This window comes from Pseudomonas sp. 20P_3.2_Bac5, assembly GCF_025466035.1.
Lineage (GTDB): Bacteria > Pseudomonadota > Gammaproteobacteria > Pseudomonadales > Pseudomonadaceae > Aquipseudomonas.
The window spans coordinates 111,984-169,654 of record NZ_JANLOA010000133.1 but is presented as its reverse complement, the minus strand read 5'-3'; the positions used below and the strand labels follow the sequence as shown (position 1 = coordinate 169,654).

At 63.5% G+C, this 57,671-nt stretch carries 41 protein-coding genes and 8 tRNA genes (2 of these 49 cut by a window edge); 8 read left to right on the top strand and 41 right to left on the bottom strand.

Annotated features, from left to right (window positions below; genetic code table 11):
* From NTD88_RS27115 to leuC, 21 genes are all read right to left on the bottom strand, one after another.
* Positions 1–12,249, bottom strand: the 5' portion of a protein-coding gene (locus NTD88_RS27115; RefSeq protein WP_315975178.1) for a non-ribosomal peptide synthase/polyketide synthase. The gene continues 8,364 nt to the left of window position 1, outside the view; only the first 12,249 of its 20,613 coding nucleotides appear in the window; it begins with the start codon at positions 12,247–12,249; the stop codon falls past the left edge of the window.
* Positions 12,250–12,345: 96 nt separating this feature from the next.
* Positions 12,346–13,113, bottom strand: a complete 768-nt coding sequence (locus tag NTD88_RS27110; RefSeq protein ID WP_262155369.1) for a thioesterase II family protein — start codon at positions 13,111–13,113, stop codon at positions 12,346–12,348.
* A 270-nt stretch (positions 13,114–13,383) separates the two neighbouring features.
* Positions 13,384–13,460 (bottom strand) — tRNA-Asp (locus NTD88_RS27105).
* A 99-nt stretch (positions 13,461–13,559) separates the two neighbouring features.
* A tRNA-Asp gene (locus NTD88_RS27100) sits at positions 13,560–13,636 on the bottom strand.
* Between the two features lie 79 nt (positions 13,637–13,715).
* Positions 13,716–13,791, bottom strand: a tRNA-Val gene (locus NTD88_RS27095).
* Between the two features lie 202 nt (positions 13,792–13,993).
* Positions 13,994–14,767 carry an SDR family oxidoreductase gene (locus NTD88_RS27090; protein ID WP_095155653.1) on the bottom strand — a complete coding sequence of 258 codons (774 nt, stop codon included), beginning with the start codon at positions 14,765–14,767 and terminating at the stop codon, positions 13,994–13,996.
* Positions 14,764–15,975: an O-succinylhomoserine sulfhydrylase gene (locus NTD88_RS27085; RefSeq protein ID WP_095155652.1), complete on the bottom strand. Its 1,212-nt coding sequence runs from the start codon at positions 15,973–15,975 to the stop codon at positions 14,764–14,766. The genes NTD88_RS27090 and NTD88_RS27085 overlap by 4 nt, the downstream gene beginning before the upstream one ends.
* Positions 15,976–15,991: 16 nt before the next feature.
* A complete protein-coding gene (purF, locus tag NTD88_RS27080) occupies positions 15,992–17,497 on the bottom strand; it encodes an amidophosphoribosyltransferase (RefSeq protein WP_095155651.1) in 1,506 nt (501 codons plus the stop codon).
* Between the two features lie 41 nt (positions 17,498–17,538).
* Positions 17,539–18,093, bottom strand: a complete 555-nt coding sequence (locus tag NTD88_RS27075; RefSeq protein ID WP_095155650.1) for a CvpA family protein — start codon at positions 18,091–18,093, stop codon at positions 17,539–17,541.
* Positions 18,094–18,191: 98 nt separating this feature from the next.
* On the bottom strand, positions 18,192–18,869 hold the full coding sequence (locus NTD88_RS27070) for an SPOR domain-containing protein (RefSeq protein WP_095155649.1): 678 nt from the start codon (positions 18,867–18,869) through the stop codon (positions 18,192–18,194).
* Positions 18,853–20,160 (bottom strand): bifunctional tetrahydrofolate synthase/dihydrofolate synthase, encoded by a 1,308-nt coding sequence (gene folC / locus NTD88_RS27065; RefSeq protein ID WP_262155370.1) that lies wholly within the window; start codon positions 20,158–20,160, stop codon positions 18,853–18,855. The genes NTD88_RS27070 and folC overlap by 17 nt, the downstream gene beginning before the upstream one ends.
* Positions 20,157–21,077: an acetyl-CoA carboxylase, carboxyltransferase subunit beta gene (accD, locus tag NTD88_RS27060; protein ID WP_095155647.1), complete on the bottom strand. Its 921-nt coding sequence runs from the start codon at positions 21,075–21,077 to the stop codon at positions 20,157–20,159. Before accD ends, folC begins: the two co-directional genes overlap by 4 nt.
* Positions 21,078–21,352: 275 nt before the next feature.
* Positions 21,353–21,973 carry a phosphoribosylanthranilate isomerase gene (locus NTD88_RS27055; RefSeq protein ID WP_262155371.1) on the bottom strand — a complete coding sequence of 207 codons (621 nt, stop codon included), beginning with the start codon at positions 21,971–21,973 and terminating at the stop codon, positions 21,353–21,355.
* 38 nt (positions 21,974–22,011) lie between these two features.
* Entirely contained in the window at positions 22,012–22,854 is an 843-nt protein-coding gene (gene truA / locus NTD88_RS27050) for a tRNA pseudouridine(38-40) synthase TruA (RefSeq protein ID WP_095155726.1), read from the bottom strand.
* Positions 22,855–22,974: 120 nt separating this feature from the next.
* Positions 22,975–26,007, bottom strand: coding sequence for a FimV/HubP family polar landmark protein (locus tag NTD88_RS27045; RefSeq protein WP_262155372.1), 3,033 nt, complete (start codon positions 26,005–26,007; stop codon positions 22,975–22,977).
* Positions 26,008–26,175: 168 nt separating this feature from the next.
* Positions 26,176–27,186 carry an aspartate-semialdehyde dehydrogenase gene (locus tag NTD88_RS27040; RefSeq protein WP_262155373.1) on the bottom strand — a complete coding sequence of 337 codons (1,011 nt, stop codon included), beginning with the start codon at positions 27,184–27,186 and terminating at the stop codon, positions 26,176–26,178.
* A 219-nt stretch (positions 27,187–27,405) separates the two neighbouring features.
* Positions 27,406–28,518, bottom strand: a complete 1,113-nt coding sequence (gene asd / locus NTD88_RS27035) for an aspartate-semialdehyde dehydrogenase (protein WP_095155643.1) — start codon at positions 28,516–28,518, stop codon at positions 27,406–27,408.
* Positions 28,519–28,585: 67 nt separating this feature from the next.
* Positions 28,586–29,668, bottom strand: coding sequence for a 3-isopropylmalate dehydrogenase (gene leuB, locus NTD88_RS27030; protein WP_262155374.1), 1,083 nt, complete (start codon positions 29,666–29,668; stop codon positions 28,586–28,588).
* Positions 29,669–29,730: 62 nt separating this feature from the next.
* Positions 29,731–30,495 carry a class I SAM-dependent methyltransferase gene (locus NTD88_RS27025; RefSeq protein ID WP_095155641.1) on the bottom strand — a complete coding sequence of 255 codons (765 nt, stop codon included), beginning with the start codon at positions 30,493–30,495 and terminating at the stop codon, positions 29,731–29,733.
* Between the two features lie 53 nt (positions 30,496–30,548).
* The gene (gene leuD, locus NTD88_RS27020) at positions 30,549–31,196 is read right to left on the bottom strand and encodes a 3-isopropylmalate dehydratase small subunit (protein WP_095155640.1); all 648 of its coding nucleotides are present in this window, start codon (positions 31,194–31,196) and stop codon (positions 30,549–30,551) included.
* Positions 31,193–32,626 (bottom strand): 3-isopropylmalate dehydratase large subunit, encoded by a 1,434-nt coding sequence (leuC, locus tag NTD88_RS27015; RefSeq protein ID WP_262155375.1) that lies wholly within the window; start codon positions 32,624–32,626, stop codon positions 31,193–31,195. Before leuC ends, leuD begins: the two co-directional genes overlap by 4 nt.
* A 130-nt stretch (positions 32,627–32,756) precedes the next feature.
* Here leuC and NTD88_RS27010 point away from each other — a divergent pair, with 130 nt between their 5' ends.
* Positions 32,757–33,635: a LysR family transcriptional regulator gene (locus NTD88_RS27010; RefSeq protein WP_262155376.1), complete on the top strand. Its 879-nt coding sequence runs from the start codon at positions 32,757–32,759 to the stop codon at positions 33,633–33,635.
* Positions 33,636–33,697: 62 nt separating this feature from the next.
* On the top strand, positions 33,698–36,991 hold the full coding sequence (locus tag NTD88_RS27005) for a PAS domain S-box protein (protein WP_262155377.1): 3,294 nt from the start codon (positions 33,698–33,700) through the stop codon (positions 36,989–36,991).
* Positions 36,992–37,058: 67 nt separating this feature from the next.
* On the opposite strand, the gene NTD88_RS27000 is transcribed toward NTD88_RS27005, so the two are convergent.
* Positions 37,059–37,502, bottom strand: coding sequence for an Hsp20 family protein (locus NTD88_RS27000; RefSeq protein WP_095155636.1), 444 nt, complete (start codon positions 37,500–37,502; stop codon positions 37,059–37,061).
* A 114-nt stretch (positions 37,503–37,616) separates the two neighbouring features.
* Positions 37,617–38,579 carry a tRNA dihydrouridine synthase gene (locus NTD88_RS26995; RefSeq protein WP_262155378.1) on the bottom strand — a complete coding sequence of 321 codons (963 nt, stop codon included), beginning with the start codon at positions 38,577–38,579 and terminating at the stop codon, positions 37,617–37,619.
* A gap of 274 nt (positions 38,580–38,853) precedes the next feature.
* Between NTD88_RS26995 and NTD88_RS26990 the strand changes: the two genes are divergently transcribed.
* Positions 38,854–39,063 carry a hypothetical protein gene (locus NTD88_RS26990; protein WP_143501964.1) on the top strand — a complete coding sequence of 70 codons (210 nt, stop codon included), beginning with the start codon at positions 38,854–38,856 and terminating at the stop codon, positions 39,061–39,063.
* Here NTD88_RS26990 and NTD88_RS26985 read toward each other — a convergent pair.
* From NTD88_RS26985 to gltX, 9 genes are all read right to left on the bottom strand, one after another.
* Entirely contained in the window at positions 39,041–39,484 is a 444-nt protein-coding gene (locus NTD88_RS26985; protein ID WP_262155379.1) for a GNAT family N-acetyltransferase, read from the bottom strand. The genes NTD88_RS26990 and NTD88_RS26985 overlap by 23 nt on opposite strands.
* Positions 39,481–39,921 carry an acyl-CoA thioesterase gene (locus tag NTD88_RS26980; RefSeq protein ID WP_095155633.1) on the bottom strand — a complete coding sequence of 147 codons (441 nt, stop codon included), beginning with the start codon at positions 39,919–39,921 and terminating at the stop codon, positions 39,481–39,483. The genes NTD88_RS26985 and NTD88_RS26980 overlap by 4 nt, the downstream gene beginning before the upstream one ends.
* Before the next feature lie 43 nt (positions 39,922–39,964).
* Positions 39,965–40,798, bottom strand: a complete 834-nt coding sequence (locus tag NTD88_RS26975) for an alpha/beta hydrolase (RefSeq protein WP_095155632.1) — start codon at positions 40,796–40,798, stop codon at positions 39,965–39,967.
* Positions 40,799–40,820: 22 nt separating this feature from the next.
* Complete coding sequence (locus NTD88_RS26970) at positions 40,821–41,360, bottom strand: TetR/AcrR family transcriptional regulator (protein WP_095155631.1); 540 nt, start codon at positions 41,358–41,360, stop codon at positions 40,821–40,823.
* Between the two features lie 168 nt (positions 41,361–41,528).
* A tRNA-Glu gene (locus tag NTD88_RS26965) sits at positions 41,529–41,604 on the bottom strand.
* A gap of 44 nt (positions 41,605–41,648) precedes the next feature.
* Positions 41,649–41,724: transfer RNA gene (locus tag NTD88_RS26960), tRNA-Ala, on the bottom strand.
* A gap of 53 nt (positions 41,725–41,777) precedes the next feature.
* Positions 41,778–41,853 (bottom strand) — tRNA-Glu (locus NTD88_RS26955).
* A 77-nt stretch (positions 41,854–41,930) separates the two neighbouring features.
* Positions 41,931–42,006: transfer RNA gene (locus NTD88_RS26950), tRNA-Ala, on the bottom strand.
* 297 nt (positions 42,007–42,303) lie between these two features.
* Complete coding sequence (gltX, locus tag NTD88_RS26945) at positions 42,304–43,785, bottom strand: glutamate--tRNA ligase (RefSeq protein WP_262155380.1); 1,482 nt, start codon at positions 43,783–43,785, stop codon at positions 42,304–42,306.
* 143 nt (positions 43,786–43,928) lie between these two features.
* On the opposite strand from gltX, the gene NTD88_RS26940 reads away from it, so the two are divergent.
* Together NTD88_RS26940 and NTD88_RS26935 are read left to right on the top strand one after the other, a co-directional pair.
* The gene (locus NTD88_RS26940; RefSeq protein ID WP_110972208.1) at positions 43,929–44,969 is read left to right on the top strand and encodes an HlyD family secretion protein; all 1,041 of its coding nucleotides are present in this window, start codon (positions 43,929–43,931) and stop codon (positions 44,967–44,969) included.
* Between the two features lie 49 nt (positions 44,970–45,018).
* Entirely contained in the window at positions 45,019–46,509 is a 1,491-nt protein-coding gene (locus NTD88_RS26935) for an MDR family MFS transporter (RefSeq protein ID WP_175653738.1), read from the top strand.
* 63 nt (positions 46,510–46,572) lie between these two features.
* Here NTD88_RS26935 and uvrB read toward each other — a convergent pair whose 3' ends face one another.
* Entirely contained in the window at positions 46,573–48,588 is a 2,016-nt protein-coding gene (gene uvrB, locus NTD88_RS26930; protein ID WP_095155627.1) for an excinuclease ABC subunit UvrB, read from the bottom strand.
* A gap of 296 nt (positions 48,589–48,884) precedes the next feature.
* On the opposite strand from uvrB, the gene NTD88_RS26925 reads away from it, so the two are divergent.
* Together NTD88_RS26925 and NTD88_RS26920 are read left to right on the top strand one after the other, a co-directional pair.
* Entirely contained in the window at positions 48,885–50,081 is a 1,197-nt protein-coding gene (locus NTD88_RS26925) for an amino acid aminotransferase (protein ID WP_110972211.1), read from the top strand.
* Between the two features lie 64 nt (positions 50,082–50,145).
* Positions 50,146–50,221, top strand: a tRNA-Asn gene (locus NTD88_RS26920).
* A gap of 107 nt (positions 50,222–50,328) precedes the next feature.
* Here the strand turns inward: NTD88_RS26920 and NTD88_RS26915 are convergent.
* From NTD88_RS26915 to NTD88_RS26900, 4 genes are all read right to left on the bottom strand, one after another.
* Complete coding sequence (locus NTD88_RS26915) at positions 50,329–50,889, bottom strand: DUF1285 domain-containing protein (RefSeq protein WP_262155381.1); 561 nt, start codon at positions 50,887–50,889, stop codon at positions 50,329–50,331.
* A gap of 12 nt (positions 50,890–50,901) precedes the next feature.
* Positions 50,902–51,504: a DUF4823 domain-containing protein gene (locus tag NTD88_RS26910; RefSeq protein WP_095155624.1), complete on the bottom strand. Its 603-nt coding sequence runs from the start codon at positions 51,502–51,504 to the stop codon at positions 50,902–50,904.
* Positions 51,505–51,577: 73 nt separating this feature from the next.
* The gene (locus tag NTD88_RS26905) at positions 51,578–52,546 is read right to left on the bottom strand and encodes a GTP 3',8-cyclase MoaA (RefSeq protein ID WP_095155623.1); all 969 of its coding nucleotides are present in this window, start codon (positions 52,544–52,546) and stop codon (positions 51,578–51,580) included.
* A 126-nt stretch (positions 52,547–52,672) separates the two neighbouring features.
* Positions 52,673–53,311 carry a TetR/AcrR family transcriptional regulator gene (locus NTD88_RS26900; RefSeq protein ID WP_042122274.1) on the bottom strand — a complete coding sequence of 213 codons (639 nt, stop codon included), beginning with the start codon at positions 53,309–53,311 and terminating at the stop codon, positions 52,673–52,675.
* 72 nt (positions 53,312–53,383) lie between these two features.
* Between NTD88_RS26900 and NTD88_RS26895 the strand changes: the two genes are divergently transcribed.
* Positions 53,384–54,517, top strand: a complete 1,134-nt coding sequence (locus NTD88_RS26895; RefSeq protein ID WP_262155382.1) for an aminotransferase class V-fold PLP-dependent enzyme — start codon at positions 53,384–53,386, stop codon at positions 54,515–54,517.
* Positions 54,518–54,740: 223 nt separating this feature from the next.
* On the opposite strand, the gene NTD88_RS26890 is transcribed toward NTD88_RS26895, so the two are convergent.
* The 4 genes from NTD88_RS26890 to NTD88_RS26875 form a co-directional block, all read right to left on the bottom strand.
* Entirely contained in the window at positions 54,741–55,529 is a 789-nt protein-coding gene (locus tag NTD88_RS26890) for a TatD family hydrolase (RefSeq protein ID WP_095155621.1), read from the bottom strand.
* 41 nt (positions 55,530–55,570) lie between these two features.
* Entirely contained in the window at positions 55,571–56,557 is a 987-nt protein-coding gene (locus tag NTD88_RS26885) for a DNA polymerase III subunit delta' (RefSeq protein WP_095155620.1), read from the bottom strand.
* Positions 56,550–57,200 carry a dTMP kinase gene (gene tmk, locus NTD88_RS26880; protein ID WP_262155383.1) on the bottom strand — a complete coding sequence of 217 codons (651 nt, stop codon included), beginning with the start codon at positions 57,198–57,200 and terminating at the stop codon, positions 56,550–56,552. The genes NTD88_RS26885 and tmk overlap by 8 nt, the downstream gene beginning before the upstream one ends.
* 343 nt (positions 57,201–57,543) lie before the next feature.
* A protein-coding gene (locus tag NTD88_RS26875; RefSeq protein WP_262155384.1) for a hypothetical protein crosses the window boundary here: on the bottom strand, positions 57,544–57,671 show its 3' end. It continues 721 nt past the right edge of the window; the window shows 128 of its 849 coding nt (coding positions 722–849); its start codon lies beyond the right edge, outside the window; its stop codon occupies positions 57,544–57,546.

Below are 57,671 nucleotides of genomic sequence, written 5' to 3'. Positions count from 1 at the left end.
GCGACGCGGGTCGGCGACATAGCCACGGCCAACACCGGTGCCGGCCACGCACAATTCGCCCACAGCGCCCAGCGGCACCAGCTCCAGCGCGTCGTCCAACAGGTAGATCAGGTTGTTGTCGGTCGGCGTGCCGATCGGCAAGTAAGTGCTTTGCGTGGAATCCAGATCGACGCGGAAGAACGCCACGTCGTCCGAGCACTCGGCCGGGCCGTAGGCGTTGACGAGGCCGATCTGTGGATAACGTTGCAGCCACTGGCGAGCCAGTTCAGGCGGCATGGCTTCGCCGGTCGGCAGCATCCAGCGCAGGCCGTCGAGGGAAACCCGCTCTTCGGCCAGCAAGCCCTGAATCAGCGACGGCACGCTTTCCAGCACGCTGATGCCTTGCGCCTCAACGTGGGCCAGCAGCGCCTGCGGATCGCGGGCGATGTCGTTCGGCACGATATCCACGCGGGCCCCGAACAGCGGCGCGGCGAGGAACTGCCAGACGGAAATATCGAAGCTCTGCGACGCGGTTTGCGCGATCACATCGGCGTCGCTCAAATCCAGATACGGCACCTTGCTCAACTGGTTGTTGAGCATGCCGCGCTGCTCGACCATCACGCCTTTCGGCAGGCCGGTGGAGCCGGAGGTGAAGATCACATAAGCGAGATTGTCCGGGGCGCTGTAGCGGCCCGGGTTATCCACAGACACCCCGCTCTGCTGGACCTGTTCCCAGACCAGCAGGTGCACCGGGCTTTCCAGCGCGGCCAACAGTTCGCGGGCCTGCGCCTCGCACTCGGCGCTGCACACCAGCACCGGCGCACCGCTCTGCGCGATCACGCCGCTCAAACGCGGATTCGGCAACGCCGGGTCCAGCGGCAGATAACCTGCGCCAGCCTTGAAGCTGCCGACGATCATGCCCAGCAGGTCCGGGCCGCGCTCGGCCAGCAGGGCGATGGGTTGGTCGAAGCCAACGCCCGCCGCGATCAGGGCATGACCCAGACGGTTGGCGGCGGCGTTCAGTTCGGCGTAGCTGTCCTGACGCTCAAGGCACGAGACAGCGATGCGTTCGGGATGCGCGGCGACCTGTTCTTCGAACAGCGCCACATAACTGCGCTCCAGCGGGTAGTCGTGGGCGCTCTGATTGCAGCCGTTGACCAGGAATTCGCGCTCGGCCTCGCCCAGCAGCGGCAACTCGGCCATATCGCCATGGAAGCCTTCCACCAGCGCCAGCAGCAGGCGCTTGAACTCGGCGAGTATGCCGTTAACGGTGGACTCGTCGAAGTAACGCTGGTCGTAGGACAGATGCAGGCCGAGGTCGTCGCCCGGGTAGCAGACGGCCGTCAGCGGGTAGTTGGTGTGGGTCCGGCCGGAATCCGATGTGGCGTTGAGGCTTTGCGCACGGTCCAGCACCGAGACTTCCACCGGGGCGTTCTCGAACACGAACAGGCTGTCGAACAGCGGCATGCCCTTGGGCAGTTCGCTGTTTTCCTGAATGTTCACCAGCGGCAGGTATTCGTACTCGCGCAGCTCCATGTTGCTGTCCAGCAAGCCGCTCAGCCACTGGCGCACGCTCTGCCGCTGGCCGTCGCGCGGCAGGCCGACGCGCAGGGCAATGGTGTTGATGAACAGGCCGACGGTGCGCTGCATCTGCGGCATGTCTACCGGACGTCCGGCCACGGTGACGCCGAACAGCACGTCACGGTCGCCGCTCATGCGCCGCAGGGTCAGGGCCCACGCCGCCTGGGCGAAGGTGTTGACGGTCAGTTGATGCTGCTGGGCCAGTTCGCGCAGGCGGGCGCCGTCCTTCACCTCGAGACGGGTGTAGACGTCGCCGACGATCATGCCGCCGTGCTCGCTGGCGTGCTCGCGCAGGTACGGCCGGTCGCTCGGGATCGGCGTCGGCCGCTCGAAGCCGCGCAGGTTGTCGCGCCACCAGGTGCGCGCCTGTTCCAGGCCACGCTGTTGCAGCCAGCCGATGTAGTCGCGGTAGCGCGGCGGCGGCGGCAGTTGCGCGTCGCGGCCCTCGCCGAGGGCCATGTAGATATCGAAGAAGTCGTTCATCAGCAGCGAACGGCACCAGGCATCGATCAGGATGTGGTGGTTGCTCATCATGAACCAGTAGTTCGCCTCGCCGACGCGGATCAGCCGCAGGTGGAACGGCGCCTGCCGCAGCAGATCGAAACCGGCCTCGCGCTCGCGCTTGTGCAGCGCTTGCAGGCGCGGCTCCTGTTCATCCGCCGGCACCTCGCGCCAGTCGAGGTATTCGACGGCGGTGTCGCCCGGCTTGTGGATAACCTGCAGCATGGTCTGCCCGACGTCCCAGCAGAACGATGCGCGCAGCGCTTCATGACGGGCGACCACGGCCTGCCAGGCGTGGGCGAAACGCTCGGGGTCGAGGTCGCTGTTGATGCGGTAGCGGTCCTGCATGTAGTACAGGCCGGTGCCCGGTTCCAGCAGGGTGTGCAGGAGCATGCCCTCCTGCATCGGGGTCAGCGGATAGACGTCCTCGATCCGCGCCGCCGGCACCGGCAGCGCGTCGAGTTGTGCCTGGGTCAGGCTGGCCAGCGGGAAGTCCGACGGCGTCAGGCCGCCATTGCCTTCGGTGACGCAGTGCTCGACCAGCGCCTGCAACTGCGCCAGGTAGGCAGTGGCCAGGTTGTCGATGATCGCGACCTGATGGCGCTCGCCACTGAAGGTCCAGCGCAGCACCAGTTCGCCGGCGTAAACCTGGGCGTCGATGCTCAGTTCGTTGGGCAACGGCGCGTGCGGGTCATGGGCGGTGCCGGCGGATTCTTCCAGCGGACGGAACAGCCCGTCGCTGGCAAAGCTCTGGTCGAACTGGCCGAGGTAGTTGAAGGTGACCGGCGCCAGCGGCAGCGCCTGCAGCGCCGCACGGCTGGCGTCGTCGCCGAGGTAGCGCAGCACGCCGTAGCCGAGGCCCTTGTGCGGCACTTGGCGCAGTTGTTCTTTGATCGCCTTGATCGACGCGGCGGCGTCGTTCGCCACCGGGGTCAGGCGCAGCGGATAGGCGCTGGTGAACCAGCCGACGCTGCGGGTCAGGTCGATCTCGTCGAACAGGGTTTCGCGGCCGTGGCCTTCGAGCTGGACCAGCGCCGACGCCTGCCCGGTCCACTGGCACAGCACACGGGCCAGGGCGGTCAGCAGCAGGTCGTTGATCTGCGTGCGGTACGCCGCCGGGGCGTCTTGCAGTAGCTGACGGGTGCGCTGGGCGTCCAGGCGCACGCTGACGGTGGCGGCGTGCAGGTTCTGCTGGCCGCCATTGAGGTCGGTGTCCGGCAGTTGCTGGGCGGCGCCCGCCAGTTGCGCTTGCCACCAGTCGCGTTCTTCGCGCAGCGATTCGCTCGCCGCGTAGGTGTGCAGGCGTGCCGCCCAGTCACGCATCGCGCTGGTCTTGGCCGGCAGTTGCACGGCCTCGCCGACTTGCAACTGGCGATAGGCGGTTTGCAGGTCTTCCAGCAGCACGCGCCAGGACACGCCGTCCACCACCAGGTGATGGATCGCCAGCAGCAGGCGTTGCTGCCCTTGCGGGCCGTCCACCAGCAAGGCGCGCAGCAGCGGACCGTGCGCGAGGTCGAGGCTGCGCTGGGCGTCGTCGAACAGGTCGGCGCACTGGGTCATGTCGCTGACCTGCGCCACCCGCAACAGGCTATCGCCCGCGTTCTCGCTGAACTGCGCCTGCCACTGTCCGTCACGCTCGCTGAAGCGCAGGCGCAGGGCGTCGTGCTGGTGCTGCACGGCGTTCAGTGCCTGTTCCAGCAGCGCGGCGTGCAGGGTGAGGGTCGGTTCCAGCAGCACCGCCTGGTTCCAGTGTTGGCGGTTGGTAATCGGGGTGTCGAAGAACCAGTGCTGGATCGGCGTAAGGCCCGAGGTACCGCTGAGGAGGCCCTGTTCGGCGCTGACCCGTTCTTGCGTGGTAGCCACCGCAGCGAGGCTCTGCACGGTCTGGTGCTGGAACAGGTCGCGGGGGCTGAAGTGAATGCCGGCCGCACGGGCACGGCTGACCACCTGGATCGACAGGATCGAGTCGCCGCCCAGTTCGAAGAAGTTGTCGTTGAGGCCGACCTGGGCGACGTTGAGGACTTCGCCCCAGATCCGCGCCAGGGTCAGTTCCAGCTCGCTGCTCGGCGCCACGTAATGCTGACGGTTCAACTCCGGGTCCGGCGCCGGCAAGGCGCGGCGGTCGAGCTTGCCGTTGGCGGTCAGCGGCATGGCGTCGAGCAGGATCAGGTGGGTCGGCACCATGTAGTCCGGCAGTTGCGCCTTGAGGGCGGTTTTCAGCGCCTCGCGCAGGTGCGCCTGTTGCGCCTCGTTCTGATTAGCGACGTCGCTGACCAGATAGCCGGCCAGTTGTTTGCCCGCCGGCGTTTCCAGCGCCAGCACCACCGCTTCGCGGATGGCCGGGTGGTCCAGCAGGCGGGTTTCGATTTCGCCCAGTTCGATACGGAAACCGCGGATCTTCACCTGATGGTCGACCCGGCCGATGTATTCCACCTGACCATCGGCGCGCTGGCGCACCAGGTCACCGGTGCGGTACAGACGACCGCCATCGGTGGCGAACGGGTCGGCGACGAAGCGCTCGGCGGTCAGCCCCGCCCGTTCGTGATAGCCGACCGCGAGGCCGGCGCCGCCGACGTACAGCTCACCGGTGGCGCCTTGCGGCACCAGCGCGAGGTCAGTGTCGAGGATGTACGCCACCCGCGCGCCCACCACGCTGCCGATCGGCACGCTGGCCTGGCCCTCGTCCAGCTCGGCCGGCGACAGGCAGGCCAGCGGCATGACCACGGTTTCGGTCGGACCGTAGGCGTTGAAGAACAGTGCCGGGGCGAAGGCCGCGCGAATCCGTTGCAGGTGCTCGCCGGTCAGCGCCTCGCCACCGGTGATGCACATGCGCACCGGCAGACGCTGTTGCTGGGTCGCCAGCCACTGCGCCAACTGGCTGCCGTAGCTCGGGGTGAAACCGAGGATGGTCACGCCCTGCTCGCGGATCAGCGTGCAGATTTCCTCGGCATCCCATTGGCCCTGGGCGCGCAGCACCAACCGTGAACCGGTCAGCAAGGGCACCAGCAGGCGCTCGGTGGCGGCGTCGAAGTTGATCGAATAGAAATGCAGCTCGCAGTCGTCCGGGCGCATATCGAAGCGCTTGATCACCGCCTGGCAGTGCATGGCGATTTCGCCATGGCTGACCACCACGCCTTTCGGCAAGCCGGTGGATCCGGAGGTATAGATCAGGTACGCCTGATGCTGCGGCAGGCTGATGAACGGCGGCTCGCTATCCGGGTAGCCGGCCAGTTTCGCCAGGTCCTCTTCCAGGCTCCAGCGCGCCACGCCTTCGGGCAGCTCGCCCAAGGCGTCGAGCAAGGTCGCGTCGCTGAGCAGCAGGCGCACGCCGCTGTCCTTGATCATGTATTGCAGGCGTTCCAGCGGGTATTCCGGGTCGAGCGGCACGTAGGCGCCGCCGGCCTTGAGGATCGCCAGCAGGCCGATGACCATTTCCAGCGACCGCTCCAGCGCCAGGCCGACCCGCACCTGCGGGCCGACGCCACGCTCGCGCAGCATCCAGGCCAGGCGGTTGACCTGGGCATCCAGCTCGCCGTAGCTCAGGGTCTGGCCACGGAAGGTCAGCGCGCCGGCCTCGGGGTTGGCGCGCACGCGCTGGCTGAACAGGCTGTGAATGCACTGGTCCAGACGCTGCTCGCCCGGCTCGGCGCCGAGGCTGTCGAGCAGGCCCTGGCGTTCGCTGTCATCCAGCAGCGGCAACTCGCCGAGGCGTTGTTGCGGGTTATCCAGCAGCGCTTGCAGCAGGTTGCGCCAGTGCCCGGCCATGCGCGCGATGCGCGGCTCATCGAAGAGGTCGGTGCTGTACGTCAGGCAGCAACCGAGGCGGTGATCCAGCTCGGTGACTTCCAGGTTGAGGTCGAACTTGGTCGCCCGGGCGTCGTTGACCAGGTATTCCACGGTCATGCCCGCCAGCTCGCGGCTCTGCTGGAATTCCCAGCGCTGCACGTTGCACATCACCTGGAACAGCGGGTTCCAGGCAGCGCTGCGCGGCGGTTGCAGGGCTTCCACCAGATGGTCGAATGGCAGGTCCTGGTGCGACTGGCCTTCGATCACGGTGTGGCGGACCTGTTCGAACAGCTCGCCGACGCTCATCTGCCCGTCGAGCTGCACGCGCAGCACCTGGGTGTTGAGGAAGGCGCCGATCAGCCCTTCGCTTTCCGGGCGGATACGGTTGGCCACCGGCGCGCCGATGCGCAGGTCGGTCTGGCCGCTGTAGCGGTAGAGCAGCACCGCCAGGGCGGCGGTCATGGTCATGAACAGGGTCAGGCCGTTTTTCGCGTTGAAGGCACGCACGCGGCCGGCCAAGTCATCGGCGAGGTCGAAGCGGAACAGCTCGCCCTGGTGGCTCTGCACCGCGGGACGCGGACGGTCGCCGGGCAATTCCAGCAGCGGATGCTCCTTGCCCAGTTGCGCGGTCCAGTAGTCCAGTTGACGCTGGCGCTCGCCGGACTCCAGCCACTGACGCTGCCACACGCTGTAGTCGAGGTACTGCACCGCCAGCGGTTGCAGCGGCGATGGCTTGCCGTCGAGGAAGGCTTCGTAGAGCAGGCCCAGTTCGCGGGCGAAGATGTCCATCGCCCAGCCTTCGGTGACGATGTGGTGCAGGGTCAGGACAAAGTAGTGCTCCTGCTCGCCGGCCTTGACCAGGCAGGCGCGCAGCAGCGGGCCGGTCTCCAGGTCGAACGGCGTGTGCGCTTCGCTGTCGGCGAAGGCGTGCAGGCGCACCTCGCGTTCGGCGGCCGGCAGCGCCGAGAGATCCAGCCATTGCATGGCGACGCCGGTCTCGTCGGAGACCTTCTGGCAGGCCACGCCGTTGACGCTCGGGAAGGTGGTGCGCAGGGTTTCGTGGCGCAGGATCAGCGCCTGCAACGCGGCCTCGAAGCAGCCGATATCGAACGCGCCGCTCAGGCGCGCCATGCCGCCGACGTTGTACGCCGGGCTGTCCGGCTCCATCTGCCAGAGGAACCACATGCGTTGCTGCGAATAGGACAGCGGCACCGCCTGGCGACGATCGACCTGGCCGATCGGCTGCTGGCTGTTGCGCTCGCCGGCGGCATGCAGCGCCGCGACACGGGCGGCGAAATCGCCCAGCTCGCGGTGCTCGAACAGCACCCGCAACGGCAGCTCGACGTCGCAGCTTTGCCGCACGCGGGAAATGATCTGAGTCGCCAGCAGCGAGTGGCCGCCGAGTTCGAAGAAGTCATCGGCAAGACCGATGCGCGGCACGCCCAACACGTCGCGCCAGATCGCGGCGATGCGCTGTTCCAGCTCGGTTTGCGGCTCGATGTGCTCGCGGGATTGCCATTGCGGTTCCGGCAGGGCGCGGCGATCCAGCTTGCCGCTCGGGCCGAGGGGCATGACGTCGAGGCGCATCAGTTGCGCCGGCACCATGTATTCCGGCAGCTCCAGCGCCAGTTCGGCCTTGAGCCGCGCCACTTGCGCGGCCTCGCCCTCCTCGCTCGCCTCGGCGGTGAAGTAGCCCACCAGTTGCGGGCCGGCGACGGTCTCGCGGACCAGCACCGCGGCCTGGCCGACGCCCGCCAGCGCCAGCAAGCGGGCTTCGATTTCCTGCGGTTCGACGCGGAAACCGCGCAGCTTCACCTGATGGTCGAGACGGCCGAAATACTCCAGCGCGCCATCGGCGGCCCAGCGCACGCGGTCGCCGGTGCGGTACAGGCGCGCACCCGGCTCGCCGGCGGCATCCGGCACGAAGCGTTCGGCGGTCATTGCCGCGCGGCCCAGGTAACCCCGGGCCAGGCCGATGCCACCGATGCACAGCTCGCCGGCCACGCCATCAGGCTGGGCGTTCAGTTCGCCATCGAGGACGCGGCAAATCACGTTGCCCAGCGGCCGGCCGATCGGCGAACGCGCGCCGTCGCTGGCCTGGCAGTGCCAGTGGGTGACGTTGATCGCGGTTTCGGTCGGGCCATAGCGGTTGTGCAATTGCGCGTTGGGCAGTTGCGCCAGCACGCGGTTGCGCAACTCGGCGGGCAGCGCCTCGCCACCGGAGAACACCCGGCGCAGGCTGTCGCAGCCAGCGGTCAGCGGCTCGTCGATGAACAGTTGCAGCAGCGGCGGCACGAAGTGCAGCGTGGTCACCGCATGCTGTCGGACAAGCTGGGCGATGCGGTGCGGATCGCGGTGTTCGCCGGGGCCGGCGATGACCAGCGTGCAGCCGGTGATCAGCGGCCAGAAGCACTCCCACACCGACACGTCGAAGCTGATCGGCGCCTTCTGCATCAGCACGTCGGTTTCGTTCAACTGATACGTGGCCTGCATCCATTGCAGGCGCTCGGCCAGGGCCGCGTGGGTGTTGCCGACGCCTTTCGGTTGGCCGGTGGAACCGGAGGTGTAAATCACGTAGGCGAGGTTGTCGCCGTGCACATGCAGGCCCGGCGCGTGGCTCGGCCAGTTGTCCAGCTTGAGGGTGTCCAGGGCGATGGCGCTGACGCCCTCGGCGCTCGGCAGGTCGCCGAGCAGGTGGCTCTGGGTCAGCAGCAACGACACGCCGCTGTCGGCCAACATGTAGGCCAGGCGCTCGCTCGGGTAATCCGGGTCCAACGGCACGTAGGCGCCACCGGCCTTGATGATCGCCAGCAGGCCGACCAGCAGTTGCGGCGAGCGCTCCACGGCGATCGCGACTTTCACATCCGGGCCGACGCCCTTGTCGCGCAGGTAGTTGGCCAGGCGGTTGGCCTGAACGTGCAGGCCGGCAAAGTCGAGGCTGCCGCCGTCCCACACCAGCGCGGTGCGCTCGGGGCTGCGTTGGGCCTGTTCATTGAGCAACTCCGGCAGCCAGCGGCTGGCCGGGGCGCAGGGGGCGACGCTCCAGTCTTGCTGACGGGCCACCTCGGCGGCGTCCAGCAGGTGCAGGTCGCCGAGGGCGGTATCGGCGTCGGCGCTGACCTGGGTCAGCAGACGCACGTAATGCGCGGAGAGGCGGACGATGGTCGCCCGCTCGAACAATTCGTCGGCGTAGTCGAACGACAGGCTGATGCGCCCGTTGCGGTCCTCTTCGCTGTGCAGTTGCAGGTCGAACTTGGCTTCGCGGCTGTGCCACGGCAGCTCGTCGGCCAGCAGCCCCGGCAAGCGACGCAGCGCGCTCAGGTCGCGCTGCTGGTGGTTGAACATAACTTGGAACAGGCCCTGTTCGCGGGCCTGCGGGAAGGCTTCGACCAGTTGGTCGAACGGCAGGTCCTGATTGGCCTGGGCCTCCAGCGCGGTCTGGCGGGTGCGGGCCAACAGTTGCGCGAACGGCAGCCGTGCATCCAGTTCAGCGCGCAGCACCAGGGTGTTGATGAAGAAGCCGATCAAGCCCTGGGTTTCCAGGCGCGGACGGTTGGCGCCGGGAACGCCGACGCGGATATCGGTCTGCCCGCTGTAGCGGTGCAGCAGGCTCTGGAAACCGGCCAGCAGCAGCATGAACGGCGTCGATTGATTGTGTTGCGCCGCCGCTTTCACCGCGCTGCTCAGCTCGGCGCTCAGGCGCAGGCTGTAGCGCGCGGCGCTGTGTTGCTGACGGGCGGAACGCGGATGGTCAGTGGCGAGGTTCAGGCTCGGTTGCTCATCGCCCAGTTGCGCTTTCCAGTAATCCAGTTGGCGCTGGGCTTCACCCCGGGCCAGCCATTCGCGCTGCCACTGGCCGTAATCGGCGTAACGCACCGGCAGCGGCTCCAGCGCCAGAGGCTGGTCCTGCACGGCGGCGGCATAGAGGCGCGAGAACTCGTCGATCAGCACGTTCAGCGACCAGCCGTCAGCGATGATGTGGTGCAGGGTCACCAGCAGTTGGTGCTCCTGCTCGTCCAGGCACACGAGTTGCACCCGGAGCAGCGGGCCGTTTTCCAGGTCGAACGGCAGACGCGCCTGCTCCTCGCGGATCGCCAGGGCACGGGCACGGCGTTCATCGTCATCAAGCTCGCTGAGGTCGATACGCGAGATCGCCAGCGGGCTCGCGGCGTCGATCCGCTGCAAGGCCACGCCGTCTTCTTCGTAGAAGCGCGTGCGCAGCGATTCATGGCGTTCCACCAGATGCTGGAAGGCCGTACGCAGTGCGTCTTCGTCCAGTTCGCCGCGCAGGTTCAGGCCGGCGGGAATGTTGTAGGCGCTGCTGTGCGGATCGAGTTGCCAGGTGAACCACAGGCGGTTTTGCGCCAGGGATTGCGGCAGCCCTTCGTCGCCGGCCAGGCGGACGATGCCGTCCTGGGCCTGGGCACTGGACTGCACGCCTTCGATGGCGGCAACGAAACCTTCCAGGGTCGGCGCCTCGAACAGCAGGCGCAGGTTCAGCTCGATGCCCAGCCCTTCGCGCAGGCTGGCGACCACTTGCGTCGCGACGATGGAGTTGCCGCCCAGCAGGAAGAAGTGATCGTCGGCGGCGACATCCTCGACCTGCAGGTGCTCGCGCCAGGTACGGGCCACCAGTTCCTGCAGGTTGGACTGCGCCAGCAGCGCGTCACTGGCCTTGACCGCGCCGGCCTGCTGCGGGAACACCGCGTAGCTGTCGAGGCTGCCATCGGCCAGGCGGGTGCGGCAGGCGGAACGTTGCAGCTTGCCGCTGGAGGTCTTCGGCAAGGCGCCGGGATTGAGTAGCACCACCACGCTCGGGGCCTGCTGGAAGGCGTCGGCCACGGCATGGCGCAGGCGCTTGATCAGTTCGTCGGCAGGCACGCTTTTCTGCACGCTGCGGCCGATTTCGGCGGCGATGCCGATACCCTCGACACCGTCCTGGGTGACCGCGAACGCAGCGATGCGGCTCTTGCGCACCACGTCCACTTCACGCTCGATGGTCTGTTCGATGTCCTGTGGATAAATATTCTGGCCGCGGACGATCAGCATGTCTTTCAGGCGGCCGGTGATGTACAGCTCGCCATCGCGGATGAAGCCCAGGTCACCGGTGCGCAGCCAGGTCTGGCCGGCATGCTGGACGAAGGTCTTGGCCGTGGCCTCGGGGTTGCGCCAGTAGCCGTGGGCGATGCTCGGGCCACAGGCCCAGACTTCGCCGACCTGGTTTTCGCCCAGTTCCGCCAGGCTTTGCGGATCGGCGATCAGCACGCCGTGCTCCGGTTGGCTGGTGCCGCAGCTCATCACCGGGCTGCCCTGCCCCGGCTCGGCGGTATTGCGCGCCAGCGCCTGCTCGTCCAGACGCAGGTGCGGAATGCCCTGGCCACGCTTGCCGCCCGCGACGAACAGGGTCGCCTCGGCCAGGCCATAGGAGGCGAAGAAGCTGCTGGCGTCGAAACCGCAACCGGCGAATTTCTCGGCGAAGGCGTCCAGGCTGTCCAGGCGGATCGGCTCGGAACCGGAGTACGCCACGCGCCAGCCGCTCAGGTCGAGCCGGGCCAGCGCCGAATCGCTGACCCGCGCGGCGCAGAGCTGGTAGGCGAAGTCCGGGCCACCGCTGATGGTGCCCTTGTAGTCGCTGATCGCTTCCAGCCAGCGCAGTGGCCGGCTGAGGAAGTAGGCCGGAGCCATGAGTACGCAGGGCACACCGCTGAAGATCGGTTGCAGCAGGCCGCCGATCAGGCCCATGTCGTGGTACAGCGGCAGCCAGCTGACGATCACGTCGTCCGGGTTGAGGTCGATGCCGAAGCCGTGGCGAATCAGTTTTTCGTTGGCCACCAGGTTGCCGTGGCTGACCTGCACGCCTTTCGGCAGCGCGGTGGAGCCGGAGGTGTATTGCAAAAATGCGATGTGCTCGCCAGTCAGTTCCGGCGCTTGCCAGGCGTCGGCGCGGGCGCTGTCCAGGGTGTCGACGCACAGCAACGCCGGGGCGCCATCGGCCGCCAGTTCCGCCACTTCCAGCAGGCTCTCGCGCAGGGCCGAGGCGGTCAGCACCAGGCTCGGCTCGGCGTCGGCGATGATCGACAGCAGGCGCTCCTGGTGGTGACGGCGATTGGACTCCGGCGGATAGGCCGGCACCGCGATCACGCCGGCATACAGGCAGCCGTAGAACGCCGCGACATAGTCCGGGCCACTGGGAAACAGCAGGATCGCCCGGTCACCCAGTGCAGCCTGGGACTGCAGGGCGGCCGCGATGGTTCGCGCGCGCAGGTCCAGGTCACGGTAGGTCAGCACGAGGCCCTGGTCCTTTTCGTCGGAAAGAAACCGCAGCGCCAGTTTGTCCGGCGTCTGTGCGGCGCGACGTTGGAGGGACTGGGCCAGGGTGGCTGGAAGTTCAAACGCATCCATGATGGGTTCCTGCTAGATTCGGCTTGGCAAAAAAAGGGTCGGGGTATCGAAAAGAAAACGCGCCCGCAGCGGCCGGCGCGTGTGCAGCAGTGCTGCTCAACCGGCCGCGCGGGCGGGTTGCAGGGCCTTGCGGTTGCGCCAGCGCGCCAGATGCTGGTCGGCGTAGCGGCGCAACTGGCGCAGGAGGTGGGCCTGTTCGTCGATCAGGTAGAAGTGATGGCCTTCGAACATGTCGAGGGAGAAACCGGTGCTGGTCTCCTCCTGCCAGTCGAGCAGTTCCTCGACCTTGACCGTGTCGCGCTTGCCGCCAAACACATGGATCGGCACCGCCAGCGGCTCGCGCCGGCCATAGGCGAAGCTGCCGCAGAGAAGGAAATCGGCGCGCAGGATCGGCAGGATCAGTTCGAGCAGTTCTTCGTTGGCGATCACGCTTTCACTGGTGCCACCCAACTCGCGCAGGCGAGTGATCAGTTCGGTGTCGCTTTTCTCGATGGCGTATTCACTGACATCGCGCCGGGCCGGACCTGCCGTGGCCGAGGCGAACAGCGCCAGCGGCGCCGGCAGGCCGCGTTGGCGCAAGACATGGGCCAGCTCGAAGGCCAGCAGGCCGCCGAGGCTATGGCCGAACAGCGCGTAGGGACGGTCCAGTTCGACGGCGATTTCGTCGGCCAGGTGATTGGCGAGCGCCACCATGTCGGTCTGCAGCGGCTCATCCATGCGCATGCCACGCCCAGGCAGCTCCAGCGGGCGCACCCGCAGCCAGGCCGGCAGCTTCTGCCGCCAGGGGCTGTAGCACATGGCGCTGGCGCCGGAATAAGGCAGGCAGAACAGAGTCAGGCCGGGTGCTTCGCGATCGATGCCCATTTATCGTTTTCCTGTGGATGCACGCCCCGGCCATGACAACGGCCGGGCTTGTCTCCAAAAAGAACGGATGGGGGGTGGAAATAATTAGTCGCAACTGGGGGCGTATTGCAGGGGCTACGCCGTGGGTTGACGCGGAACCTGTAGGAGCGGCTGTTAGCCGCGATGGGGGAGGCATTGGCGCTGAAAAAATGAAACGACAGAAACGAAAAAAGCGACCCTAAGGTCGCTTTCTTCGTTGCTTCGAGGAGTTCAAGGGCCTCGAGGCGAGTATGGCGCAGCGGACGGGACTCGAACCCGCGACCCCCGGCGTGACAGGCCGGTATTCTAACCGACTGAACTACCGCTGCGTATCTCACAGACTTTCGTCCGTTTGAAACTGGGATCTGGCCTGAAGGCTTCGAGACCTTCGGACCTCAAACCGGTCGTTAAACCGATCTGGAGAAAAATGGCGCAGCGGACGGGACTCGAACCCGCGACCCCCGGCGTGACAGGCCGGTATTCTAACCGACTGAACTACCGCTGCGCAGTGTGGACTTGCGTCCTGTTCCTCTCTGGTAGATCGCTTCTTTCGAATTGATCCGGGCCAGGAACATCTCAGGAAGTGGTGGGTGATGACGGGATCGAACCGCCGACCCTCTGCTTGTAAGGCAGATGCTCTCCCGGCTGAGCTAATCACCCAATTCGTAACCTGTGTTGCCTTGTTACGTTTGCTTCGCTGAGGCCGCGAAATTTACGCAGGTGCCGAACCTAAGTCAATACCCCCATTGAAGTTTTTTTTCAAAAAGGGCAAAAAACCTGTTCCCCGCTTCACACCCAAACCTGCGGTGCTAGCACACACCTCAACGTCCGCAACATGAAAACAGCCGGCGTTCGCTGACTGTTATTGGTAGATCATTTTCTTGGTCATGCCGCCGTCGACGACGAACTCCTGACCGGTGATGAACCCCGCGTTCTTCGACAACAGCCACGAGACCATCGACGCCACATCTTCCACGGTCCCTACCCGGCCCGCCGGATGCTGCGCATGGTCGGCCTCGCTCAACGGTTCGGCACGGCGCACAGAAGGATCACGGGCATCGATCCAGCCAGGGCTGACGGCGTTGACGCGAATCTCCGGGCCCAGGCTCATGGCCAGCGCATGGGTAAGGGCCAGCAGCCCACCCTTGCTCGCGGCATAGGCCTCGGTATCGGGTTCGGACTGGCCCGCGCGGGTCGACACCAGGTTGACGATGGCCCCGCAATGAGCGCGCAGATACGGCGCACAGTGCTTGGCCAGCAACATCGGGCCGCCCAGGTTGACCGCCAGGACGCGATTCCAGTGATGGAGGCTGAGGCTTTCCAGGGTGGTGTTGTGCGGATCGGCGATCGCCGCGTTGCACACCAGTGCATCGAGGCGGCCGAACTGACCGAGCACTTCGGCAACGCCGACGGTGACCTGGTTTTCGTCGGCGACATCCATGCCGACGAACCAGGCATTGTCGCCCAGCACCTTGGCGACCTTGGCCCCGCGCACGCGGTCAAGGTCGGTCAGGACGACCTGCCAGCCTTCAGCGATCAACCACGCGGCGATGCCCAGGCCGATGCCGCGAGCGGCACCGGTAACCAGCGCCACGCGGCCATTATGGCTGCTCTCGGCAACCGACCAGTCGATCACAGTGCAGCCAGTCCACGGGCGAGGTCGGCCTTGAGGTCGGCCACGTCTTCCAGACCCACGGCGACGCGGATCAGGCTGTCGCGGATACCGGCGGCCTCACGTTCCTGCGGCGACAGACGGCCGTGGGAGGTAGTGCCCGGGTGGGTGATGGTGGTCTTGCTGTCACCGAGGTTGGCGGTGATCGAGATCAACCGGGTAGCGTCGATGAAGCGCCATGCGCCCGCCTTGCCATCCTTGACCTCGAAGCTCACTACCGCACCGAAGCCGGTCATCTGGCGCTTGGCCAGTTCGTGCTGCGGATGGCTTTCCAGCCCGGCGTAATGAACCTTCTCGATGCCGTCCTGCTGCTCCAGCCACTCGGCCAGAGCCTGTGCGTTGGCGCAGTGGGCGCGCATGCGCAGGCTCAGGGTTTCGAGACCCTTGAGGAAGATCCAGGCGTTGAACGGGCTCAGCGACGGACCCGCGGTGCGCAGGAAGCCCACCACTTCTTTCATCTGCTCACTGCGACCGGCAACCACACCGCCCATGCAACGGCCCTGGCCGTCGATGAACTTGGTCGCCGAGTGCACGACGATGTCCGCGCCCAGCTTCAACGGCTGTTGCAGCGCCGGGGTGCTGAAGCAGTTGTCCACCACCAGCATGGCGCCCTTGGCGTGGGCAACCTCGGCCAGCGCGGCGATATCCACCAGTTCGGCCAGCGGGTTGGACGGCGACTCGACGAACAGCAATTTAGTGTTCGCCTTGATCGCCTGTTCCCAGGCGGACAGGTCCGCCAGCGGCACGTAATCGACCTGCACGCCGAAGCGCTTGAAGTACTTCTCGAACAGGCTGATGGTCGAACCGAACACGCTCTGCGAGACCAGCACATGGTCGCCGGCGCTGCACAGCGCCATTACCGTGGACAGGATCGCGGCCATGCCGGTGGAGGTGGCGACCGCCTGCTCGGCGCTTTCCAGGGCGGCGATGCGCTCCTCGAAGGCCCGGACGGTCGGGTTGGTGTAGCGCGAATAGACGTTGCCTGGAACTTCGCCGGCGAACCGCGCCGCGGCGTCGGCCGCGGTACGGAACACGTAGCTGGAGGTGAAGAACAGCGGATCGCTGTGCTCACCTTCCGGCGTGCGATGCTGGCCGGCGCGTACCGCCAGCGTATCGAAAGCGACCCCTTCGAGGTCGCTGTCCAGGCGCCCGGCATCCCATTCCTGTGTCATGCCGTTGCTCCCTATATCAGTTGTTGTAGAGGTCGATGATCGCGCTGACCGCCTGGGTCTTGACCTTGGCCAGGTCGTTGCGGGCCTGCTCGATCTTGTCCAGGTATGCCTGGTCGACGTCGCCGGTGACGTACTGGCCGTCGAATACCGCGCAGTCGAAGTGCTCGATCTTGATCTTGCCGCCGCCAACCGCTTCGATCAGGTCAGGCAGGTCCTGGTAGACCAGCCAGTCGGCGCCGATCAGGTCGGCGACATCCTGGGTGCTGCGGTTGTGAGCGATCAGTTCGTGGGCGCTCGGCATGTCGATGCCATAGACGTTGGGGAAACGCACGGCCGGGGCAGCGGAACAGAAGTACACGTTCTTCGCGCCGGCTTCGCGGGCCATCTGGATGATCTGCTTGCAGGTGGTGCCGCGCACGATGGAGTCGTCCACCAGCATCACGTTCTTGCCACGGAACTCGAGTTCGATGGCGTTGAGCTTCTGGCGCACGGATTTTTTCCGCGCAGCCTGGCCCGGCATGATGAAGGTACGGCCGATGTAGCGGTTCTTGACGAAGCCTTCGCGGAACTTGACGCCCAGGTGGTTGGCCAGCTCGAGAGCGGCGGTACGGCTGGTGTCGGGAATCGGGATGACCACGTCGATGTCGTGATCCGGACGCTCGCGCTGGATCTTCTCGGCCAGCTTCTCGCCCATGCGCAGACGCGCCTTGTACACCGACACACCGTCGATGATCGAGTCAGGACGGGCCAGGTAGACGTGTTCGAAGATGCACGGGGAGAGTTTCGGATTGGTCGCGCACTGACGGGTGTGCAGCTTGCCGTCTTCGGTGATGTATACCGCTTCGCCCGGCGCCAGGTCGCGGATCAGGGTGAAGCCGAGCACGTCCAGGGAGACGCTCTCGGAGGCGATCATGTACTCGACGCCTTCGTCGGTGTGACGCTGGCCGAAGACGATCGGGCGGATGCCGTTCGGGTCGCGGAAGCCGACGATGCCGTAACCGGTGATCATCGCCACCACGGCGTAACCGCCGACGCAACGATTGTGCACGTCGGTGACCGCGGCGAACACGTCTTCCTCGGTCGGCTGCAGCTTGCCACGCACCGCCAGTTCATGGGCGAAGACGTTGAGCAGGACTTCCGAATCGGAGTTGGTGTTGACGTGACGCAGGTCCGACTCGTAGATCTCCTTGGCCAACTGTTCAACGTTGGTCAGGTTGCCGTTGTGCGCCAGGGTGATGCCGTATGGCGAGTTGACGTAGAACGGCTGGGCCTCGGCCGAGGTCGAGCTGCCTGCGGTTGGATAGCGCACATGGCCAATGCCCATGTGACCGACCAGGCGCTGCATATGGCGCTGCTGGAAGACGTCACGGACAAGACCGTTGTCCTTGCGCAGGAATAACCGGCCATCATGGCTGGTAACAATACCGGCAGCGTCCTGGCCGCGGTGCTGGAGGACCGTTAGCGCGTCATACAGCGCCTGATTGACGTTCGACTTACCGACGATACCGACGATGCCACACATGCGACGCAACCCCTACTTAATGAAACTGGACTGAACAGCACTCAAGGCGTTTTAGGGCCGAGGAGCTGCTCCTTGAACGGCAGATCAGCCGGTGCGCTGATCCCGCTGGCTAGCCACTGGCTGGTCAACCCCAGAATGAGGTTCTTCGACCAGTCAGCCACCAATAGAAATTGGGGCAAGAGCCGCGACTCTTGCCACCACGAATCCTGTTGTACCGGTCCCAGGCTCAGCAGCCCGACCGCTACCACCACCAGCAAGGCTCCCCGCGCGGCGCCAAAGGCCATGCCGAGGAAGCGATCGGTCCCGGACAACCCGGTGACGCGAATCAGTTCGCCGATGAGAAAGTTGATCATTGCCCCCACCAGCAGGGTGGCGACGAAAATAATGGCGCACCCGGCAATCACACGGGCGGAGGGCGTCTGGATATAGCTTTCGAGGTACTGCGACGCGGCGCCCCCGAACATCCAGGCGACGGCGCCGGCGATGATCCAGGTGAGCAGTGACAAGGCTTCCTTGACGAAGCCGCGCTTGAGACTGATCAGCGAAGAAATGGCGACGATCGCGAGAATCGCCCAGTCGACCCAGGTAAATGCCACGGTGCGGCCTGCAAACAGTTGAGGCGGCGCATTTTACCAGAGCGGCGGGCCGGGGGTAAGCGGTGATTTGCCGTCCGGACAGGGCCGGACGGCGGAGTTCAGCTTCGTTCTGGCTGGAAGCGCACCACGAAACCCTTGAGTTTCTGCTGGCGACTGATGACATCACGCAGGCGCTCGGCTTCGGCACGCTCGATCACCGGCCCGACGAAGACCCGGTTCATCCCGTCGGACGAGCGGATATAAGCGTTATAGCCCTGGCTACGCAGGGTTTTCTGCAGGCTGTCGGCGCCGGCGCGGTTGGACAGGCTGGCCAGTTGCACCGACCAGCTGACCGGCAAGCCATTGCCGTCGACCTTGTTGGTCGATGCCGGCGCCTGGGCGGCCGGCTTGGCAGGAGCTGGCGCCGTGGCGACGGTTGGCGCGGGCGTTGCCGCCGGTTTGCTGACCGGAGCAGGCGCCGCTGGTTTGGCCGGGGCTTCCGGCGTGGGGGCCGTGACCGTCACTGTCGAAGGCGCTGGCGCGATCGGCGTGGCCGGTGGCGTCTGCGGCTGGGCCGCGACGCTGCTGTCCGGGATCACCTGGGGTTCCGGGACCTGCACCGGCTCCACCTGAACCTGCGGCAAGGCCGGGACCGCCGGGGCTTCCGGCGCTTCGACACGGACCTGACGCAACTCGTCTTCCTTGGTGAACAGCATCGGCAGAAAAATCACCGCCAGTGCCACCAGTACCAGCGCACCGACCATCCGCTGCTTGATGACTTTATCCAGCCCCGCCATTGGCCCCTTCCCCCTGGGTCTGCCGGCTCAGCCACTGCAGGGCCTCGCCAACACAGAAAAATGATCCGAACAGCAGGATTTCATCATCCGCCGTCGCCTGCTCGCACTGCCCTTCCAGAGCCTGTGCAACGCTGGAGTAAGACTGCACCGAAGCGCCAAGGTTCTCCAGTGCTGCCTGCAACTGCGCCGCCGAACGGCTGCGCGGTGTATCCAGGGCGGTTACCGCCCAGTGCGCGACCTGGCGGGACAGCGGCTGGATCACACCCGGCAGGTCCTTGTCGGCCAGCAGGCCGAACACCGCCAGGCGCTTGCCCGCCACCGGCCGCGAGGCCAGGCGTTCGGCCAGGTATTGCGCGGCATGCGGGTTGTGCCCGACATCCAGCAGGATATTCAACGGCTTGCCCTGCCAGACGAACTGGCGACGGTCGAGACGGCCGACGATACGCGCATCGACCAGCGCCTGGGCGACCTGCCCGGCATCCCACGGCAGGTCGAGCAGCAGGTAAGCCTGAAGGGCCAGCGCGGCGTTTTCCATCGGCAAATCAAGCAACGGCAGATCGCGCAGCTCGACCACCTCGCCACGGGCGTCAACGCCCCGCCACTGCCAGTTCTGGTCGGTGTTGGCCAGATCGAAGTCACGGCCGCGCAGGAAGAACGGGCAACTCAGCTCGCGAACCTTGTCCAGCAACGGCTGCGGCGGATTGAGATCGCCGCACAGCGCGGGCTTGCCCTGGCGGAAGATCCCGGCTTTCTCGAAGGCCACTGATTCGCGGGTGTCGCCCAGCCAGTCGGCATGATCGACGCCGATGCTGGTGACCACGGCGAGGTCGGCGTCGATCAGGTTGACCGCATCCAGCCGCCCGCCCAGGCCGACTTCCAGGACCACCGCATCCAGCGCCGAACGGCTGAACAGCCAGAACGCCGCCAGGGTGCCCATTTCGAAGTAGGTCAGGGAGATTTCGCCGCGAGCGGCTTGCACCGCGGCGAAGGCTTCGCAGAGTTGCTCGTCGCTGGCTTCGAGGCCATCGATCTGCACCCGCTCGTTGTAGCGCAGCAGGTGCGGCGAGCTATAGACGCCGACCTTCAGCCCCTGCGCCTTGAGCAGCGCAGCGATGAAGGCGCAGGTGGAACCCTTGCCATTGGTGCCGGTAACGGTCACCACCCGAGGCGCCGGTTTGCCCAGCCCGAGCCGTGCTGCAACCTGCTGGGAACGTTCAAGGCCCATGTCGATGGCCGACGGGTGCAATTGCTCGAGATAGGCGAGCCAGTCGCCAAGGGTACGTTGGGTCATACGGTGGCAGGCGCCGGTGGCACGACAACCGCGTCCATGGCCGAAGGCACGAATTTCGGCGTCGGCAGGCCCATCATCTGCGCCAGCAGGTTACCCAGGCGCGCACGCAGTTCCTGACGGTGAACGATCATGTCGATGGCGCCGTGCTCCAGCAGGAACTCGCTGCGCTGGAAGCCTTCCGGCAGTTTTTCGCGCACGGTCTGCTCGATGACGCGCGGGCCGGCAAAGCCGATCAGGGCTTTCGGCTCACCGACGATAACGTCGCCGAGCATCGCCAGGCTGGCAGAAACGCCGCCGTAGACCGGGTCGGTCAGGACGGAGATGAACGGAATGCCTTCTTCACGCAGGCGCGCCAGGGCGGCGGAGGTCTTGGCCATCTGCATCAGGGAGATCAGCGCTTCCTGCATGCGCGCACCGCCGGAAGCGGAGAAGCAGACCATCGGGCAGCGGTTTTCCAGCGCGTAGTTGGCGGCGCGAACAAAGCGCTCACCGACGATGGCACCCATCGAGCCGCCCATGAAGGAGAACTCGAAGGCGCTGACCACGATCGGCATGCCCAACAGGGTACCGCTCATGGAAATCAGGGCGTCTTTTTCGCCGGTCTGCTTCTGTGCAGCGACCAGGCGGTCCTTGTACTTCTTGCCGTCGCGGAATTTCAGGCGGTCGACTGGTTCCAGGTCGGCGCCCAGCTCGTTACGACCTTCCGGATCGAGGAAGATGTTCAGGCGCGCACGGGCGCCGATACGCATGTGGTGGTTGCACTTGGGGCAGACGTCCAGGGTCTTTTCCAGTTCCGGGCGATACAGCACGGCCTCGCAGGACGGGCACTTGTGCCACAGGCCTTCAGGAACCGAACTCTTCTTCACCTCGGAACGCATGATCGATGGGATCAGTTTGTCTACTAACCAGTTGCTCATGCTTTATTTCTCCAGTAGCGGCGGCCGGCAGGCAATGGGTGCCGGGTCGCGCGTATGCCCTTGAGCTTCAATTCGTGTATGTCGCGAAGATCAGCCGCATCCGGTGGCGCGCATTCAGCGCAAGCCCTTAGGAAGTGCGACTCATCGTCAACCTGTATGGGCGATGCCTACGGCACCGACCGACAATTTCGACCGGCCCGCGGGCCTGGTCAGGCAGCAATAGGCTGCGAAAGCTATGGACGATGCGGCACCGATAGCCGTCACATCGAAGCGCCTCAACCGCGGCGCACCGCGTTGATGAACGCTTCGATGCGCGCCGCATCCTTGATGCCCTTGGACTGCTCTACCCCACCACTGACGTCCACCGCATACGGCCGGACCTGAGCGATGGCCGCAGCGACGTTGTCCGGGGACAGCCCGCCAGCGAGGATGATCGGCTTGCTCAGGCGATCCGGCACCAGCGACCAGTCGAAGGCTTCGCCCGTCCCGCCGGGCACGCCGGCCACGTAGGTGTCGAGGAGAATGCCGCTGGCCCTGGCGTACAGCTTGCAGCTCGCCTCCAGGTCATCACCGGGGCGGACCCGCAGCGCCTTGATCCAGGGACGGTTGTAGCCCTCGCAATCGGCCGGGGTTTCGTCGCCGTGGAATTGCAGCAGGTCCAGCGGCACGGCTTCGAGGATTTCGCTCAGTTCGCAGCGGCTGGCGTTGACGAACAGGCCCACCGTGGTCACGAACGGCGGCAAGGCGGCGATGATTTCCCGCGCCTGCTGCACGCTCACCGCGCGCGGGCTCTTGGCGTAGAACACCAGGCCAATGGCGTCAGCCCCCGCTTCAGCCGCGGCCAGCGCGTCTTCCACGCGAGTAATACCGCAGATCTTGCTGCGAACGGCAGACATAGCCAGCGAACCTCGACTGAACCCGAAAGTCCCGGATGTTAGCAAATGACCGCCGGGTCGTCAGCCGCCAGTGACTCGAAACCGGTGAGGAAATGCGGACCGATGAAACGCGCGGGCAAGGCGAACTCTTCCGGGTACTCGACCTGCACCAGATACAGGCCGAACGGATGCGCGGTGACGCCGCCAGCACGCCGGTCGAGGCTGGTCAGCACCTGCCCTGCCCACTCCGGCGAGCGCTCGCCGGCACCGATGGCCATCAGTACGCCAGCGATGTTGCGCACCATGTGATGGAGAAACGCACTGGCGCGCAGATCCAGCACGATCATCTTGCCGTGGCGGGTAACGCGCAGGTGGTGAAGGGTCTTGATCGGCGACTTGGCCTGGCATTGGCCGGCGCGGAAGGCGCTGAAATCGTGGGTGCCGACCAATTGAGCGGCGGCTTCGGCCATACGCTCGACATCCAGCGGCCGGTGGTTCCAGGTGACCTGATCACCCAGGTGCGCCGGGCGAATATCGTCGTTGTAGATGACGTAGCGATAGCGCCGCGCACACGCCTTGTAGCGGGCATGGAAATGCGCCGGCATCTCCTTCGCCCAGGAAACGCTGACGTCATGGGGCAGATTGATATTGGCGCCCATGGTCCAGGCTCTGGAACTGCGCACCGCGCGGGTATCGAAATGCACCACCTGACCGCAGGCATGCACGCCGGCATCGGTGCGCCCGGCGCAATGCAGCGCCACCGGCGAATCGGCCACCCTCGACAGCGCTTCTTCAAGGGTCTGCTGCACACTCACAGCATTGCTTTGGCGCTGCCAGCCACGATAGCGGGAGCCTTTGTATTCCACGCCCAGGGCGATTCTGAAAAAGCCTTCGGCCGCCATTTCGGCGGCCGAGTTGTCGATGATTTCCAAGAGGATAAAGCCTGTCGATTTACACAATGGCGGGAATTATAACGACAACGGCAGCCACCCGGGCTGCCGTTGGACTTGCGGGGCGGACGGTCAGGCCAGTTTCGAACGCAGCTCGTTGGCTTCGCGGCGCTGGGCCTGGTCACCCTCCTTGTTGACCTCGTCGAGGATGTCGCGGGCGCCGTCATGGTCACCCATGTCGATGTAGGCACGGGCGAGATCAAGCTTGGTCGCCACTTCGTCGGCACCGGACAGGTAGTCGAACTCCGCATCGTCCGGCAACGCCGCTGCATCTTCAGCGGTGAAGTGCGGCTCGAGTGGCGGCTGCTCCAGGCTCTGCGACAGCTTGTCGAGCTCGGCGTTGACGTCATCCAGTTCCGCGGCAAAGTTCTTCGCCGCCGCATCCGACTCGCCCGGCAGGGACAGGTCGAAGTCCTCCGGCAAATCGAGATCCGGCAGGTCGGCTTCCAGGCCCAGGTCGTTGTCGAATGCCGCCAGCTCCGCCTCGATATCCAGCGGTGGCCTGGCTTCAGGCGCAGTCACCGGGGCATCGTCGGTAACGTCAAGATCGAAGTCGGCCAGATCGTCCGGCTGGGCCGCCAGTGCCTTGTCGGCGTCTTCGAACAGGGCATCGAAGTCCATGTCGTCGAGTGCCGCGGAGGTTACCGGCTCGGCTTGTGGTTCGGGTTGCGGCTCAGGTTCTGGTTGCGGCTCTGGCTGCGCCTGCGCTGCAGTGTGCTCCTGCAGCAGGCTGTCGAAGTCCAGGTCATCCAGCGCCGGGGCAGGCTCGGGCTCGACTTGCGCTTCAGGCTGCGCCTGGGCGGCGGTGTGTTCTTGCAGCAGGCTGTCGAAATCCAGATCGTCCAGCGCTGGAGCAGGCTCCGGCTCGACTTCCACTTCAGGCTGCGCCTGGGCTGCGGTGTGCTCCTGCAGCAGGCTGTCGAAATCCAGGTCATCCAACGCCGGAGCGACTTCAGGCTCTGGTTCCGGCTCTGGAGCCGCCTGCGCTGCGGTCTGCTCTTGCAGCAGCGTGTCGAAATCCAGGTCGTCCAGATCAGCAACAGGCTCGGGGGCGTCTTGTGGTGCGGGTGCCGGCTGAGCTTCGGGGTTGTCTTGCAGCAGGCTGTCGAAATCCAGATCGTCGAGGGACGGCTCCGGCGCAGCAGCTTCGCTGGCCTTGACCGCGGCGATATCCGCCGGCGTTTCCAGCTCCAGCCCGTCCAGGTCGTCCAGGCTCAGGTCAAAAGCGCTGTCCAGCTCGTCATCACCGGGCAGGTCGGCTTCCGGTTTTGGTTCTTCGGACAGCAGCCCCTGAACGAATTCTTCGTCCAGCGCCGTTGCCGCGACCGCACCGGCAGCGGCCAGTGTGACCATGGCCGGATATTGGCTCTTGAGGCCGTCGACGGCGGCGAGGTTCTGCGGATTGGCCTGCAACTGCCGCTCCTGGCCGACAAACGCGTCGCGGTCACCCTGGCGGGCATAGACATCCATCAGTTTCAGGCGCAGATCGCTACGCTGTGGCGCCTTCTCCACTGCGGGTTCCAGCAGGTTGGCGGCGTGGTTCAGGCGGCCGTTGGCGATGCTCTCATCGACTTCTGCCAGCAGTGGATCGACCGCTGGCTCGGCGACCGGCGCCACACGCGGCTCGCTGACTTGCTCGGCGGCAGTCGCCGCGGCGGCGGAGGCTGCGACCACGGCGGGGGCCAGCTTGACGGTCGGCGGCGCCATGTCCAGGCCTTCGAAGCTGCTCGATGGCAGTTCCAGGTCTGGACCGAGTTCGGTTTCCTCGGCCAGCGCGCGCGCCATGCGCAGGTGTTTTTCCGCTTCCTGCTGGGCCTTGCGCTTGCGCGCCAACAGCAACAGGAGCAGCAGCAACGCCAGGAGTGCAGAACCGGCAATCAGCGCCAGCAGCAGCGGATTGCCGAGAATGCTGTCCAGGCCGCTATCGTTGTTTTCCGGCGCGACTTCGCTGGCGGCCGCGTCAGCCGGCGCGGTATCGACCGCAGCGGGTGCCGGTGCGACCACAGGTTCAGCCGGGGCCGGCTGCAACTGGGCGTCGATAACCGGCGCGGTCGCCACCGCCGCTTCTGCCGGAGCAGGAGCCGGAGCTGGCACAGGAATGCCACTCTGGGCTTCGAGGCGGGCCAGTTGGTCGTTTTTCAGTTCGATCAGCCGCTGCAGTTTGTCCAGTTGGCTCTGCAGATCGGTCATGCGACTTTTCAGTTCGTCGCCTTCGCGGCGGCTGGCGTCGAGGTTTTCCTGGGTCGTCGCCAGTTTGTCGCTCAACGCCTTGTCACCGGCAGCACCCTTGCCTGCGGGAGCGACCAGCTTGAGGTTGTCCTGCTCGGCAACACGCGCCGGCGCGGGCTGCGCCGTGTTGCGCCGGGTGGCATCCAGTTGCCGCGCCTGCGGCCCAAGACGACGGCCCTGACGCCAGGCGGCGTACTGCTCGTTGACTTCTTTTACCGCCTGGCCCTGCGGAATGTTCTGGATCTGTTGCTGGTCCGGCATGCGCAGGACCTGGCCAGTCTTGAGCTGGTTGATGTTGCCGTTGATGAAGGCATCCGGGTTGAGCGCCTGGATCGCCAGCATGGTCTGGTGCACCGAGCCGCCCTGACGCGCGCGCGAGGCAATTTCCCACAAGGTGTCGCGGCGCATGGTGGTGTAGTTGCCCGGCGCGCTGACCGCGGGGGTCACGCCGGCGGCCTTGGCGGCTTCAGGGGAAAACTTGGATGGGTCGATCAGTACGCTGTAGTCGCGCAGCAGACGGCCTTGGGGCCACAGCACCTGGACCAGGAATTTGACCATCGGCTCTGGCAGCGGCTGGCTGGAGGTCACTTTCAGGACACTCTTGCCCGCCGGGTTGATCACCGGGGTGAAGGTCAGGTCATTGAGGAAGGTCTGGCGTGCGACGCCGGCCTTGCTGAATTCTTCTGCCGGCGCCAGGCTCGGCTTGACCTCGGCGGCAGTGAGGTCACGTACATCGAGCAGTTCGATCTCGGCGTCCAACGGCTGGTTCTGCGCCGACTTGAGGGTCAATTCGCCCAACCCGAGGGCATGCGCCATACCGGAAGACAGCGCCGACGCTGCGGCTATTGCTAACACCAGTTTGCGAATTCGAAGCATGACCTCATCCTTTGTTTGAAACTTCCCCGGGCACCGAGAAGAAGTGAAGAACCGCCTTGAGGCTTGGTACCGACATGACCACTGCCATGTTCGAACTGTTGATAAATGCCGGAGCAAAGTTATTTCCGGCATTTAACGCTCAGTGTGCAAAGTGTCGCCAAGTATCTTTTACACAAGGTCTTTTATCAACAATTCAGCCACCTGTACGGCGTTCAAACCCGCGCCTTTGCGCACGTTATCGGTTGTCAGCCAGAGATTGAGTTGTTGCGCCTCGTCGATACCACTGCGAACGCGGCCCACATACACCACATCCTGGCCTACGGCATCACCCACCGGCGTCGGATAATCCCCCGCCTCCACCAGTTCGATACTTTCAGCCGCTTCCAGCGCCGCATTCACGGCAGGCAGATCCACCGCCTCGCGCGTGTTCAAGGTCACAGTGTAGCTATCGCCGAAAAACACCGGGACTTGAATGCAGGTCACTGAAATGCTGAGTAAAGGCAGGTCCAGTAATTCGCGCAACTCGCGCACCAGACGACGCTCCAGCAGGCCATGACCTTGCTCGTCGCTGGCACCGACCTGAGGCAGCAGATTGAAGGCTACTTGCCGGTCGAAGAAGCGCGGTTCCAGCGGACGGGCATTGAGCAACTCGGCGGTTTGCCGGGCCAGTTCGCTGACGGCTTCGCGGCCCTGGGCGGAGATGGCCTGGCAGGCGGTGACGTGCACACGCTCCAGGCTGATCAGGTTTTTCAACGGCGCCAGCACCACGGCCAGGGCTACCGCGGCGGAACTCGGGCTGTGCAATTGCAGCGGTGCTTTCAGGTTGTCCAGCACCTGTGGGTTGGCTTCCGGCACCACGGCCGGGGCTTGGTCGGCAGGCAACGCACCGGCGAGGTCGATCACTGCGCAACCGGCGGCTTGCGCGCGGGGCGCGAAGCTCAGGGTGACGGCCGGGCCGGCGGCGAAGAAGGCCAGGCGGACCTTGCTGAAATCGAAGTCATCGACCTCGCGGGTGCGCAGGTTCTTGCCGCGAAATGCCACGGAACTGCCGGCCGATTCGTTGCTCGCCAACAGGTACAGGGTGCCCACCGGGAAGTCGCGTTCTTCGAGAATCTGCACAAGGGTTTCACCGACGGTGCCGGTGGCGCCAATGACGGCGATATCGATGGGCTGGGTCATTTGGGGTCTCTCTGGCCGGTTGGGTTGCTGGGCAGTTCATCGCGAGCAAGCTCGCTCCTACAGAAATGTCGCTAAAACCGTAGGAGCGAGCTTGCTCGCGATGATCTGCGAAAGCAGTCCCGGATTATGCGGGAGCGGCACTTTACTTGGATTCGATCCCACAAAAAACAAAAAACCCGCGCTGTCTCCAGCGCGGGTTTCGACTTTACCGCGAAGCGATCAACGCTCCAGCAGGATCCGCAGCATGCGGCGCAGCGGTTCGGCCGCGCCCCACAGCAGTTGGTCGCCCACGGTAAAGGCGCCCAGGTATTGCGAACCCATGTTCAGCTTGCGCAGACGACCGACCGGGATGTTCAGGGTGCCGGTCACGTTGGTCGGGGTCAGCTCCTGCATGCTGATCTCGCGCTGGTTCGGCACCAGTTTCACCCAAGGGTTGTGCTGGCTGATCATGCCTTCGATGTCGGCGAGCGGCACATCCTTGTTCAGCTTGATGGTCAGCGCCTGGCTGTGGCAGCGCATGGCGCCGATGCGCACGCAGATGCCATCAACCGGGATCGGGCTCTTGAAGCGACCGAGGATCTTGTTGGTCTCGGCCTGGGCCTTCCACTCTTCACGGCTCTGGCCGTTCGGCAGTTCCTTGTCGATCCACGGGATCAGGCTGCCGGCCAGCGGTACGCCGAAGTTCTCGGTCGGGTAGCTGTCGCTGCGCATGGCTTCGGCGACCTTGCGGTCGATGTCGAGGATGGCGCTGGCCGGGTTGGCCAGTTCATCGGCAACGGCCGCGTTGGTAGCGCCCATCTGGCGGATCAGCTCGCGCATGTTCTGCGCGCCGGCGCCGGAAGCCGCTTGATAGGTCATGGCGCTCATCCACTCGACCAGGCCGGCTTCGAACAAGCCGCCCAGGCCCATCAGCATCAGGCTGACGGTGCAGTTGCCACCGATGTAGTTCTTGGTGCCGGCGTCCAGTTGCTGGTCGATGACCTTGCGGTTGACCGGATCCAGAACGATGACCGCGTCATCCTGCATGCGCAGGGACGAAGCGGCGTCGATCCAGTAACCCTGCCAGCCAGCTTCACGCAGCTTCGGGAAAACCTCGTTGGTGTAGTCGCCACCCTGACAGGTCAGGATCACATCCAGGGTCTTGAGCTCGTCGATGCTGTAGGCATCCTTCAGCGGAGCAATGTCCTTGCCCACTGCCGGGCCTTGGCCGCCGACGTTGGAAGTGGTGAAGAACACCGGTTCGATAAGATCGAAATCCTGCTCTTCGAGCATCCGCTGCATGAGCACGGAACCGACCATTCCACGCCAACCGATCAGACCTACACGTTTCATCGCAACTACACCTTCGCTAAAAGTGGGCCGCTGTCTTGGTTGTGATTTCGACAGCGGGCCAGAGAGATTACAGATTCCGCAGCGCTGCGACTACTGCGTCGCCCATTTCCTGCGTTCCCACCTTGCTGCAACCGTCCGACCAGATGTCGCCGGTACGCAGCCCCTGGTCCAGCACGAGGCTGACGGCCTTCTCGATCGCCTCGGCGGCGGCCTGCTGATTGAAGCTGTAACGCAGCATCATCGACACCGAAAGGATGGTCGCCAACGGGTTGGCGATGCCTTGGCCGGCGATGTCCGGCGCCGAACCGTGGCATGGCTCGTACATGCCCTTGTTGTCGGCATCCAGCGACGCCGACGGCAGCATGCCGATGGAGCCGGTGAGCATGGACGCTTCATCCGAGAGGATGTCGCCGAACATGTTGTCGGTGACCATCACGTCGAATTGCTTCGGCGCGCGCACCAGTTGCATGGCGGCGTTGTCGACGTACATGTGGCTCAGTTCGACGTCCGGGTAGCCCTTGGCCACTTCCTCGACCACTTCACGCCACAGTTGGCTGGACGCCAGGACGTTGGCCTTGTCCACCGAGCAGAGTTTCTTGCCACGCACGCGGGCCATGTCGAAACCGACACGGGCGATGCGGCGGATTTCACTCTCGCTGTACGGCAGGGTGTCGTAGGACTGGCGCTCGCCGCCTTCCAGCTCGCGGGTGCCGCGCGGTGCACCGAAATAGATGCCGCCGGTCAGTTCGCGGACGATCAGGATATCCAGGCCGGAAACGATTTCACGCTTCAGCGAGGAGGCATCGGCCAGTTGCGGGTAGAGGATAGCCGGACGCAGGTTGGCGAACAGGCCCAGTTGCGAACGGATCTTCAGCAGGCCGCGCTCCGGACGGATGTCACGCTCGATCTTGTCCCATTTCGGACCGCCCACGGCGCCCAGCAGAACAGCGTCAGCCTTGCGCGCACGCTCCAGGGTTTCGTCGGCCAGCGGCACGCCGTGCTTGTCGATGGCGGCGCCGCCGATCACGTCGTGCTCGAGGCTGAAGCCGAGCTGGAACTTGTCGTTGGCCAGTTCCAGCACCTTGACGGCTTCGGCCATGATTTCCGGACCAATGCCATCACCCGGGAGAATCAGAATCTGCTTGCTCATGCTTTCCTCTATTCAATTCAAGCGGCGCGCCCACGTGGCGCGCCGGAAAATTCAGTGTGATTTCAGCGCTCGGCCCACAGCACCAGGACATCGGTGCTGAAGGAGCCATCGGCTTCGATCCGGTAATACTGCCGCACTTCTTCGCCCATGGCCTGCTGCAATTGGAGGATGGCGGCGCGCATCGGCTCGGGAGTGCGCATCCGCTCGACCCACGAGGTCCACTCCAGACGCAGGCTCTGACGAGTGTGGCTGCGGACGAACAGGCCGGCCTCGCTGACCTGGCGCAGCCATTCGGCGGCGGAATAATCGCGCACATGGCTGGTGTCGCGCAGCACTTCGACGCTTTGCAGGTAGGTGTCCAGCAGCGGGCTGCCCGGCGACATCACATCGATGAAAGCCGCTACGCCGCCCGGTTTGAGCACCCGGCGAACCTCGCGCAGGGCCAGGCCCAGGTCGCTCCAGTGGTGCGCCGAGTAGCGGCTGAAGACGAAATCGAACGAAGCATCGGCGAACGGCAGGCGTTCGGCGGCACCGCGTTCGGTGACGATATTGCCGAAGCCGCGCTCGGCGGCACTGGCCGCGACCACATCGAGCATCTGCTGCGACAGGTCGTAGGCCACCACTTCGGCGACCAGCGGTGCCACATGGAAACTCACATGACCGGCGCCGCAACCCAGGTCGAGAACACGGGCGTTTTCATGCCCGCCTAGCTCGGCCTGGAGCAAGGCAAATTCGGTGCCCTGGGCATGTACGGCACTGCTCAGGTAGGCGCTGGCCTGTTCGCCAAACTGGCGCTGGACAACGTCCTTGTGGCTGCTGCTGGTCATCTTCTGTCTCCGGAGGCCGCTATCGCTGGCAAGCCAGCGATAGGGTCAACACATTATTTGGCGTCGCGGAACAACCACGGCTGGCTGGCACGATGTTTGGTTTCAAAGGCCGCAATGGCATCGGCGTCCTGCAGGGTCAGGCCGATATCGTCCAGGCCGTTGAGCAGGCAGTGCTTGCGGAACGCATCGATTTCGAAGCCGAGCACTTTGCCATCCGGACGGGTGACGGTCTGTGCCTGCAGGTCGATGCTCAGTTGATAACCCGGATCGGCTTCCACTTGCTTGAACAGCTCATCGACTTCTTCGTCGCTGAGGATGATCGGCAGCAGGCCGTTCTTGAAGCTGTTGTTGAAGAAGATGTCGGCGTAGCTCGGCGCGATGATGCTGCGGAAACCGTATTCTTCCAGCGCCCACGGGGCGTGCTCGCGGCTCGAACCGCAACCGAAGTTTTCGCGGGCCAGCAACACGCTGGCGCCTTGATAGCGGTCGTGGTTGAGGACGAAGTCGCGGTTGACCGGACGCTTGCTGTTGTCCTGGTACGGCTGGCCGACATCCAGGTAACGCCATTCGTCGAACAGGTTCGGACCGAAACCGGTGCGTTTGATCGACTTCAGGAATTGCTTGGGAATGATCTGGTCGGTGTCGACGTTGGCACGGTCGAGCGGAGCGACAAGGCCGGTGTGTTGGGTAAAGGCTTTCATGCTGCGCTCCCTTGGATCAACTCGCGTACATCGATGAAACGGCCGGTGACGGCGGCGGCGGCGGCCATGGCCGGGCTCACCAGGTGGGTACGACCACCGGCGCCCTGACGGCCTTCGAAGTTCCGGTTGGAGGTGGACGCGCAATGCTCGCCGCTCTCCAGGCGGTCCGGGTTCATCGCCAGGCACATCGAGCAGCCCGGTTCACGCCATTCGAAACCGGCTTCGAGGAAGATCTTGTCCAGGCCTTCCTGCTCTGCCTGGGCTTTCACCAGGCCCGAGCCCGGCACCACGATGGCCTGCTTGATGGTCGCGGCGACCTTGCGGCCCTTGGCGATTTCCGCGGCGGCCCGCAGGTCTTCGATGCGCGAGTTGGTGCAGGAACCGATAAAGACGCGGTCGAGCTGGATGTCGGTGATCGCCTGGTTGGCGCTCAAGCCCATGTACTTCAAGGCGCGCTCGATGGAGCCACGCTTGACCAGATCGCTCTCGGCAGCCGGATCCGGCACGCGTTGATCGACGGCCAGCACCATTTCCGGCGAGGTGCCCCAGCTGACCTGTGGCTTGATTTCGGCGGCGTCCAGTTCAACCACGGTGTCGAACACGGCGTCGGCGTCGGAGACCAGGTCTTTCCAGGTTTCTACCGCCAGATCCCATTGCTCGCCTTTCGGCGCGTAAGGACGGCCCTTGACGTACTCGATGGTCTTGGCGTCAGTGGCCACCAGGCCAACGCGGGCGCCGGCTTCGATGGACATGTTGCAGATGGTCATGCGGCCTTCGACGGACAGGTCGCGGATCGCGCTGCCGGCGAATTCCATCGCGTGGCCGTTGCCGCCGGCGGTGCCGATCTTGCCGATCACGGCGAGAACGATGTCCTTGGCGGTCACGCCGAACTGCAACTGGCCTTCGACGCGCACCAGCATGTTCTTCATTTTCTTGGCGACCAAGCACTGGGTGGCCAGCACGTGCTCCACTTCGGAGGTACCGATACCGTGGGCCAGCGCGCCGAACGCGCCGTGGGTCGAGGTGTGCGAGTCACCGCAGACCACAGTCATGCCCGGCAAGGTGGCGCCCTGCTCCGGGCTGATGACGTGGACGATGCCCTGACGCACATCATTCATCTTGAATTCGGTGATGCCATACTCGTCACAGTTTTCATCGAGGGTCTGCACCTGCAGACGCGACACCTGGTCAGCGATGGCCTCGATCCCGCCCTTGCGCTCAGGCGTGGTCGGTACGTTGTGGTCCGGGGTGGCGATGTTGGCATCGATACGCCAAGGTTTGCGATCTGCCAGACGCAGGCCTTCGAAGGCTTGCGGCGAGGTCACTTCATGGATGATGTGACGGTCGATGTAGATCAGCGCCGAACCATCGTCGCGCTGTTTGACCAAATGCGAATCCCAGAGCTTGTCGTAGAGCGTTTTGCCGGCCATCAGGCTTTCCTCATCAGCGTCTTTCTATGCCAATAACCACTTGGCTTGTACGGCTGATGCTATGGCGTTAGATTGAATAACTCAAATTCATAATTTTTATGCTTTGGATAACCAAAGGGAATCTGAAAACGTGGATCTGGCAAACCTCAATGCTTTTATCGCCATCGCCGAGACTGGCAGCTTCTCCGGGGCCGGAGAACGGTTGCACCTGACCCAGCCCGCCATCAGCAAACGCATCGCCGGCCTCGAACAACAACTCGACGTACGGTTGTTCGATCGCCTCGGCCGCGAGGTCAGCCTGACCGAGGCCGGACGCGCGCTGCTGCCGCGCGCCTATCAGATTCTCAACGTGCTGGACGACACCCGTCGCGCCCTGACCAACCTCACCGGCGAAGTCAGCGGCCGGCTGACTCTGGCCACCAGCCATCACATCGGCCTGCACCGCCTGCCGCCGCTGCTGCGGACCTTCACCCGGCAGTATCCGGCCGTCGCCCTGGACATCCAGTTCCTCGATTCGGAAGTAGCCTACGAAGAAATCCTCCACGGCCGCGCTGAAATCGCCGTCATTACCCTGGCGCCAGAGCCTCACAACCTGGTTCGCGCCGTGTCGGTGTGGGATGACCCGTTGGACTTCGTGGTCGCGCCGGAGCATCCACTGGCCTGCAAAGACGCGGTCAACCTCGCCGATATCGCCCACCACCCGGCGGTTTTTCCCGGCGGAAACACCTTTACCCACCATATCGTCCAGCGCTTGTTCGAAGCGCAAGGCCTGGTGCCGAACATCGCCATGAGCACCAACTATCTGGAAACCATAAAGATGATGGTTTCCATCGGCCTCGCCTGGAGTGTGCTGCCACGAACAATGCTCGATGAGCAGGTCGTTCCCGTCACTCTTCCGGGCATTCAGCTGTCGCGCCAGCTAGGCTACATTCTGCACACGGAACGAACGTTATCGAACGCAGCCAGAGCCTTTATGGCACTGCTCGACAGCCAAGCGAGACAACCCTGAGGCCGCCGGTAGCCCTGGAAGGCCTGTACCAAGGAAGCGTATCCGCCAAAGGTCTGGTATCGATGTCCAAATCACACCGTTTTCCACGGCTGCCGCGTATCCACGCGGCGGATCCCCAGGAGTCCGAGCAGACCTGGGAAAATGCGCCGCAATTGCTGGCCGCCCTCAACGGTGCCCGCCTGGGCGCCTGGTTCTGGGATGTCGAGACCGGCAGGATCAGTTGGTCCCGGGGCACCCAGGCGCTGTTCGGCTACGATCCGGACGTGCCGCTGCCCAAGGACCTGGACTACCTCGACCTGCTGCCCGCCGAAGACCGCGACCGCACCCTGCAGGCGTTTCACTCGGTGCTGGCCGGCGAACCGCTGGAGCAAGCGATGCGCCACCGCATCCGCTGGCCCGACGGCAGCCTGCACTGGCTGGAAATCAACGGCAGCCTGACCAAGGACAAGCACGGCCGTCCGCAGATGATCGGTGTCATTCGCGAAATCACCCGCCAGCGCGAGCGCGAGGCGGCGCTGATCAACTCGGAAAAGCGTTTTGCCACGCTGTTCCAGCTCAGCCCCAACGTGGTGCTGCTGAGCCGTCGGTCCGACGGGCTGATTCACGAGGTCAACCAGCACTTCGAGAAAACCCTGGGCTGGCCGGCGCAGGAGGTCATCGGCAAGACCACCATCGAGCTCGGCCTGTGGGCCCATGCCCCGCAGCGTTACCAGGTGCTGGAGGCAACCCGCGACAACAATGGCCCGGTGATTCTCGAAGTGCAGTTCTGCTCCAGCAGCGGGCAGATTCATGACGGCATCCTCTGTACCCAGACCATCGAGCTGGAGGGCGTGGCCTACCTGCTCAGCACCTTTATCGATACCAGCGAGCGCAAACGCGCCGAGCAAGCCCTCAAGGACAGCCAGGAACGCCTGGACCTGGCCCTCGACTCGGCGCAACTGGGCACCTGGGACTGGCATATCCCCAGCGGCATGCTCTATGGCTCGGCCCGCGCCGCGCAGTTGCACGGGCTGGGCCCGGTGCCGTTCCATGAGTCCTTCGACGCATTTTTCGAAGGCGTGCCGGAATCCGACCGCAGCAGCATGCGCCAGGCCTACCGCAGCCTGCGCGAAGGGCCGGCGGGCAATTATCAGATCACCTACCGCATCCAGCTGGAAAATGGCAGCTCGCGCTTCCTCGAAAGCCGGGCCCGTCTGTACCGCGACGAGCATGGCAACCCGCTGCGCATGGCCGGCACCTTGCTGGACATCACTGATCAGGTTGAGCGTGAGCAGCGCCTGATCAGCTCGGAAGAGAAATTCGCCGGCCTGTTCCAGGTCAGCCCCGACCCGATTTGCGTCACCCGCCAGGACAGCGGCCAGTTCATCGAGGTCAACCCGGCTTTCACCCAGACCTTCGGCTGGACCGCCGAACAGGTGCTGGGTCGCAATGCTGCGGAAATCGGCCTGTGGGCCGAGTCGGCCGAGCGCGCCAAACGCATCGAACAGGTGATCCGCGACCAGGCGCTGAACAATGTCGCCGTGGTGGTCAACCACAAGGACGGCCATCCGCTGACCTGCGTGATCTCCAGCCGCTTGATCAAGGTCGAGGAGCAGACCTGCAGCGTCACCACCCTGCGCGACATCACCCAGCAACAGCGCGCCGAAGCGGCGCTCAAGGCCAGCGAAGAGAAATTCGCCAAGGCCTTTCACTCCAGCCCCGACGCCATCACCATCAGCGAGCGCGACAGCGGGCGCTATGTCGAAGTCAACGACGGTTTCTGCCGGCTGACCGGCTACAGCGCGGGCGAAGTACTCGGGCGCAGCGCCCACGAAGTGGGTGTCTGGGCCGATGACAAACAGCACGCGATGCTGGTGGCCGAGGTGCAGGAACGCGGCCGGGTCAACCATCGCGAGATGCTCGGGCGCAGCAAGCGCGGCGAGCTGCTGACCCTGGAAGTCTCGGTCGAGCCCATCACCCTCAATGAGACCGACTGCTTGCTGCTGACCGCCCGCGACGTCAGCCAGCTGAAGAACGCCCAGGCCCAGATCCGCCACCTGGCCTATCACGACCCGCTCACCAACCTGCCCAACCGCGCGCTGCTGATGGACCGTCTGAGCCAGCAGATCGCCTTGCTCAAGCGTCACAACCTGCGCGGCGCCCTGCTGTTCCTCGACCTCGACCACTTCAAGCACATCAACGACTCCCTCGGCCACCCGGTGGGCGACACGGTGCTGAAGATCATCACCGCGCGCCTCGAAGCCAGCGTGCGCATGGAAGACACCGTGGCGCGTCTTGGCGGCGACGAATTCGTGGTGCTGCTCAGTGGCCTGGAAGGCACCCGCGAGGAAGTTACGGACAAGGTTCGCGAACTGGCCGATACCCTGCGCGAGCTGCTCGCCGAACCGATGTCACTGGACGGCCAGCGCCTGCAGGTGACCCCGAGCATCGGCGTAGCGCTGATTCCCGACCATGGTTCGACCCCGGCCGACCTGCTCAAACGTGCCGACATTGCGCTGTACCGTGCCAAAGACTCTGGCCGCAACACCACGCAACTGTTCCACACCACCATGCAGAAAGCCGCCAGCGAGCGCCTGCGCATGGAAAGCGACCTGCGAATGGCGCTGACCCGCGGCGAGCTGGCGCTGCATTTCCAGCCCCAGGTGGATGCCCGCGACAACCGCATCGTCGGCGCCGAAGTGCTACTGCGCTGGCACCATCCGCTGCTCGGCCAACAACAGCCCAGCCAGTTCATTCAGGTGCTGGAAGAAAGCGGCATGATCCTCGAAGTCGGCAACTGGATCCTCGATGAAGCCTGCGACGCCTGCTCACGCATGCTCCAGGACCGCCTGATCGACGCCGAGGATTTCAGCCTGTGCGTGAACATCAGCCCGCGGCAGTTCCGCCAGAACGACTTCGTCGAGCGGGTCCGCCGCAGCCTTGACGACTATCGCCTGCCCTACCACATGCTCAAGCTGGAGATCACCGAAGGCATCGTCATCCAGAACCTGGAAGACACCATCAGCAAAATGCGCGAACTGAAAGCGCTGGGGGTGAGCTTCGCCATGGACGACTTCGGCACCGGCTATTCCTCGCTGACGTACCTCAAGCGCCTGCCGGTGGACACGCTGAAGATCGATCAGTCGTTTGTGCGCGACGCACCGGTGGACACCAACGATGCGGAAATCGTCCGCGCGATTGTCGCCATGGCCCGCAGCCTGGAGCTGACGGTGATCGCCGAAGGGGTGGAATTGTCCGAGCAACTGGACTTTCTGCTGCGCCAGGGCTGCTTCCTGTATCAGGGCTACCTGCACAGCCGGCCGCTGCCCCTCAGCGCGTTTCGCGCGATGCTGCTGGAAACGCCGGCGGACTACTGATTTTCCGGTTTTCTCGCAGCCACAAAAAAGGGCGCCATTACGGCGCCCTTTTTCACAGCTCACCCACTTAGTTCAGAGCAGGCTTGTCCCCGTTGATCGGGATACGTTTGGCCTTGGCTTCTTCCGGCACGACCCGCAGCAGGTCGACGCTGAGCAGCCCGTTGGCCAGTGCCGCCGACTTGACCTCGATATGGTCAGCCAGACGGAACGACAGCTTGAACGCACGTTGGGCAATGCCCTGGTGCAGGTAGGTGACGCTTTCGTTGCTGCTGTCGCGTTTGCCGCCCGTGACGGTCAGCACGCCTTTCTCCACTTGCAGGTCAAGGTCCTGCTCCTGGAAGCCAGCCGCGGCAACAACGATTCGATAGTGGTCATCGCCATGTTTTTCAACGTTGTAGGGTGGGTAGCTGCTACCCGACTCATTACGCGCCGCGGATTCGAACAGGTCGTTGAAACGGTCGAAACCAACGGAATGGCGGAACAGTGGAGCCAGAGAAAAAGCGGTGGTCATGGTACATCTCCTGAAATATCAGCAAGTTGAGATTGACGCGACCCGACTTCGGCATCGCGTACTCCCTAGATATGGACCACCAGAATTATTTCAAGCGCTGTCGAGAAAATTTTCCTACGCCGCAGCGACGGGCGGTGGCACATCGATCAGCAGGCCGACCCGATCACAGTCGGTCTCGCGACGCAGTTCATTGAACAGTGCGACGGCTTCGGGATAGGTCCGGGTCAGCATCGCCACCCACTGCTTGAGACGGCCCGGCGCCTGGCGAGGGGTCATCTCTTCGCGAACCCGCAGCCAGAACATCTGGATCAGCGGCAACAGCGACTGCCAGTCCAGCGCCTGGAATTCCACGCCGTCGCGGACCGCGGCGATCTGCCGGGCCAGGTCTGGTCGTGACACCAGGCCACGGCCGAGCATGATGTCCTTCACGCCACTGATCTCGCGGCAGCGCCGCCAGTCGTCCAGGGTCCAGACCTCGCCGTTGGCGAACACCGGCACCTTGACCACGTCCTGCACCTTGGCCACCCATTCCCAATGGGCCGGCGGCTTGTAGCCCTCGACCTTGGTCCGCGCGTGCACCACCAGATGCGCCGAGCCACCGTCGGCCAGGGCCCGGCCGCAGTCCAGCGCGCCGTCAGGGCTCTCGAAGCCCAGGCGCATCTTCGAAGTCACCGGAATATGCGCCGGCACCGCCTTGCGCACCTCGCTGACGATGCGGAACAGCAATTCCGGCTCCTTGAGCAGCACCGCCCCACCGCGAGACTTGTTCACCGTCTTGGCCGGGCAGCCGAAGTTCAGGTCAATCACCGGCGCGCCCAGCTCGCAGGCCAGCGCGGCGTTGTCCGCCAGGCAAACCGGATCGGAGCCGAGCAATTGCACACGCATCGGTACCCCTGCGGCCGTCCGCGCGCCCTGCTCCAGCTCCGGTGCCATTTTGTGGAACGTGGCAGCGGGCAGCACCCGGTCGCAGACGCGAATGAACTCGGTGACACACCAGTCGATACCGCCGACCCGGGTCAGAACGTCGCGCAGGATGTTGTCGACCAGCCCCTCCATCGGGGCCAGGGCAATTTGCATGGGGGAAGACCTCGGAAAAATTGCGCACATAGTAAACGGGGATTGGGCAAATGGAAGGGCCGCGGGTCTCGGGTAGACGCTTGGTCGAAAAGGGCTGGGTCTTACAGGCTTCGAGGAAAGGGCCTGCGTGACGTCAGCGCTTTCTTGTTTGAGAGTTTCAGGTGCCCGAATCAGCGGGCAATCCTTCCCTATTCGGAGATATCACAAATGTTCACGTTCTTTGAGCCGCTTGCTTGCCGCAACCCTCGACGCGCCGCACAACAAGGAACGGGACATGCACATCAAAAAGAGCAATTACGACATTCTCAACTTCGACCATGAGCGGCGAAGGACGGAAACAGTGAAGGAGCAACCCGTTTCTTCGCTCGCCAGCGACGTGCACGGCCCGCTTGAAGGCAATCGAAACACCCTTGAACGCCCTGGCTTTTTCCGGCGAATACGATCAGCGCTTTCACGTTGGCTCAAACCAGCCGCTTCTCCATGAACACCCGATTGAAGCCGTGCTCGGCGCCCCGGTGAGTCTCGCGATAGCCCAACCGCTCGTACAGCGCCACATTCGCCTGCATCGCGGCGTTGGTGTAGAGCCGAATCAGGGAAAAACCGGCGTCCAGGGCGCGAGCCTCGGCGAAGTCGATCAGCCGGCGGCCATGACCCTGGCCCTGGAAGGCGGGATTGACCGCGACGTTGGAGAGCAGCATCGCTTCCGCCTCATGGCACAGCACAAGAATGGCGCACACATCGCTCCCCTGTTCCACCAGCCAGACCTGCTGCTGGCGGATCAGGTCGTCGTAATCGTCATCCAGCGGACCGGGGCGCACGCCGATGCTGGCGACGTAAGGCAGATAGGCAGCCTCCACGACGCCGCGAACCACAACGCCGTCCGCAGCCTCAGCCAGGCGAATCACGTCGGGTTGCTCAGCAGCGCCTGGCCGTAGCCTTCGAGGAATTCAGGTGGCATGCGTTTGGGTCGCCCTGTGGACAACTCGATGCAGACAAAGGTGGTTTGCGCGCGAAGCAGCGTGACGCCGTCGCTGGGGCGAACCAGCTGGAAGCGCCGGGTCATTTTCAGGCGCTGATCCCAGTCGACGATCCAGGTTGCCAACTGCAATTCGTCGTCTTCGTAGGCGCTGGCCAGGTAGTCGATTTCGTGACGAACCACCGCCATGGCCCGGTCCAGCCGACGGTACTCCGTCAGGTCCAGGCCGAGACGCTGCGAATGACGCCAGGCGCAGCGCTCCAGCCAGGAAACGTAGACGGCATTGTTGGCATGCCCCAGTCCGTCGATATCCTCGGCACCGACGCGAAGGTCGATGACGAATGGCGTTGCCAGATCCCAGCTCATGCCCGCTCCCGTATGTGATGAACGGGCAGAGTGTAACGGATGCTTACGCCGATTGGCGCAGCGGCATGTCACTTCGCTTGAGCAGGTCGAGAACGCCGGAAACCACTCGCGGATCGGCCAATACGCGCTGATGCCCCCCTTGCTCCAGCATCAGCAGGCGACTGTCGAACCAGGCGTCGTGGATCACCTGGGCTTCGCTGGCCGGGACCAGCCTGTCGTCCTCGGCGTGCACGATCAGGCCCGGCACTTCCAGTTGGTAACCACTGACATCCAGCTTCGCCACCGGCAAACCGACATCCCGTTCCACCTTGCGAATGAAGGCTGCCCGCGCCCGAGGCGGCAGGTTGAGGTGCCGGGCAAAACCGCGCAATACGCCCAGCAACCGCGCCGGCGCGGCGATGCTGACCACCGCTTCGGCACGCAGGCCCAGTTGCATCGCCAAGAGCACACTGGCGGCGCCCATGGAGTGGCCGATCACCGCCTTGAGCGGCGGCAATTCCGCCGCGGCCTCCAGCACGGCGCGGGCAAAGAGGCCAACGTGCGCCTCGTCACCCGGCGAGCGGCCATGGGCTGGGCCGTCCAGCGCGACCGCGGTGTAACCGGCGTCCACCAGGGTTTCGATGATCTTGGCGAATTGGGTCGGACGCCCTTCCCAGCCGTGCATTAACAGGACAGTCGGCCCTTGGCCCCAGCGCAATGCGGACAGACCGAAACGCAGAGTGATGCGCTCAGCCCGCTCCAGCACGGGCAACTCCCAGTCCCGCGGTGGACGGGTGTAGGGCGTCAAGAAAGCGCGGTGCATCTTGCTGGCGATATGCCCAGGGACCAGACGCCCCAAGGTGCCGTTCACGCCGCGAATCCAGCTCAAGGTATTCATCGCTTAGCTCCAGAGGGGTCGCTCAAATCACCGCCGTTTTGGCGGCACGCAGGATGCGATCGGACAGATCGCTGGTGCCCAGGGCTCGCGCCAGGGCCAGGCCGCCGACCATCAGCGCAAGGTCGGCGAGGAATTTGTCAGCCTCATCGGGGCTGTCGACCAATTGCGCGGTCATCATCTCGATGTGTTCGGCGAGCACGTCGCGGAAGGCATCGGGCAGTCGGGTCATTTCACTCAGGGACGTAGGCAGCGGACAGGCATCCCCGGTGGAGTCACGGTGCTTGCGCGATAGATAGAACGCGGCAACCAGCGCCCGCCGCGACTGGCCATCCAACGCCGGATCAACCTGGGACAACAAGGCACGACGCTCGCCGAGCAACTGGCTGAACGCTTCGAGCATCAAGGCTTCCTTGCTGTCGAAATGGGCGTAGAAACCACCAACGGTCAGGCCGGCAGCGCCCATTACCTGATTGACGCTGGGATCGGCGGGCCCTTGCTGGATCAGCGCGTGACGCGCGGCATCGAGGATGCGTTCGCGGGTTCTGGCTTTCTTGTCGTTCATGGCTCGCCTCCAAAATATTATGGTTGAAATATTATGCTCATAATATTTAAAAGCAAGCCTTTTGCCCCGCCGCTTGTCGCGCACGGGGCAAAAACTTTTTTCGAGGGAAAAAACAAAAGGCTCATTCAATAAGCGAATGAGCCTTGAAATCCCGCAAAGCGGGTAAAATGGCGTCCCCTAGGGGACTCGAACCCCTGTTACCGCCGTGAAAGGGCGGTGTCCTAGGCCACTAGACGAAGGGGACTTTAAACCTTCGTAAAGATCCGTTTTCACGAATCCTGGCGGAATTGGTGGAGCTAAGCGGGATCGAACCGCTGACCTCCTGCATGCCATGCAGGCGCTCTCCCAGCTGAGCTATAGCCCCAGATTTCTAGCCTCGCGGCCCAGCGACCTCTTTCGACATCGCTTGTGTAAAACTGGCGTCCCCTAGGGGACTCGAACCCCTGTTACCGCCGTGAAAGGGCGGTGTCCTAGGCCACTAGACGAAGGGGACGCAACCCTTCTACCATCGACCGGATCTTCGAACCGATCATGCCGGCAGTCGCTGGAATTGACTGCCAAGCTGGAAATTGGTGGAGCTAAGCGGGATCGAACCGCTGACCTCCTGCATGCCATGCAGGCGCTCTCCCAGCTGAGCTATAGCCCCACAATGTCGCTTTGAACTGAATCGCTTGGCTGGGTGCTTCGCGTTTCGTTTTCGTTCATCGCTGTGGACGGGGCGCATATTAAGTTCGGATCAAAGACCTGTCAAATATATTTTCAATAAAATTCAAAAACTTTTTCCTAGATAACAATCACTTACCTTCCTTGAGCGGAAAAAGTCCCGTGTTTTCGGGGGAATGGCGCTTCGCACCAGGGCGCAAAGCATCGCGGGGCGAACCCGCTTCCCCGGCAATACACCGGTGAAAGCAGGTTCGCCCCGCGAAAAAGGATGCGGCAGCGGTCAGGCGATAGTGCCCAGCAGCTTCTCCCATTCCTTGTTTTCTTTCTTCGAAACGCCGCCCAGCAGTTCCAGCGCCTGGCGCAGGCGATAGCGCGTCAGGTCAGGGCCGAGGATTTCCATGGCGTCGAGCACCGAAACCGAACTGGCCTGGCCGGTGATCGCGGCAAACATCAGTGGCATCGCGTCGCGCAGTTTAAGCTCCAGGGCTTCGACTACCGCCTGGATACAGCCGGTGATGCGGTCTTTTTCCCACTGACGCAGGCTTTCCAGCTTCCACAGGATCAGTTGCAGCACCTGGCGCACCTGGTCCGGAGACAGCTTCTTGTGCTCGAACAGCTTTGCATCGAGACGCAGCGCGCCTTCGAAGAAGAAGCCACCCAGCGGTGCGACCTGACTGAACGTCTCCACCCTGCCCTGCACGTGCGGCGCGATCTTCATCATGTAGTCGCTGTTAAACGCCCACTTCTGCACCCGCGCGGCGAACTCTTCCACCGGCAGGTCGCGCAGCCACTGGCCGTTGAGCCAAGACAGCTTCTCGATGTCGAAGATCGGCCCGCCCAGCGATACCCGCGACAGGTCGAAGTGCTCGACCATTTCGCTCAGGGAGAACTTCTCGCGCTCGTCGGGCATCGACCAGCCCATGCGGCCCAGGTAGTTGAGCATGGCTTCCGGCATGAAGCCCATGCGCTCGTAGAAGGTGACCGACGTCGGGTTCTTGCGCTTGGACAGCTTGCTCTTGTCCGGGTTACGCAGCAGCGGCATGTAGCAAAGCTTGGGCTGTTCCCAACCGAAGTACTCGTACAGCTTGATCAGTTTGGGCGCCGACGGCAGCCACTCTTCGCCGCGCAGGACGTGGGTGATGCCCATCAGATGGTCGTCGACCACGTTCGCCAGGAAGTAGGTCGGCAGACCGTCGGTCTTCATCAGCACTTGCATGTCCATGCGATCCCACGGGATCTCGACGTCGCCACGGAGCATGTCCGGAACCACGCAGACGCCTTCGCTCGGCACCTTCATGCGGATCACGTGTGGCTCACCGGCCGCCAGGCGGCGCTGGACTTCTTCCTGGGACAGCAGCAGCGCGCGACCGTCGTAGCGCGGGGTCTCGCCGCGGGCCGTCTGCTCGGCGCGCATCTGGTCCAGCTCTTCAGCAGTGCAGAAGCACGGGAACGCGTGCCCGAGGTCGACCAGTTGCTGGGCGTACTGCTTATAGATTTCGCCCCGCTCGCTCTGCCGGTACGGACCATGGGGACCGCCGACATCCGGGCCTTCGCTCCACTCGATGCCCAGCCAGCGCAGCGCGTCGAAAATCTGTTGTTCGGATTCGCGGGTCGAACGCAGTTGGTCGGTATCTTCGATACGCAGGATGAACTCGCCGCCGTGCTGCTTGGCAAAGCAGTAGTTGAACAGGGCGATGTAAGCGGTGCCGACGTGGGGATCGCCAGTCGGCGAAGGCGCGATGCGCGTGCGAACGGTGGTCATGAGAGTCTCGAACAAGAGATGAAACAAAGCCGGGATGTTAACAGGGAGCAGGCGCCGGGCTCCAGTAATGGGCGTGATCGCCACTTGTGCGGCTGGATCCAAAACTTGTTAAATTTGCTTACATTTTCGGAACGATCGTCCCCATGCCAGCCCAACTCAAGCGCCGCCTGCTGATTTTTCTTCTTCTGGTCCTGCTGATTTCCCTCGCGTTCTTCGCCCAGTGGTATTTCAAAGGTCGCTTCTACGAAAGCACCGACAACGCCTATGTCCAGGGGGAGATCACTCGGGTATCCAGCCAACTCGGCGCCCGCATCGACAGCGTGCTGGTGCAGGACAACCAGCACGTGAACAAAGGCGATCTGCTGGTGCGCCTGGAAGGTGACGACTTCCAGTTTGCCGTCGAACGCGCCCGCGCCACCCTCGCGACCCGCGAGGCCGAGCGCTTGCAGGCCGACAGCCGGCTGACCCAGCAATCCAGCCTGATCGCCGCCGGCCAGGCCCAGGTTTCCGCCAACCAGGCCACTCTGGGCCGCACGCAACTGGACTTGAATCGCGCCCAGGCGCTGCGCAAGCCGGGCTTCGTTTCCGAGGAACGGGTGACCACCCTTTCCGCCGAAAGCAACGTCGCCCGCTCTCAGGTGAGCAAGGCCCAAGCCGATTTGCAGGGCCAGCGCCAGCAGGTCAGCGCGCTAGAAGCCGAACTCAAGCGCCTCGATGCGCAGATCGCCACTGCCCGCACCGACCTGGCCCAGGCCGAACTGAACCTGACCCGCAGCGAAATCCACGCGCCCATCAGCGGCATGGTCGGCCAGCGTTCCGCGCGCGACGGCCAGTACGTGCAGGCCGGCGCCTACCTGCTGTCGATCGTTCCCGACGAAGACATCTGGGTCCAGGCCAACTTCAAGGAAACCCAGATCGGCAGGATGCAGCCCGGCCTTCGCGCCGAACTGGTGTTCGACAGCTACCCGGACACGCCGATCGAAGGCCGCGTGGACAGTCTGTTCGCCGCTTCCGGCGCGCAGTTCAGCCTGCTGCCGCCAGACAACGCCACCGGTAACTTCACCAAGGTCGTACAGCGTATTCCGGTAAAACTGACCTTCGCCGCCGATAACCCGCTGCATGGCCGTATCCGCCCAGGCATGTCGGTCACCGCCACCGTCGATCTGCGTAGCGATGGCCGGTGATCAACTGATCCGTCCCGTCGGCGAACCGAGCCGGCGCGACTGGATTGCCGTGATGAGCGTGATGCTCGGTGCCTTCATGGCGGTGCTGGACATCCAGATCACCAACTCGTCGCTCAAGGACATTCAAGGCGCGCTGTCAGCGACGCTGGAAGAAGGCTCGTGGATTTCGACCTCGTACCTTGTAGCCGAAATCATCATGATTCCGCTCACCGCCTGGCTGGTGCAGTTACTCTCGGCCCGGCGGCTGGCGGTGTGGGTGTCCCTCGGCTTCCTGGCTTCCTCGTTGTTGTGCTCGATGGCCTGGAACCTGGAGAGCATGATCATCTTCCGCGCCATGCAGGGCTTTACCGGCGGGGCATTGATCCCGCTGGCCTTCACCCTGACCCTGATCAAGCTGCCCGAGCACCATCGCGCCAAGGGCATGGCGATGTTTGCCATGACCGCGACCTTCGCGCCCTCGATCGGTCCGACACTGGGAGGTTGGCTGACAGAAAACTGGGGCTGGGAGTACATCTTCTACATCAACATCCCACCCGGCCTGATCATGATCGCCGGCTTGCTTTATGGCCTGGAGAAGAAGGAAGCTCACTGGGAGTTGCTGAAAAGCACCGATTACGCCGGCATCGTCACCCTCGGCGTGGGCCTGGGTTGCCTGCAGGTGTTTCTTGAAGAAGGGCATCGCAAGGACTGGCTGGAATCGAGCCTGATCGTCGGCCTGGGCAGTATCGCCGTGGTCAGCCTGATCACCTTCGTGATCCTGCAGTTGTCCAAGCCGAACCCGCTGATCAACCTGCGCATCCTCAAGAACCGTAATTTCGGCCTGTCGAGCATTGCCAGCCTGGGGATGGGCGTAGGGCTGTATGGCTCGATCTATCTGCTGCCGCTGTACCTGGCACAGATCCAGAACTACAACGCGCTGCAGATCGGCGAAGTGATCATGTGGATGGGCATCCCGCAGTTATTCCTGATTCCGCTGGTGCCGCAATTGATGAAGGTGATTTCGCCGAAGATCCTCTGCGCCCTGGGCTTTGGTCTCTTTGGCCTGGCCAGTTTCAGCTCCGGGGTGCTCAATCCGGATTTCGCCGGCAGTCAGTTCAACCATATCCAGATCATCCGCGCCCTTGGCCAGCCGATGATCATGGTGACCATCTCGCTGATTGCCACGGCGTACATCCAGCCGCAGGACGCCGGCTCGGCGTCGAGCCTGTTCAACATCCTGCGCAACCTGGGCGGCGCCATCGGCATCGCCCTGCTGGCAACCCTGCTGGACGCTCGGGCCAAGACCTATTTCGACTATTTGCGGGAATCGGTGGTGCCGACCAACCCGCAAGTCGCGGAACGGCTGGCATTGCTGACGGAGAAGCTGGGCAGCGAGGCTGCCGCACTGGGCAAGCTGAGCGAAATCGTCCATCAGCAAGCGCTGATCATGGCCTACAACGATGCCTTCCATTTTGTTGGGATCGGCCTGGCGATCAGCATGGTGGCGGTCGTATTGACCCGGAAATTGCCGCAGGGCTTGAAGGCCGGAGAAGCGCACTGACCTGATCGCTGGCAAGCGGAGCACCGCTTGCCAGCGACTTGGCCGTCATGAGCGACAGAAACGTCACACGGTAAGCAAGCGCTCACGCAACTGGGTGATCTCATCACGCATCTGCGCCGCCGCCTCGAACTCCAAGTCCCGTGCCAACTGGTACATTTTCTCTTCAAGCTGCTTGATTCGCTTGGCGATCTCGCCCGGCGAACGCAGCTCAGCTTCGTAGCGAGCGCTCTCCTCCGCGGCCTTGGCCATGCCTTTGCGCTTCTTGCTGCGCGAGCCCGGCACATTGGCGCCTTCGAGGATGTCTGTGATGTCCTTGACCACGCCTTTGGGCACGATGCCGTTGGCCAGGTTGAAGGCGACCTGCTTCTCGCGGCGGCGCTCCGTCTCATCGATCGCGCGCTGCATCGAGCCGGTCATGCGGTCGGCGTACAGGATCGCCCGGCCATTGAGGTTACGCGCCGCCCGGCCGATGGTCTGGATCAGCGAGCGCTCGGACCGCAGGAAGCCCTCTTTGTCGGCATCAAGGATCGCCACCAGCGACACCTCCGGCATGTCCAGGCCCTCACGCAGCAGGTTGATCCCCACCAGCACATCGAAGGTGCCAAGACGCAGATCGCGGATGATTTCGACGCGCTCCACCGTGTCGATATCCGAGTGCAGGTAGCGCACCCGCACATCGTGGTCGGCCAGGTAGTCGGTCAAGTCCTCGGCCATGCGTTTGGTCAGGGTGGTGACCAGCACCCGCTCTTCCACGGCCACACGCTTGCGGATCTCCGACAGCAGATCGTCGACCTGGGTCAGCGCCGGGCGAATTTCCACTTGCGGGTCGACCAGGCCGGTCGGCCGCACCACCTGCTCCACCACTCGGCCGGCATGCTCGGCCTCGTAAACCCCGGGCGTGGCGGAAACAAAGATGGTCTGTGGGCTGACGCTCTCCCACTCGTCGAAGCGCATGGGCCGGTTGTCCAGCGCCGACGGCAGGCGGAAGCCGTACTCAACCAGGGTTTCCTTGCGCGAGCGGTCGCCTTTGTACATCGCCCCGACCTGCGGAACGCTGACGTGGGATTCGTCGATCACCAGCAGCGCATCGGGCGGCAGGTAGTCGTAGAGGGTTGGCGGCGGCGCCCCGGCCGGACGCCCGGAGAGGTAGCGCGAGTAGTTTTCGATGCCGTTGCAGTAGCCCAGTTCGAGGATCATCTCCAGGTCGAAACGGGTCCGCTGCTCCAGGCGCTGGGCTTCCACCAGCTTGTTGGCCTTGTGCAGGTATTCCAGGCGGTCCTTGAGTTCTTCCTTGATCCCCTCCACCGCGCCGAGCAGGGTTTCCCGCGGGGTGACGTAGTGGCTTTTCGGGTAGAAGGTGAATCGCGCCAGCTTGCGGATCACCTCGCCGGTCAACGGATCGAAGGCAGAGAGGCTTTCCACTTCATCGTCGAACAGCTCGATGCGGATCGCCTCCAGATCGGATTCGGCGGGGTACACATCGATCACATCGCCGCGCACCCGGAAGGTCGCACGGGCAAAATCCATCTCGTTGCGGGTGTATTGCAGGTCGGCCAGACGGCGCAACAGGGCGCGCTGGTCGAGTTTGTCGCCACGGTCCACATGCAGCACCATCTTCAGGTAGGTTTCCGGGCTGCCCAGACCGTAAATGCAGGAAACGGTGGTGACGATGATCGCATCGCGCCGCTCCAGCAACGCCTTGGTCGCCGACAGACGCATCTGCTCGATGTGATCGTTGATCGAGGCGTCCTTCTCGATGAAGGTGTCGGACGACGGTACGTAGGCTTCCGGCTGGTAGTAGTCGTAGTAGGAAACGAAATACTCGACCGAGTTGTTCGGGAAGAACGCCTTGAACTCGCCGTAGAGCTGCGCTGCCAGGGTCTTGTTCGGCGCCAGCACCAGGGTCGGGCGCTGCACCTGAGCGATCACGTTGGCGATGCTGAAGGTCTTGCCCGAACCGGTCACACCCAGCAGGGTCTGGTGCGCCAGCCCGGCTTCGATGCCCTCGACCATCAGGCGGATGGCTTCCGGCTGGTCGCCGGCCGGCTGGAAACGGGTGACGAGCTGAAACTCGGACATGACGAACCCCTGGTTAAGTGCGAATACAGGTAACTGTATTTTTAGACAGTACTTATACCCAATTGAAGGCGCCCTACGCCAGTTTCAACCCAGTGCGCGGTGCATTTCCTACTGTTGACTGAAGGATTCGACTAACGGTCGAAAAATATTCCCACAAACAGCAGGAAAAGCTGCGGCAGACTGTCGCCGTGACCGGTCGGTATCACTATACTGACTCCCCGTTTGTGCACCGCTCTAGTGCATTCGGCTGGAGCGTGCAAACCCTACTCACCCTCCAATTCAGAGCCAAGGTAATAATGAGCCTGTTTTCCGCTGTCGAGCTGGCACCACGCGATCCCATTCTGGGCCTCAACGAAGCATTCAACGCCGATCCACGTACCAACAAGGTCAACCTGGGCGTAGGCGTCTACTGCAACGAAGAAGGACGCATCCCACTGCTGCGTGCGGTCATCGAAGCCGAAACCCAACGTGCTGCACAGCACGCTTCCCGCGGTTACCTGCCAATCGACGGTATCGCTGCCTACGACCAGGCTGTTCAGAAACTGCTGTTCGGTGCCGAGTCTCCACTGCTGGCCGAAGGCCGTGTGGTGACCGTTCAAGCCGTCGGCGGTACTGGCGCACTGAAAATTGGTGCCGACTTCCTCAAGCAACTGTCGCCGAACGCCGTCGTCGCCATCAGCGACCCGAGCTGGGAAAACCACCGTGCCCTGTTCGAAACCGCCGGTTTCCCGGTGCAGAACTATCGCTACTACGACGCGCCGAGCAACGACGTCAACCGCTCCGGCATGCTGGAAGACCTGAACGAGCTGCCAGCCGGTTCGATCATCGTCCTGCACGCTTGCTGCCATAACCCGACCGGTGTGGACCTGAGCCTGGCGGACTGGAAAAACGTCCTGGAAGTCATCAAGGCCAAGGGTCACGTTCCATTCCTGGACATGGCTTACCAGGGCTTTGGCGACGGCATTGCCGAAGACGCCTTCGCGGTACGCCTGTTCGCCGAGTCGGGCCTGGACTTCTTCGTTTCCAGCTCGTTCTCCAAGTCGTTCTCGCTGTATGGCGAGCGTGTCGGTGCCCTGTCGATCGTCACCAGCGCCAAGGAAGAAAGCACTCGCGTGCTGTCCCAGGTCAAACGCGTGATCCGCACCACCTACTCCAACCCGCCAACCCACGGTGCCAGCATCGTCGCCGCGGTACTGAACAGCGCCGAGCTGCGTCAGATGTGGGAAACCGAGCTGGGTGAAATGCGCGGCCGCATCCACGGCATGCGCAAGCAGATGGTCGAACTGCTGGCTGAATACGGCGCCAAGCGTGACTTCAGCTTCGTCGGTCGCCAACGCGGCATGTTCTCCTACTCCGGCCTGAGCGTTGAGCAGGTTACCCGTCTGAAGGACGAGTACGGCATCTACGCGCTGGACACTGGCCGCATCTGCGTTGCCACGCTGAACCAGAGCAATATTCACGTCGTCACCAAGGCGATTGTCGAAGTTCTGTAAAAATCACTGATTGCCAAAGGGAGGCTTGACTTCCCTTTAGCAATCAGTAAGATACGCCACAGATTCCGCGATAGCTCAGTTGGTAGAGCAAATGACTGTTAATCATTGGGTCCCTGGTTCGAGTCCAGGTCGTGGAGCCAAATACTGAAAACCTCCAGATGCGCAAGCACTGGAGGTTTTTTCATTTCCGGCCGAAAAGTTTTATTGGCAGGCCTGGCGCCCGCCACCGCGGACGCCCACCTCAGGTTCATTCCTTGCCGATGGGGTAGAACACCCCTGAACTCCACACACCCAGCCACGCCTCGCCGTCGATCTCCCGGGTGACCGCCAGATCCACCAGCTCATAAAACACATTGCGATGGATCAGCGCTTCGAGATTGGCGCGCATGTGCACGTAGGGCGAAGGCTCCTGAGTTACAGGATCGATGACGAAGCGCAACGGATGCTCGGGGCCGGCCTCGACCCGGTCCTCGACATTGCTGGTGAAACACAGCACCTGCTGCTCCCCGCTGCCTTGCACCTCGAGACTTACCGCGACGAACGGCGCGTCATCCACCGTGATGCCCACCTTTTCCACCGGCGTCACCAGGAAATAATCATCACCGTCCCGGCGAATGATGGTGGAAAACAGCCGCACCATAGGTTTGCGGCCAATGGGCGTCCCCAGGTAGAACCAGGTACCGTCACGGGCGATGCGCATGTCGATATCGCCGCAGAAGTCCGGATTCCACAGGTGGACGGGCGGCAAGCCCTTTTCCGCCTGGGGAATCTGCGCCAACAGGTCGTTGGCCTTGCCCGTGTCAGCCATTGTTCGTAGTCCTCAGCGACCCAGACCCAGAAGCGAGCGAGCGTAGTTCTCGAGCGGCGGGCCGAGCAAATCTTCCGGCTTGTTGTCGTGGAACGTCAGCAATCCGCCACGACTGCGAATTCTCGCGGTATCGATCAGGTAGCGGGTGCTGGTCTCGATAAGCATCATCTGCACAACACCGGTATCGACACCGAGGCGGTCGACTGCCTGCTCGTCATACCATTCGTCGCCGTTGCCGATACGGTTGTCCGCCTTGGCGAAGCGGGTGTAGAGCAGATAATGCGCTCCCACCGCACGCGCCTCGGTCAGCGCCTGTTCGAGGCCGATCGGCCCTTGGGCACGACGCACCAGCGGGAAGTATTCGATGAAGCCCTTGAAGGCCTCCTCCGCCACCACGTTTGGCCGCGGATAGGCACCACCCGGCGGGACGAATGCGCCCTGGGCGATGAAAATGAACGAGTCAGGCTGCAAACGCAGCGACATCGAACGCTGGGTATCGCTGTGATCAAGCAGACCGGCGTCGCTCATGTGGTAACGGGCGCCCTCACCCATGTCGCTGACATTCATGCAGCCACCCAGCGCCATCAGCGCTATCAGCAGAACCAGGCTACGCATCTTTCCTCCAGGAGCCGGCGACGGAAAACCGGCGAACAGCCCGCTGATGCAGATTTTGCGCCAGCTTGCCGAGCTAGCCACCGATGATTTTCATCACCGTGGCGCCACCGGAGAAGGCAACGCTCTGCTTGTCGCCCAGCGCCTTGACCAACAGCCCTTGCAACGCCGGCAGGGCCTGATGGCGCGGCTGGTCGAGCAGGTCGCCAATGAAATGTCGATTGCTCGACGACAGGCAACCATGAAGCCAGCCGGTGGAGGACAGACGCAGCCGTGAGCAGGTCCGGCAGAAAGGCACGCTTTCATTGGCGATCACACCGAAGACGCCCCGCCCCGGAACCCGATAACGCAGCGCGGTGGCATCGATCGGCGCCTCGGCCTGGGCGTACTCGTAGCGCTCGCCGATGATTTGCAGCAGTTGCTCAAGGCCAACGAACTGCTGCAGGAACATATTGTTGTCCTTGGCCAGGTGGCCCATTCGCATCAGCTCGATGAAGCGCAACTCGTAGCCATGCTCCAGGCAGAAATCCAGCAGCGGCAAGACCTGATCGAGGTTCTGTCCGCGCAGCGGCACCATGTTGACCTTGATCTTCATGCCTGTCGCCGCCGCTTGGGCCATGCCATCCAGCACACTGGCCAGGTCGCCACCACGGGAGATGCTCCGGAAGGCGCTAGCGTCTAGGGTATCGAGGGAGACATTGAGTCGGCGGATGCCGGTTTCGCAAAGCAGGGGAAGCTTGCGCGCCAGGAGTTGGCCGTTTGTGGTGAGGCTGATGTCGTCCAGGCCGAATCCGGCGACCGTCTTGAGGAAGGCTTCCAGCTTGGGGCTGACCAGTGGCTCGCCACCGGTTACCCGCAGACGCTCGATGCCAGCGGCCTCGATCAGGTAAGCCACGCCGCGAGCCAAGGCCTCGGCAGACAGTTCGTCCTGGGCGGCGACCAGTCGTTTCCCATCAGGCACGCAATAAGTGCATGCGTAATTGCAGGCGGCGGTAAGGCTGACACGCAAATTGCGAAAACGCCTGCCTTGACGGTCGACGATCATGGAAAACTCCGGCATGGATGAATCGGGCTCGCGAAACCTGACTCATAAATCAGGTTTTTGCAAGCCTCACACCCAAAGTATATTCCCGCCCTGTCGCGCCCAGTAGCGCTGTGTCGCAAACGGCTATCAGCTAGCAGAAGGCTCCGGATCGCGTTTGCGCTTGTTGCCCATGCGCACGCCGATATCCATGAGGAACTGGAAGAAACCTTCCTGATCTTCCAGGACGTTGCTCCAGAACGGCGAGTGGTAGAGCGCCACGGCACCGTGCACCAGCGCCCAGGCGGCGCAGTAGTGGAAGTACGGCGGTACATCTTCCAGCTTGCCTTCGCTGATGCGCCCCTTGATCAGCAGGGTCAGGCGATCGAAGTTCGAGGCACGGATCTTGTGCAACTCCTCGACCATGTCCGGAACCTGATGCCCCTTGACCACCTTTTCTTCAAGGCGATCGAACAACCGGTAGCGCTGTGGATCACGCATGCGGAATTCGAAATAGGCACGCGACAAGGCTTCCTTGTCACGGTCGACGTCGGCGGAGTGCAGCAATTGGTTCAAATCGCGCTCATAGTCGAGCATCAGGCGCAGGTAGATCTCCGCCTTGGATTTGAAGTGCTTGTAGATCGTGCCTTTGCCGATACCCACTGCATCAGCGATCATCTCGACGGTGACGCTGTCTTCACCCTGTTCGAGAAACAGCTTGAGTGCGGTATCGAGAATTTCTTGCTCACGGCGACGAAACTCACGGACCTTACGAGGTTCTTTCTGCATAAGAAGGACTGGATCAAAATCGAAGCCAAGTATTATGCCTAACTTGCGCCAAAATGCACGGATCATCCAACCATGTCTACGTTTCCTGAAGAGTTCGAACAGGCCCCGGGCCTGCGTTACCTGAATCACGCGGCCGTCGCACCCTGGCCGAAACGCGCCAGCGAGGCGGTCAGCCGCTTCGCCCGGGAAAACGTTTGGCTGGGCGCCCGCGACTACCCGGAGTGGATGCTCATGGAGCAGCGTCTGCGCGAGCGCCTGCAGCGCCTGATCAATGCCCCCTCCACCGACGACATCGCACTGGTCAAGAACACGTCCGAAGCGTTGTCCTTCGTGGCCTTTGGACTGGATTGGCAGTCAGGCGACCAGATCGTCATCAGCAACGAAGAATTCCCGTCCAACCGCATCGTCTGGGAGGCCTTGGCGAGCCAAGGCGTCGAAGTGGTCCAGGCCGATCTCAAGGGTGACGATCCGGAAGCCGCACTGCTGGCCGCCTGCGGACCACGAACCCGACTGATGTCGATCAGCTCGGTGCAGTTCGCCAGCGGTCTGCGCATGGACCTGGTGCGCCTCGGCCAGGGCTGCCGCGAGCGCGGCGTGCTGTTTTGTGTCGACGCCATCCAGCAGATCGGCGCCCTGCCCTTCGATGCGCAGGCCTGCCAGTGCGACTTCGCCATGGCCGATGGCCACAAATGGATGCTCGGCCCGGAAGGCCTGGGGATGTTCTACTGCCGTGCCGAGGTTCGCCCGCAACTGAAGCTCAGCGAATATGGCTGGCACATGCTGGAACACATGGGCGACTACAACCGCACCACCTGGGAACCCGCTCAAAGCGCCCGGCGTTTCGAATGCGGCAGTCCGAACATGCTCGGCGCCGCAGCGCTCGAAGCCAGCCTTTCATTGCTTGAAGAAGTGGGGATGGAACAGGTCGCTGCCGCTATCGCAGAACGCGTGCGCTGGCTGCACGACGGACTCGGCGCGATCCCCGGCGTGCGCTTGCACAGCCCACAGGATCCGGCTCGCCGCGCCGGCATCGTGTCTTTCAGCATCGATGGCGTGGACAACGCGGAGGTTCATCGGCAATTGAAGGAAAATCAGGTGATATGTATCCCGCGCGGTATGGGGGTGCGTTTTTCCCCACATTTCTACACCGAACGCCGCGTAATCGACGAAACATTGGCAATAGTACGAGAAATTGCAGAGCGATGAGTGCTCAGCAGCGACGGGCGTATTCCAAATCTGTTTAAAAAACGAGCAGTTGCTGCTGGAAGCCTATCAATCCTGATTAATACTTGAACTGTCGGTGTGGCACATCCCCCCAAGTGTCGCACCGATAAAGGTGATCATGGAGTGTTCGCCTTTGTTTACTCCTAATGGTCTTAACCCGGATTCCCCCCCCAGAACCCGGGTTTTTTTTGCCCGCGCGCCGGGCTCAGCCCTGCCGCACCCGGGCCAGCGGGAACAGCCGACGGAAGTTCTCGGTAGTCTGAGCCGCCAATTGCTCATAACGCTCGCCGCGAACGAGGGCGATAAACTCGGCAACATCCCGGACGTATTCCGGCAGATTTGGCTTGCCGCGATGCGGAATGGGCGCCAGGTAGGGCGAGTCGGTTTCCACCAGCAGGCGATCGGCAGGAACCTGGCGAGCAACATCCCGCAAGGCGTCGGCATTACGGAACGTGACAATCCCCGACAACGAGATGTAATAGCCCAGGTCCAGCGCCGCACGCGCCATCTCCCAATCCTCGGTGAAACAGTGCAGCACTCCGGCCTGTGGCAGTGCCGCCTCGCGCAGCAGTGCCAGGGTGTCCGCCCGCGCTGCACGGGTGTGGATAACTACAGGTTTGCCGGTGATGCGTGCGGCGTCCAGATGCAGTCGGAACGACGCTTGCTGCAACTCTGCCGCCTCCGGCTCGTAGTGATAATCCAGCCCGGTCTCGCCAATCGCGACGACATTGGGATGGTTCAGCTCCTGCAACAGCCAGTCCAGTGCCGGCGCCTCCCCCGGCGCCAGGTCCAGCGGATGGATACCCACCGAACAATCGACATCCTCGTAGCGCTCTGCCAGCGCCTTGACCTGGGCCGCGTTGTCGGCACTCACCCCGATGCAGAGAAAATGCCCCACCCCACGGGCCCGCGCGGCGGCCAGCGCGGCATCCAGGGAGCCGTCATGGGCGGAAAGGTCAAGGCGATCGAGGTGACAATGGGAATCTACGAGCATGGCGAAATGACAACACTGAAAGGGATTGGAAACGCGGCTGATCAGCGCTGACCCGGCAGCATGGCCCAGGAGGCCAGCAGCGCTTCGAGCAACAGCACGCGATTGAGGTTGGCTTTGGACAGGACTTTCTGCCGCTGGGCGAGAATCCAGTCCTGAATGTCCAGCACCTTGGCCTGCGAACTCTTCTGCGCCATGTACTGCACCACTTTGCGCATATCGGCCAAGCCAAGGCCGTCTTCATCCTGGGTCAACTGATAGCGCAGGATCAGGTTCGACCAGTCGCAGAACCAGTCAAAAAGATGCAACAGGGAAATGGCATTCCAGGATTCGGCAAGCTGGGTCGGGGATTGCTGTTGCTTGAGCAGCTTCTTCACCCCTTCGACCACCTGCGCCCGATGCTCACGCACACCCTGCGCCTGGAGGCTGACGGCCATCAACGGGGAGCCCGCGGCCAGGCTCAGCAGCTCAGCGCGCTCCTGCTCATCACTATCCGGTAGCGCCGAGGCCAGCCATGCGAGGCTCTGCGCTTCGCCCGGCTGGGGGCAGGCCACTTGCTGGCAGCGACTCTTGATCGTAGGCAGCAGGCGGCTTGGCTGATGAGTGACCAGCAACAGCACGGTATTGCCCGAAGGTTCTTCGAGGCTCTTGAGCAAGGCATTGGCGGCATTCACGTTCATCGCTTCGACCGGCTCGATCAGCACCAGTTTGCGTCCGCCCAATTGGGCGGTCTGGGTGACGAAGCCGACCAGGTCACGAACCTGATCCACCTTGATAGGCTTGTCCGCTTCTTCCGGCTCCAGCACGTAGTTGTCCGGATGGCTACCCGCGGCCAGCAACATGCAAGACTTGCACTGCCCACAGGCTTGCAACGCCTCCGGCCGCTGGCACAACAGCAGCGCCATCAGACGCTCGGCCAGCGCGCGCTTGCCGATACCCTGCGGGCCATGCAGCAGATAGGCATGGGCATGACGGCTGCGTCCGGCAAGCTGCTGCCAGAGCGTCGCCTGCCACGGATAGGCCTCAGCCACGGCAACGCTCCACGATCTGCCCGACCAGGCCATCCAGCGACTGCTGAACCTGAACCAGCGGCTGCGCCGCGTCGATCAGGCGATAACGCTGAGGATCCGCCTTGGCGCGATCGAGATAGGCCTGACGCACTGCCTGGAAAAAGTCCTGCCCTTCCTGCTCGAAACGGTCCAGACGCCCCCGCGCGGCAGCGCGGGACAGGCCCACTTCCACCGGCAGGTCGAACAACAGGGTCAGGTCCGGCTGCAAGCCACCCTGGACAAACTGTTCCAGCATCGCGATGCGCTCGACGCTCAGATCGCGGCCACCGCCCTGATAGGCATAGGTGGCATCGGTAAAGCGATCGCACAGAACAACGGCGCCACGCGCCAACGCCGGGCGAATCACCTCGGCCAGATGCTGGGCCCGGGCCGCAAACACCAGCAACAGCTCGGTATCGGCATTCATTTTCTCGTCGCTGGGGGCCAGCAACAGCTCGCGAATCCGCTCGGCCAGTGGCGTGCCGCCAGGCTCACGGGTCAGCACCACATCCAGACCCTGGTCGCGCAGGTGCCCGGCCAGATAGTCACGGTTGGTGCTCTTGCCCGTGCCTAATATTTTCCTTGGGAAAGACGTCAACCAACCGTCAACCCCTAGCAAAATCATCAAAAACTTCATTGAACTGATCATTTTCAATGACTTAAATAATCCTAAAAATCGTGAAATAAGGCCCGAAACAGCCTCTACGTCAACCAGTCCGAAGAAGGGTCATTTCGGGGGGCAAAATGTAAACCAAACTGATGTTTCGGACGCAAAGACTACCCGCCCGAGACCCCAGTGAGCCCCGAAAATGTAAACCAGTCGAGCTAGGGCCATGATTGTATAGGGTCTTTTCACCCCTGTCTGGATCAGATCGAAAGCGGTCATCGGAGATGACAAATCAGCTCCGCCCCCTTCACCGAGCTGACGAACGGTCAGACAACTGAAGCCACAGACAGGTCATGAAGCATCAAGTGGACTTGACCGCCCGCTGCCGTTGACGGAACCGCTTAATAAAGCTCGCGTCCACAATCTCGTCGGCATCAAGATCCAGAGCGCAGCTCACCAGAGATGCCAGCGCCCCATCCGACAGAGCGA

Coding starts and splice junctions, on each gene's coding strand:
- NTD88_RS26890 (WP_095155621.1), bottom strand. CDS start 55,529: ATGCTCGTAGATTCCCATTGTCACCTCGATCGCCTTGACCTTTCCGCC.
- NTD88_RS26995 (WP_262155378.1), bottom strand. CDS start 38,579: ATGCAAATTGCCCTGGCCCCGATGGAGGGGCTGGTCGACAACATCCTG.
- NTD88_RS27045 (WP_262155372.1), bottom strand. CDS start 26,007: ATGCTTCGAATTCGCAAACTGGTGTTAGCAATAGCCGCAGCGTCGGCG.
- truA (WP_095155726.1), bottom strand. CDS start 22,854: ATGGCGGCCGAAGGCTTTTTCAGAATCGCCCTGGGCGTGGAATACAAA.
- accD (WP_095155647.1), bottom strand. CDS start 21,077: ATGAGCAACTGGTTAGTAGACAAACTGATCCCATCGATCATGCGTTCC.
- NTD88_RS26895 (WP_262155382.1), top strand. CDS start 53,384: ATGTCTACGTTTCCTGAAGAGTTCGAACAGGCCCCGGGCCTGCGTTAC.
- tmk (WP_262155383.1), bottom strand. CDS start 57,200: ATGATTTTGCTAGGGGTTGACGGTTGGTTGACGTCTTTCCCAAGGAAA.
- asd (WP_095155643.1), bottom strand. CDS start 28,518: ATGAAACGTGTAGGTCTGATCGGTTGGCGTGGAATGGTCGGTTCCGTG.
- NTD88_RS26905 (WP_095155623.1), bottom strand. CDS start 52,546: ATGATCGTCGACCGTCAAGGCAGGCGTTTTCGCAATTTGCGTGTCAGC.
- NTD88_RS26990 (WP_143501964.1), top strand. CDS start 38,854: ATGCACATCAAAAAGAGCAATTACGACATTCTCAACTTCGACCATGAG.
- NTD88_RS26910 (WP_095155624.1), bottom strand. CDS start 51,504: ATGCGTAGCCTGGTTCTGCTGATAGCGCTGATGGCGCTGGGTGGCTGC.
- NTD88_RS26900 (WP_042122274.1), bottom strand. CDS start 53,311: ATGCAGAAAGAACCTCGTAAGGTCCGTGAGTTTCGTCGCCGTGAGCAA.
- leuD (WP_095155640.1), bottom strand. CDS start 31,196: ATGAAAGCCTTTACCCAACACACCGGCCTTGTCGCTCCGCTCGACCGT.
- NTD88_RS26980 (WP_095155633.1), bottom strand. CDS start 39,921: ATGAGCTGGGATCTGGCAACGCCATTCGTCATCGACCTTCGCGTCGGT.
- leuC (WP_262155375.1), bottom strand. CDS start 32,626: ATGGCCGGCAAAACGCTCTACGACAAGCTCTGGGATTCGCATTTGGTC.
- folC (WP_262155370.1), bottom strand. CDS start 20,160: ATGACCCAACGTACCCTTGGCGACTGGCTCGCCTATCTCGAGCAATTG.
- NTD88_RS27085 (WP_095155652.1), bottom strand. CDS start 15,975: ATGACACAGGAATGGGATGCCGGGCGCCTGGACAGCGACCTCGAAGGG.
- NTD88_RS27070 (WP_095155649.1), bottom strand. CDS start 18,869: ATGGCGGGGCTGGATAAAGTCATCAAGCAGCGGATGGTCGGTGCGCTG.
- NTD88_RS26925 (WP_110972211.1), top strand. CDS start 48,885: ATGAGCCTGTTTTCCGCTGTCGAGCTGGCACCACGCGATCCCATTCTG.
- NTD88_RS27000 (WP_095155636.1), bottom strand. CDS start 37,502: ATGACCACCGCTTTTTCTCTGGCTCCACTGTTCCGCCATTCCGTTGGT.
- NTD88_RS26915 (WP_262155381.1), bottom strand. CDS start 50,889: ATGGCTGACACGGGCAAGGCCAACGACCTGTTGGCGCAGATTCCCCAG.
- NTD88_RS27040 (WP_262155373.1), bottom strand. CDS start 27,186: ATGACCCAGCCCATCGATATCGCCGTCATTGGCGCCACCGGCACCGTC.
- NTD88_RS27110 (WP_262155369.1), bottom strand. CDS start 13,113: ATGGGCATCGATCGCGAAGCACCCGGCCTGACTCTGTTCTGCCTGCCT.
- NTD88_RS26970 (WP_095155631.1), bottom strand. CDS start 41,360: ATGAACGACAAGAAAGCCAGAACCCGCGAACGCATCCTCGATGCCGCG.
- gltX (WP_262155380.1), bottom strand. CDS start 43,785: ATGACCACCGTTCGCACGCGCATCGCGCCTTCGCCGACTGGCGATCCC.
- NTD88_RS26975 (WP_095155632.1), bottom strand. CDS start 40,798: ATGAATACCTTGAGCTGGATTCGCGGCGTGAACGGCACCTTGGGGCGT.
- NTD88_RS27055 (WP_262155371.1), bottom strand. CDS start 21,973: ATGTCTGCCGTTCGCAGCAAGATCTGCGGTATTACTCGCGTGGAAGAC.
- NTD88_RS26940 (WP_110972208.1), top strand. CDS start 43,929: ATGCCAGCCCAACTCAAGCGCCGCCTGCTGATTTTTCTTCTTCTGGTC.
- NTD88_RS27005 (WP_262155377.1), top strand. CDS start 33,698: ATGTCCAAATCACACCGTTTTCCACGGCTGCCGCGTATCCACGCGGCG.
- NTD88_RS27025 (WP_095155641.1), bottom strand. CDS start 30,495: ATGACCAGCAGCAGCCACAAGGACGTTGTCCAGCGCCAGTTTGGCGAA.
- purF (WP_095155651.1), bottom strand. CDS start 17,497: ATGTGTGGCATCGTCGGTATCGTCGGTAAGTCGAACGTCAATCAGGCG.
- uvrB (WP_095155627.1), bottom strand. CDS start 48,588: ATGTCCGAGTTTCAGCTCGTCACCCGTTTCCAGCCGGCCGGCGACCAG.
- leuB (WP_262155374.1), bottom strand. CDS start 29,668: ATGAGCAAGCAGATTCTGATTCTCCCGGGTGATGGCATTGGTCCGGAA.